We start from the raw sequence: 56,134 nt of genomic DNA, 5'->3' as shown, positions 1-56,134 counted from the left end.
TCTTTTAAGCCTAAATCTATGCCAATATACTTATTAGATTCTTCTAATTGTTTTATGTCAACTTCACAACATATACTAACAAAATATTTACTTGTAGGTGTTTTTGATACAGTAGCATTTAATATTCTACCATTTATATTTTGAGTCACTTTAGCCTTAACCCATTTTAATTTTGGTAGTTTAATTAGGTTATCCTTAATAGTTATATTATTGTTCACCCATTTACTTTCAAAACTTCTTTTATGATTTCTTTTACTTTTGAATTTTGGAAAACCTTGTTTATTTCCTTTTTTAATCTTTCTAAAGAAGTTTTTATATGCACTATCTAAATCATCAATAGTAGCTTGTAAACTGGTTGAATCAATTTCTTTAAGCCATTCATATTCTTTTTTAAGCGATGGAAGTTTTTTAATTAATTCATACTTTGAATATGACTCACCTTTATTTTCATATTTTTCTTTTTGAAGTGCTAACATGTGATTATACACAAACCTCGAACACCCAAAAGATTTTTCTATTATTTCTTTTTGAATTTGATTTGGATATATTCTAAATTTAAAAGCTTTCATCTGTATCATTTCTTCACCTCCTTTAGTTTTTTATATTACAGGCTTTAATCTCCACCCTACTTACGTTGAGGATGGAGTATTTCGCCTATCAGTGATAAAAATCTTCTTTCTTGATTACCTCACTACACTCAAATATTAAGTACCACTTATCATCTAATTTAGAATACGTCTCTTGCTCCTTCATACTTTGATTTATTTTTTTATAAACTTAATTTTACGTATTGAAAAGCTCTTTTGTCATTTTTAGTAGCTTCAAGACAAATCTCTTTTGTTTGTTCTTTTACATACATTAAATACCATCCTTTTTGTCTTACTGCTTCAAGACAAATTTCTTCTGTTTGATTTTTTACATCTCTAATTGCAAATCCATCTTGTCTTACTGCCTCTAAACATATCTCTTCTGTTTGTTTTTCCACATACTTTAAAGCTAATCCACATTCTCTTACTGCTTCAATACATATTTCATTGTTCTGCTCTTTTACAAATTCTAAAGCTTTACCATCTTGTTTTACTGCTATTAAACATATCTCTTCTGTTTGTTTTTCCACATACTTTAAAGCTAATCCATTTTGTCTGACAGCTTCTTTGCATATTTCATTGTTCTGCTCTTTTACAAATTCTAAAGCTTTACTATCTTGTTTTACTGCTATTAAACACATTTCTTCTGTTTGTTTTTCCACATATTTTAAAGCTAATCCATATTCCTTTAAGGCTTCTATACAAATTTTATCGAACTGATTGTTTACATACTTTAAAGCTAATCCATTCCTTTTTACTGCCTCCAGACAGATATTTTCTGTCTGGTTATTTACATACTCCAAAGCCAAACCATTTTGTTTTACTGCTATTAAACACATTTCTTCTGTTTGCTCTTTTATATAGATTAAAGCTAATCCATCATTCTTGACTGCTTCTTTATAGATTTCTTCTGTTTTATTTTCTATAAAAAGCAAAGCTGAAACATCTTGTTTAACAGCTTCTATATAAAGTTTATTCTTTTGTTCATCTGTAATATAAAATGAGTCAAATTTTGCATATTGTAAAGATAACCCCTGCTGTCTTACTGCTATTAAACATAAATTATAATCCTGTTTTTTTATATCTGCTAAAACATATCCATTCTGTTTTACTGCTTCAGTGAGTATATTATAAATCTGTTTATCTGATAAATTTAACTCATTAAAATCTATAACTTTTACAGAAAATGCATTTTGTCTTACTGCTTCTATACATATTTCTTCTATTTCTTTAGCTGATAAATTAAGTTCATTAAACTTTATATACTCCAGTGCATAGCCATGTTTTTTAACTGCCTCTATGCATATCTGCTTAATATCTATATCTGATAAAGCATATTTTTTAAAGTCAATATATTTCAATTCTAAACCATCGTTCTTTACAGCACTTAAATATAAAATAAAGGCTTGCTCTTTAGTTAAATCTAATTTGCCAACATCTACAATTCTTAAACTTTCTTTTTGTTCTGTAATTCTTTCTAAATAGTTTTCAAAATTTTTACTATTCATATAATTCAATCCTCCTAAATATTATTTACCTGATAGTATGTTTAATTTCTTTATTTCTTCTTCTGTAAAGTCAACTTCTTCCCATCTTATACACTCTATAGCATCTTTATCTTGTTCAATAGCTTTTAAGCATACTAAATACGTTTGGTTGTCTGCAAATTGTAAAGCTTTTCCATAAATACTAACAGCGTCTAAACACATTTCTTCTGTTTGATCTCTTGAACTTGCTAATAATCTTATAACCCAAGCATTATTGTTTTTACTCATAGCTTAGCTCTACCTCTCTTCATTTTATTTATATAAAAACTTTTTAAATTTAATTATTATATTCAAAATTCATATTTATTATAATTAGTGAAATTATAAAATAAACAACCTCTTTTTTATATTATCAAAAAAAGAGGTTGTTTACATTTTTATTTTTAAATTCTATTGATACAAAGTTCCACATACTTATAAGTCTTAGGATTATTTTTTAATAATCTTTTGGGATTAAGTAAATACTCCTCAAACACTTGAGCGAAATATTCATGTTGGTTTTTCAAGTAATAGTTTATATCCTTATTTTCATCTAAAACTAAATTGTTTTTTTCTTCTGTGTATATATTAAAGAAATTATCTTCACCAGATATTTTATCTACAAAATGACCAAATTCATGTATTAAAGATTGTTCATCCCAATCTTTAATATTGCTTAGATATATTGTATCCTCAAAGAAAACTCCAGCTAATGGAGAATCACTTAGGAATCTTTCTTGAAGTGATCTGTTCGTTATTTCTATCTTCATATCATTTTCGATAAAGCTTTCTATAAGCTTTTCTGGAATTACATTAAGATATTTATATAACTTAAATTGCCTATCACAGTTTACTCCATCAAATTGTATAAAAGTACTATAATCGAAGGCTTCATTTCTTAAATGGTCAATCTCTAATCCTTTTATCTCATTGTCCCTGTAAGCATCAGACTTAAAAGTGCTACACAAGGACAATAAAACTGTAACAACAATAATCTTAATTGTAAATTTTCTCTTATTTATCATGATAAATTTTCTACTTAATTATATTCAAGTAGATACCTCCTTTTTTATTATTTTTTTATTATATTTTTAAAAGTTTTTTTTATTATATAAACATGTAAAACACATTAAAAATACCTTTAATTTAATTAAAGGTATTTTTAAAATGAAATATTATATTATTTTTTTATCTTCATTATTTATATTTATTTTGTCCCAATTAAAATAGCTGAATATTTCTTTATTTTGCTTAACAGTTTCTAAACATATAGTTCTTTTTTCTTCTACTGTAAAATTAAATTCTTCCCATTTTATACTAAATATAGAAAAACCATTTTGTTTTACTGCCTCTAAACACAATTCATATATCTGAGCTCTTTTTAAATTATTAAAATCTATAACTCCTAAAACTAACCCATTTTGTTTTACTGCTTCTAAATACAGTTCATATCTTTCCTGATCCGAGAAATTAACTTCATTCCATCTTATATCTTTAAGTAACGTCCCATCTTGTCTTACTGCCATTAAACACATTTCAAAAGGTTGCATTTGTGCAAATTTTAAGTAACTACTGAACCTACTTACTTTATCAAAGTCATTCATTTTACTTCTCTCCTTTTTATTAATTATTTATATAAACTTATGTTTTATTTATTATAGATTCCATGTAGATTTTGTATAATTAATAACTTTATTAAATATAAGAAAAAGACTACCTCTAATTAAAAGTAGTCTTTTTCTTATCAAGTTATATTAAAAAATTATTTATTATATATTACCTGACCATGATATTTTATATAAAGAATATTTTTTAAATCTATTCTATCACCTTTATTCGTTCTTAAATATTCTTTTTTATCTTCACTTTCTCTAATATCACTTGTTAATATATAAGGTCTATTATAAGATAAATTATTATCTATTTTTAATTCAATATTTCCTTGCTCACTTCTTACAATTATGTTTAAAGTCTTCATTTGTCTTTCACAAATACATTTTAAAAGATTCTTTTCATCTATATAAAGATTGGCGACTCTTAATCTATTTAGCTCTTTTTGTCTTTCTTTATAAGATAAAAGTTGTTCATAGAAGGATTCAGCATTTTTGTATATAATTTTATTTGCTTCTATCCTTATAACTTTGTCTTTATCTTTAAGATATGCCAAAAGAATGGATATATTATCTTTATACAAGATATCTATTTCTTTTAGATCAATAAATTCATTTTCAAATGGTTCTATATCTTTTATATATAATTCAAAAGCCTTCTCTCTTGCATTTTGTTTTATCATTAAGCTCACATTATCTACTACAGTATTTACAAGTAAATTATCAATAAAATAATTTTCATCTTTATTTATCGTCTTTACAATCTCTTCTTTTATATCATTAATAATTTTTCTATAAACAGTTTCCAACTGTTCTATTTTTACATCTCTAAAATCAATTTCATTTAAATTCTTTTTAACTAAACCTTTAGAAACCTCAAAAAATATATTCTCTTCTGAATCATATACTCCAACAAATTTTTTTTCTTTAAATGGATTAAAATATTTTTCATTCTCTTGTTTAAATAGGTAAAAAATACGATTCTGTTCTGACTGAACTTTTAAAAATACTGAACTTTGGCCTTCCTTACTTGAACTATTTATTCTTAGGTTAATATTATCATTTTCTAAAAAACCTTTCATATCAAACATTTCCTGTCCTCCATTTTTTTATTTTTAAATACTTTTTTATTTATTATATATTTTTCTCATTAAAATATTTTATATAAACAATAAAATTTCTATTTTATAACAATATTCACATATTATAATTTTTCATCAATATTCTTTTTTTATTCTCAACAAAGTCTTTAGAGTATACTTCTAAGAATTTAACATTTTCATCTCTATATAACTTCGAAAATAAACTTAATGCCATTTTTTCTTTTTTTACAATTCTTACTCCTATTGTACTATCATCAAAACAAAAAATTTCCTCGAACAAATCATTATAAAGAGAAGAATTTTTTTTATAATATTCTTTCTTATAATATTCTTGTAAAATCTTACTATTTAAAAATTTATCAATTGTATATATATAACCTTCATATTCAAATTCAATTTGATTTTTATTACAAATTAATATAGATTTATTTATATCTACAGCTTCTTTTATATTATTTATTAACTCCTTTATTATTTTATTTTTTTTATAAAGCTTAAAACTCATCATTTCTTTATATTTAGTTAAGAACATATTAACCCCTTGCCTGTTATATTAAATCATTTTCATTAATTTTTGTCTTTGCTTCATTTAGGCTTTCTTGAACATCTGTCTTTTCTTTACATTTTAAAGGTTCGAAATTTTCCATTTTTTTAATTGTACATAATTGAAGAATATTATCTAAAACATTAGATGAACCTTTATTTGGATCATTTGTTATAATATTTTTAGGAACTATATCAATATTGCCATCTTTTATAGCTTCTGCAAATTTTATAGCAACTTCTTTTTTTATTAGAAGCTCAGCGCTACCATAAGCATTTGCTTTTTCTCTATTGGCAGAAGCTATAGCTTTACCTACTTTTTCTTCTTTTTGTGCTTCTGCTTCTGCTAACGCTTTAATACTTTCTGCTTCTGCCTTTGCTTTTTCTGAAATTCTATATGTCTCGGCTTCTACTTCTTTTTCTTTAATATATAGTTTTGAATCTGCTTCTATTTTATTTTGTGTTGCTTTTATCTCTGCTACTGCTTTTTCTGCTTCTGCATTATTTTTTTCTATACTAATGTGGATTTCTGAACTTGTTAGATTATCTTGTTCATTTATTTTAGATTGTAGTTCTCTATATTCTCTTTCTTTTGCAGATGCTGTTTTTTTAGCCTCATATGTTTCAACTTGCTCTTTTGCTAATTGTCTATCTGCTAACTGTTCTATAAGAGCTAATATCCTTTCATCCCCATTGGCTTTAGGAGTATCTATTAAAACTTCTTCTAATTCTAAATTAAATTTTTGAAATTCTTCTTTCATTATTTTATATGATTCTTGACTTATCTCTGTTTTATTTTGTAGTAATTCTAAAAAAGTTTTTGTCTCTGCAACTTGTTTAAAATAAGCAGATATAATAGGGTCTAAAGTCTGATCAACCAACTTTTGTACTGAACCAAATCTTTGTATTACAAGTGGAGCTTTTTTATAATCTATATGAACTACTACAGAAAGTGGTAATAAAGGTTTAAATCCATCTTTAGTAATGACAGATAATTCTTTTAGATGTCTATCATATTCGTATTGGCCACATTCATCGCCTCTCCACTTTAATGCAAAGTTATCTGTTGGAATCTTTTCAATTGAACCAGAATAAATATTAAAAGCATATTTGCCTGGCATTAAAGGATTTTTAAGTATCCCTCTGCATCCATCTTCTACTAACTCTCCATGAGTGTAAGATTTGCCAGAAACATCTTCTCCTTTTTGTCCAATATAAGAACAAACTACCCCAACTGAACTTATTTCTATTTCTTGCTTGGGTACAATTTCGATTGATGCAAAAAGACGATTTATTACATACACCCCTTCTGTTAATACTTCATATTGTCTACCCTTATATCCTCCAGCTTTTAAAAATGCTTCTATATCTTGAAAAGAATTGTGGTATAAGTCAGGATTATTTTCATCATCTCCAACTATTGGTGCAATTAGATCTCCTTGCTTCAATGCTTTTCCTTCTTTAGTTACTACAATGCCAAGATTATCTTCTTTATCATCAATGACTATTGGATCAAAACCATTTTTCTTAATTAATTCATCTTTCATTTTTTTAATGTCTTCGATTTCTTTTTTATCTCCTATATTTAAAAAATAAGTTTCATTTTTTGTTAAGATTATAAATTCAGCTAAATTAAAAGCATATGTTCCTTCTCTTAAAACAACTCTTTGAGGTCCTTTTTGACCTCCATTTTTCAAGAATGTTTTTGTATCTTGAAAATCATTGCATGACACTGCTCTACCTAATATTTGCCCATTTTTTAAACTTTCACCTGAACGAGCAAAAACATAACCAATCTGTCCTTGTTTTATTGTAACTAATGGCTTTTTATGAACTTTGTAAAAAAGTCTATTCTTAAAATGTAATCCTGTTCTAAGAATATCTGCTTGAAAACCAGCTTCTCCATTTAAGGCTATAAGTTCACCTTCTTTTAAAAAGTTCTTTGAGAATTTTTTTTCAACAATTCCTATTTCTCCACTTCCTATAATCCTTGGTCCAATTAGAATAATCCCTAAAAATATACAAATTACCAATGTAAATACAACAACCATAATATCAATCATTATTTTCTCCTTTTTATTTTTTCTTTTTATTTTTAATATAAATATATACTTTTTGTTGTTTATAGTCAACGTAAATCACGAATTTATTTTTTATAAAAAAACGTATTTCTATTTATTATTAGAAATCCATTCTCCTAAAAAACAACCAAGCTTTATAAAAGAAAAATATATTAATAAAAATATAAGATTTTTATATTCTAAAGAAATAATTAATAGAGATATATAAGCTACAAAAGGGAAAATCAAAAAACTTTCATTTAAATTCTCTTTTTGTACTATGAGGCCTTGTATAAAGAATAAAATAGGGAATATAAGGATGTTTAAAATAATTGATATTTGATTTATGTTATAAGCTGAGGTATTATTAATATTTACCTCTAAAAATACTATAGATAAAACAATTATAATTGATGGTATAAATTTTTTCATTAATGTCTCCTTTCATTGTTTGTTATTGTATCTAATTCATTATATAAAATGTTTACATTAATATAAGAAACAATGTAATAATAGATATGCAAAATATATTTTTATCTTCTAAATTAAAAAAGGTTAACACTATAATTTGGCGAATAGATTTAAATAGTTATTTTTTATAAAGGGTGATTTGATTGGGGATAAAAAACTTTTTTAATAGATTTAAGAAAAAAAGCTCTAAAGAAAAGCACATTAAAACAATTGACAGTTTTGATATTATACAAAGAATAATATATACAAAATTTTCAAATGAATATATTTTTATTAATATTCTTCTAAATTTAGAAGATGAAATAATATTAATTCATAAAACTTGCTATTCCGTATGTCGTACTAACTATAAATTTTTAATTAATAATTCATATATATGCTTTAAATGCAATTCAATTTATTTGACTGATAAATTAAATAAGGAGCTACTACTTTTTTTTGATTATAAATATGAATTATTAGAACCTGTTACAGATTATAATAAGCCTATAATGTTAATGCATAAATCATGTAAGAAAGTCTCTTGTATAAAACCTTCAGATATAACAAAAGATTATTATTGTAAATTTTGTAAACCTATTAATACATCGTCAAGATTTAAAGAGAAGGTATTAGAGCTTACAGGGAATGAGTATGAAGTAACAGGCAGATTTATTTCAGCAAGTGAAAACATTTTAATGAAGCATACAAAATGTAATAAGGAGTTTTTAGTTACTCCTCATGAATTTATTTCTGGTAAAAGATGTCAGCATTGTTTAACAAAAAAGAAAACTGAAAGATTACAAAAAAGGATATTTGAAAATTTTTCAGATGAATATATTCTAACGAGTAATTATAATGGGTTTTATGGAGAAGTTGAGATTTTACATTCTAAATGTGGATTTAAGTTTAAAACAGCACCTTATTTTTTAGAATTTAAAGAGAAATGCAAAGTTTGTTCTCAAGAAGATTATTTAAAACAACTTAATAAAAATAATACTCTATCACAAGAAGATATTTTTAAAAAAGATATTTATGATTTTTCTAATAAGGAATTAATAGTATTAGATATGGAAGAAAATCAATTTAGTGTGTTTGAAAAAAGTTCAAAAGAAGTTTTTATTTTAGAAAAAGAAGCTTTTCTTAATCTTGAAGATAAAAATAACATTAAATATACTTTCATTAACTATTTATTATTAAAAAATAATCTTAACAGATATGTACTTGTCTCTGATTATGTAAACTTATTAACATATACAAAGTTTTTATGTAAAGAATGCGATAACTTATTTTTAGCAAAACCAATAGATATAATAAATAGAAATAAAAAATGCCCAATTTGTAATGAAAAAATACATGTGAACTCTTATTAAGATAAAAATACCTATTAATACTTTTTACAGTAATTAATAGGTATTTTTTTGATGTCATATATTTAGAGGGGTAAAATATACAACATTTGTCCATGAACTCTATATATTACACAATAATTATATTTATAATAAATAAACCTTGTACAATGGTAATATTTTTTAGATATTCAAGTGAATGTTATAAAAGAAGTATCTTTTGTATAGTATGTAATATTAAAAATAAGAAAGGGGCTAAGTTATGCATAAAAAATTAATATCCGCAATTTCGATAGGGCTAATTTTAATTCAAGTTGTCCCAACTACTTCATTTGCGGTAAATAAAGCTAATTATAAAAATAATATAACAAGAAAAGAAAGTACAAATAATAGTTTAATAAGTCCAAATAAAAAAGATATTATACCAGTTGTGTTTAATCCAGATACAATGCAGGACCTTGATAGAATTTTAGAGTCTTTAGATAAATTAAATTTAGATTTTAGTAAGAGTTTATTAATAGATATATTTAATATGTCTGTAAATCTACATACAAATTTAGAAGACTCAGAAATACAAAAACATAAAGACTATGATCAATTTGATTATATTTTCTTTCAACTTATTTATTTAGCTTTTGTTAATACTAATGGGAGCGAAAGAAATGAACTTTTTATAAAATTTATGGATGAGATGTACCTATCTTCTGTAAAAAGATTAAACAGTAATGACAAATATTCTTTTTTCCTTGATAAATATGGGCTATACATAGGATATCAGTTATCAGATTATTTTAAAGATGAGAGAACTAATAAAATATTAAAAGGTGGAGCTTCTATGTTTATTGAACTACAAAATTTTACTCCAACAGAAGAAACAGGTAAAATCCCAGAGGATGAACTACCTTCAAGTATCGAACCTACAAAACCAGATGGAGACGATAATCCTAATAAAGATGAGCCTCCTATTTATATACCAGATAAAATTCCAGATGATGAATTTAATCCTGGTGGTAACAATAATAATGGTACACCTGATAATTATGATCCAAGCTTAGATAATGGTTTAACTCCAGGAAATTCTTCTGATTTAACTTCTGATGAATATGTAAAAGAAAATAATAGTTGCACTAAAATAACTACAATCTATGACTTAAATGGAAATATCGTAAACAAAAAGAAAACTAAAGCTCAAAATGGGTTTTGCAACATATTTAATTCTAACATAGTAACGGGAGAAGTATGGAATAGAAACCATAATGGAGATTTAGCTTTAAATGTTTGGCAAAGCTTAAATGAAAATGAGTTAAATAAAGAAAGTAATCTTACTTTAAAGTTTACATTAAATAAAAATGATAAAAATATCTATTATTATGATTCTGGCATAAATGTAAATTTAAATAAAACTGTAACTTATAATCAAGTTAGAGATGTATTAAATCAAATTGCATTAAAAATAAAAAATGGTTACTTGATTGAAGATAAAAAGAAATTACTATTTATTGCTGAAGGTAAACCTTTGGTTGTAGAAGATAAAAAAAGCTCCTATTCAGAAGCTGAAATAAAAGGATTATTGAATACCTTTAATAATCTTTCTTTAAAAATAGAAGAAAAAGATAAAACCAATGAACCAAAATTTAAAGATGAAAAACAAAATTCTTCCTTAGATAAAATTTTTATAAATAATAAAGAAGTTAAATTAAAACATCCAGCTATGTTAAAAAACGGTATAATACAACTTCCTATTGAAGAAATCGCAAAAGAATTAAAAATTAAACTTAAAATTAATAAAAATTTAGCTATCTTGAGCGATAACAATAGTATAACTGAATACTATATTGGAACTAAAAAAATAAAAATAAATGGTGCTGAAAAATTAACTACAACTTCCTCTAAATTAGAAAACAATATTATTTATGCTGAAATGAATGCTGTACTTAGAGAATTTGGATTTAGTATAAATTTTAATGCATCTACTAATAAAATTTCTATACTTAAGAAATAATAAAATAGATAATTCAATCATTATAAAAAATTTAGTATTTATTCTTCAATAAAAATATCTAATGTAAGTATTAGATATTTTTATTGTATATATTATTTCCATTTTTTACCATTTTAGGTTATTTTTTTTATATTTAATCTATTATTTATAGATTATTAAACTATATAATCTAATAATTGTACACTTATTCTAAATTTTTTTAATAATTCATCATTATTTTTTGTATAAAATAAAAAACAATCATAAACTATGATATAATTATATAAATAAGTATAAAAAGTATGTTTATCAAAAAGTATTGGGGAGAGTGATTTTTAGATGTTAAATTATTCAATAACAGCAGAAATTAGTAATAACAACAGGGTTGTAGTTTTAAAATCTGAAATGTTTCAGCCAGAATTTAATATTTTATTAAATTATATTGATTTCTCTTTTTCCATAGAGAAAGAAGATTGTGTGGAAATCGGTTTCAATTCTTTTAATGCTATTTATAATGATTTTATTAAAAGTGATTATACAGAACACTGTAACTGTGTAAAAAGTGAAGAGGGTATACATAATATTAAAAACTTATTTGATAATATAAAACTAAATATGCTTAAAGAGGACACTATCTATTTTTTATGGGAATAATTAATTAAATATCTTATTTTACATAAAAAAATCTCTTACCATAAATGCTAAGTAAGAGATTTTTTATTAGAGCTATTCAAAACTTCTAAAATTCAAATTATTATTTGCATCCATATACATTTTAGAACAATGGTAATGAATTCTATCAAACATTTTTTTTTGTATTTTTAATCGTTTTAAAAATACTTTAAATAAATTAATCTCTATTTTTAAATCTTCAATTTCTTCTTTTTTTGTAATATGTTCCATTTCTAAAAAAAAATTTTTACTTATTTTTTCTGAATAAATATTATCTGTTAACCCTATAAGATCTCCAAAATAATGGCTCCATAAATTCGAATCAATTATTAAATGGTATAGATTTTCTAAATCATTTTCATTGCAACTAAGATATTCTTCTAATGTTGTTTTATATCCTTCAAAAGATAATGATATATTTCTATCTTTAAATAATTTTCCTACTTTTTTAGAAATTTCTATAAACTCTAATTGTCTTCTTAATATTTTCTTTGACTTTTTCATCATAATCACCCATTAACTAAAATTTGGATTTTGCATCTTTATACAGTTACAAGTATTCTTACAATGGTGGTGACATTTATAAGAAAAGTCTATTTTACTTTCTATTACTTTTAAAAAAGCTTTCAATGAATTTTTATTTTTTCTCGTTTCTACAACTGAAGCTTCTCTATTAGCAAATCTATCTCCTCTATTTACGGATTTCACGTCTGCCATCTCAGATGCAATAGCAAACACCTCTTTCTCTGCAACCTCAGAATCTAAATATAATTTTTCAATTACTGCTTGCATATTTGTAAAATACTCCCCCCACATGTTAAAATCTCTACTTAATTCCCATAGCTTATTATAATCCTTAGAGTCAACTTCTCCATATTCTTTTACTGTGTTTTTATAGCCTTTAAAATTCAATTCTATGTTTAGAGATTGGAGATATGGATTTATTTCCTTAACTAATTTTTGGAAATAATCCTCTTCACCCCTAATAGGAAGTTCTGGTGGTCTTGCCAATTTAACCATCTCCTTTTTAATAAAAAACCTTTTTATATTTTTTTATTATATAATACAATTTATTTTTTAATTCCATTAAATAACAAATTATTTTTTTAAAAAAAATAAAATAACAAAATATAATTTAAAATTATTATAAATACTAAATTATTTTTTATTATTAATAAAAATATTATTTTTTAATGTTAATTTAATATCAAAAATACATAAATTAACATTAAAAAATAATATTTTATATTTTCTCATATTTTTTGTTAATGCATTAGTAAGTATATAAGTTATACTAAATATTTAAAATTTGTATAATATTAACAAATGAAAATATGAAGAAAGGTAGGAATATAATTAAAAAATGAATTTAAATACACTAAAAAACAATAAAGGATTTACTTCTTTAGAGGTAGCCATATTTTCAATTATTTTTCTTATTTGTATTGCTGGAATTATGGATTTTCAAAATATGCAAAAAAAATTTAATTCCATATCTTCAACATCAACTTACATTTCAAGGGTTGTTGGGCATCAAGGAGGTATTAGAACTTCAGTCCCTTCTAATTACTTAGATAGTTATGTTACAAGCCAAAAATTATACCAAGATGTTAAGTATATTCTTGGGAAAGCTGGGATAGCAGAAGAAAAATGGAAAGTTTATATTAATGGGTATGAATTATCCCCAGACTTGTATATGCCTATTATTGGAAGGGGGACAAATATTACCACACAATTAAAATTTTCTTATGATTGGGACTTCCTATCCCAAATAATTCCTATAGAAAAAGAACAAACAAAGATATCCATGAGAAATACTATATCTACATTTAAACTAAGAGAGTCGTCCAACATAGACACAGAAATAAAATAGTGGTATAATTTAAAGTGCATTTAATATTATATAAGAACTCAATTTTAAAAAGTCTTGAGGTCTAAGAAAAAGAAGTTGTTTTTAGCATTAAATTTAAAAACTCTTTCTAAAACTAACTTTAAAAGTTCTGCTAAAAATTAACTAAAACAAAAAGTAGAGTATTAATACTCTACTTTTTGTTTTAGTTAAGACTGTTTTATGTTTTCTATAACTTCTATTACATTTTCATTTTTGGTATTGAATATATAATTATTACTAATAGTATTTATGTTTAGCTGGATGTTATCTATATCTTTATCCTTATTTATGTCTCTAAACATTATAGAAAAAGTCTTAGATTGGCTTACTATTTGTTCTAAACTATTTATTTCTGGTAAACTAACATTAATCTCTACATTATTATCTTTATATTTAATATTAGTTTCCTTAAATTTAGAAAGTTCTCTTGATTTTTCAATCGAAGGAACACCTACAAAAGTCCCTATTTTTATCATGTCTTTCTTTTTATCTATAATTACTTTGTTTGTTAGACCAGTTACAAAAAATTCTTCTTTTAAATTTTTTGTATTTGCATCTTTTGATACAAAAAATACTTTTAATTCATTTTGCTCCCAGTTTTTACTTTTCTTATAAAGTTCATTAGAAAAATCTTTAATATCATTCATTTGCAAGTTTCCTCTTACTATAAATTCTATAGAGTTATTTTTTATTTCTAAATTCTCAATACTATAATTTTGGCTAATTAACCCTTGTAAATTATCTTCTGATATTTCTGATTTTTTACTGACTTCTCCCCCTAAGACAAAACCTATGATTATAACTACTAAAGTAATTATAGCTATGACTTTCTTTTTAAAGAACTTCATTAAATAGCTCCTTTCTCCATTATATATTAAATTTTATTTTTATCATCATTAGTATCAATATTATCATTTTCTATATTTTTATTTTCATTATTATTTTTATCTTCTTGACTATCTTCAGTGTCGATGTTTTCATTATCTGATTCATTATTTAAATTTTCATCTTTATTTGTTGTATCTTTTTCTTCACTTTCTTGAACATTATTGTTGTTTTGGTTTTTAATTTTTTCTTGATATTCTCTTTCTTCCCTCTCTCGTTGTTTTTTAAAATATTCTTCTTCCCTTTTCTCTCTATTTAACTGAGCTTTAATATCATTAAAATTATTATTTAAAAATCTATATTCCTCCATAAGTTCATCATACACAGATTTTCTTTTTACATTCATTACACTATTTTTTACTTTTAAAAGAATTCTATCTAACTCTTTTACTTGTGTTAAATTAATTAGTTTATACTCTCTTAAACTTTCTATCTCATTTTTTGCTTTTATTTCTCTAATAAGTTCTTCATCTTCACTTAGTCCAAATATAACTCTATATTCTAATTCTTTTAATCTATCTTTTTGAGTTTTTGATTCATTATCTTTTCTATCTTTTTCAAGACTTAATCGTTCTTTTTTAATTGCAAATTCTTTAGGTCCTAATGTTTTTAATTTACCATTTTCAATATAAACTTGCTCTGGCTTTTTAAAGTCTACTTCCTTTTTACCTTCATGTAATCCACTCATGAATTTATTCCATATAGATTTAACTAAATTAGACTCTAAAGAAGATTGGTTTGAAGGTGTATCATCTCCGATCCATACAGACATTGTAAAATAAGGAGTATATCCACAAAACCATGCATCCTTATTATTATTTGTTGTTCCTGTTTTGCCTGCTTGGTATTTATAATTATTAAGTTTAGCCTTATGAGAAGTCCCATGTTCTTTTTCAATACTGCCTTTTAAAACATCTGTCATTAGGTAAGAAGCTCCTGAATCATATACTCTCTTTTTGTTTTTATTATTTTTGTAAATAACTTCTCCAGTTGTAATTTTTTTAATTTCTTTTACATTTGTAGGTTCTATAAATTCTCCATTCCTTGCAATTGTGGAATATGCACTTGCCATTTCAGTTGTCGTTGCTCCTCTTGTTAATCCTCCTAAAGCTATAGTAGGCGTTTTATCTGCTGGAGTTAGATATTTAAAATTCATTTTAGCTAAATATTTTAGAGACTTCTCAGCTCCATTTAGTTTGGTTAACCTAAATGGTATAGTATTTGTAGAAATCTCAGTGGCATATCTTAATGTTATATCTCCTTTATATCCTTTATACCAATTAAGTGGACCTTTATTAATTGGCTTATCTGTAAATTGATCATCTGGGGAATATCCTTTTTCAAATGCAGGTAGGTATGAAATTAGTGGTTTCATAGTTGAACCAGGTTGTCTTGCTCCAATAGAGGCTCTATTAAATGAGTTTAATTTACCATCTTGACTTCTACCACCAACCATTGCTATTACCTCTCCTGTATCATTATTAATAACAGTAGACGCAGATTGTTTCATGTACAAGTTATTAGACTTATTTATTTTTTTATACTTACTCATTTCTTTGTCTATAATAGATTGGAGTTTATCCTGCAGATCAGAATTAATACAGGTATTAATTTCATAGCCTCCATTAATTACTTCTTCTCTACATTTTTTATATTCTTTAGAGTATAAATTCAAATATTTTTTTCTTTGTTCTTCATTATCATATATATATCTAAATTGAAAACCATCATCTTTCATAATTTCTTCTACAGATTTTTGAATTGCATACTCAACAGCATAGTCATTAATGTTATTATCATAATATTTTTTTTGGATATTTAACTCAAGTACTTCTTTTTTAGCATTTATCTGTTCTCTCTCTGTTATAAATTTAGAACTATACATTTTATCAATTATGCTATTTCTTCGCTTTATAGAATTTTCTTTATTCGATACAGGGTCATATATAGAAGGGTTATTTGGTATTCCAGCTAATAAAGCTATTTGAGATAATGTTAAATCTTTTGTACTTTTCCCAAAATAATACATCGATGCTGTTTCGGCTGAATAACAACCATGACCAAAATTAATATTATTAACATAAAATTCTAATATATCACTTTTAGAAAATTTTTTCTCTATTTCTTGAGCTATTACAGCTTCTTCAAGTTTCCTCCAGATATTCCTATCCATAGTTAAAAACATATTTTTAGCTAATTGCTGTGTTATTGTGGAGCCTCCTTGCAGTTCTCCTCCTTTTAATATTACTATTCCTGCCCTAATCAAAGCTTTAAAATCAATTCCATTATGTTCGTAAAATCGTTTGTCTTCTACTGCTATAAAAGCTTTAAATAAGTAGGGATTTATATCCTTATATTTTTGATAATCATATTCTCTAACCTTAAATTCTTTTAATAATTTTCCATTATTATCATATATTTTTGTTGTTTTTCTGTTATTAAAAGAATTCCTATTCATATTTTCAGTTTTACTATAAGCTCTTTCTATATAGTTACTAATGTCATTTTTAAAATAAAGATATATAAAAATGGAAGCTATGAGAGATATAATTAAAAAAAGGAAAATAGATATAATAATAATTTTTATTTTTCTATTTTTTTTACCCATTGTTCTCTACTCCTTTTTTAATAATATATTTTATATAAGCAATATATTTTATAATTAATATAACATATTTTAGCAAAAATCTAAATATAAAAAAATATATAAAAAATACCTACAAAAGTAGGTATTCCTTTTTTAAGGATATCGCCTGGTTCCCCAGGCAATACGGGACCCTATATAAACTTAGGGGTTTACATATTTCTTTACTAACTTCAATTTCATAGTTCTTATTGAAAATTCCATTTAGAAATACCTCCAGTTAATATTTTACGCTTAGTAAAGCCCATTATTAAGGCAGAAAATTAAATTTTTTAATTTCTTACAATATATTATGCATGTTTATAAATCTCTATAATTTTATTACTTATATTTTTCAAAAAAAAGATACTGACAATAATTTAATTATTGTCAGTATCTTTTTTAAAATTTAATTAGATTGTTAATTATAGAGTTTACTACTATTTTGTCTATTTTAGCATGGCAAATAGGACATATTTCAACTTCCAACAAAAGTTTTTTATATAGTTCTATTTTATTTATTAGGTATTCCTTTTTCTGGTCAATATTATGTTTAAGTTCTTTTCCTTGATTTAATACTATGTTTAATTCTTCTTTTTGTTTTTCAATTATTTCTATCTTCTCTTTTTGTTCTTTTAAATGAATTAACTTAAGATCAACATCTTCAATACCATTTAATTTATTTTTAATTAAATTAAATTTATCTATTCTATTTTTTATATTTTTTAATTCTTCTTCTAATATATATATATCCTTTAAACTTTGAGATTTTTCTTTTATTGTCTCATTTATTCTATTTAAATCTTTAATTTTATTAATTTGTTTTTCCATATCCAATAAAACATCATATTTATCTTTTAAATATTTATACTTTTTGTATATATTTGTTTTTTCACTTTCAATTTTTTTGTACTCATATAATTTTTTTTCTTCTAATTCTATTTTCTCATAAGAGCCTTTTAGGTTGGTCATTAATGAATGTGCTTTATTAACTTCTTTTAATGCTTCTACTTTCCCTCTTAATTCTGTTCCTAATTTTAACACTTTAGTAAGTTCAGTAGATTTCTCTTCAAGAATTTTTATTTTAAAGAACTTATTAGTTAGCAATTCAAACATATCTGTAATTTTTTCTTTATTTTCAGTTAGCTTTAGCACTTTCTTTTCTAATTCACTTATACTTCTTTCTTTTTCTCTTAACTCCATAGAAAATTTTGATAACTTCTCTATTAACTCTTTTTTTAATTTAATCTCATTTAAAATACTCTCTACCTTATAGATATTTTCTTCTAATTTAAAAACATAATTGTAGCTTTCTTTTCTTTCTTCTAATTCGCTTATTTCTTTTTCAATCACATTTTTTTTCAGATTTATTTTTTTTATATTCGAAGTCATGTCTTTTACTACTACATCTCCATATTGCGTTCCATATAAGCTCCCTACCAATTTCGCTTTATCTGTAGAGGACATATTTTTACCAACAAAAAACCAAGGATCACCCTGATTAATAAAATTTACATCAACACTACTTTTCTCAGATAATTTAACTTTGTTAAATCCTAAAATTTCTTGAACTGTTGTTATTGCTTTTGTATTAAAATATTCTACACAACCTTTGTTTGGATTAAATATTTCATATCCATTTTTCCCTTTTCTTTTATTTCCGTTTTTATCTTCATTGTTTTCTACTATCCTACTAATTACAAATCCATTACTTAAATATAATGTTATTTTAAAAAAGTCTTCTCCACTTAAAATCTGGTTTCTTGGATTTTTAATATAACAATCATATACTTCTCTTATTGCTCTAAGTACAGCAGATTTGCCTTGACCACTTACTCCAGATACAACATTTAACCCTTCCGAAAATTCAAACACTGCATGTTTAAAACAAGCGAAATTAACAATTTCTAATTCAGTTATTGTGTATTTCCCTTTTGAAGAAAAAGGAACTTTCATAAGTTTTATATTTTCCACAATATTATTAACTGCTTGATCTCTTATGTTATCATCTATGTTTTTATTTTTTGCAATGTTTTTTACTATATCTACTATATCTATTCCTTTAGTTAATTCAGCCTTATTCATTAAGCTTTTTACATCTTCTATTTTTTCTAATTTTTTTTCTTTTTTAACTATTTTCTCTCTTGATAAAACTTCACTTCCCTTTTTAGCACATGTTAAAAAAATTGGCTTTGTATTTATTCCATTTTTATCTACTTCTATTAAAATAACTTTTGGCATACGGTTAATTTCTTTAAGTTCTGCTGATAATCGAAATGGAGAACCTGGATTTATAAATTTCCTTCCATTAATAATAATTTCATCATAGCCAATATGGTCATGTCCATTTATGGTCAAATCGGCTTCAGTATAAGCTATTTGAGAAACAACAGTATGTTTAAACTTCTTCCCATAACTTTTAGGCATTAAGTATCCATGTACAAGGTGGATGTGAAAATCAGCCAACTTTTTATTAACAATATAGGCAGATTTATCTTCTCCATCTATGTTATGAGTATAAGGAGCTCCTGTTATTGCTAAAGAAAAACCTTCTTTATCCTTAAAAATGACTGGCTTTTCTTTAGTTGCAATTGTTATAGCTCCACAACTAATTAAAACATTTAAAGACGTCTCTTCTAAAGAAGAAATTTCATTCCCTATTAATTCATGGTTCCCTATTGTTCCAATAACAGGAATAGTATTTTTTAGTTCTTGTTCTATTTCTCTAAAAGTTGTCTCCCCTGTTTTCATTTCTAATACCTTATTATTTAATTGAGAGAACTTAAAATCTTTAGCTAAAGAAGCAAGTTCCGATTCTGATAGTCTATCTGAATTAAGGAAATCTCCCATTTCCAAAAAAGCATCTATTTTATATTTATTTGCTATTTCCATTATTTCTTTCGTCTTTTTCTGTCTTGTCTCTTTAAAATTATCTATTCGGCTCCCTGGAGTTTTACTGGAATAATGCCAATCTCCCAAAACTAAAAATCTTAACATATAAAAATCCCCTCTTTTTTAATTTATTTGTATAATACATTTTTTTATATTTATTATATATATAGTCAATATATTTTATAAATTATTTTATATTGTTTATAAAAAACACGTTTTATTTATTGACTATATTAAACGCAAGTATTATACTTTATTTATAGATAAAACATTTACTTTAATCTAAATAAAAAGTTTTATTATAATTATAAAAAACTTGTATTATATAAATATTTTTAATTTGAAAGGAGAAAATCGCTATATATTTTTAATAGCGACTGTATAGGAATTTGAACCCAAATATAGAATTAATTTTAGAAAAAAATGAAGAGTTTTCTTATTTATCTAAGTTGGCTGATAGTAAATATTTTGAGGTAAAAAAACTTAATGAAAGTATAGATTTAGAGGAATTAAGCTATTTGCCTTATATTGAATTAAAAAAATTATATGATTGCATAAAAAATAGAATTAGTCCTGAAAAACTAAATCAAATTAAAAAAATATTAATTAAAAAAACTAAAGAATTTTATCCAGAATTAAATAAGGTCCACAATTATCCTGAAATTAATAACATTGTTTTTTTAAATGAGGATATTAAAATTAAATTAGATGAGCTTTTAACAAAATATGAAAATGAAATAATTACACCAAACTTTTCTTTTTTAGAATTACAAACCTCCAATGAAACCAATATAAAAATTATAGATTTTTTATATGACTCAGGCATGTTAGAAAAAATATATAATTTAAAATGTATTTGTGAAAAATCTAAACTTAGTATATCCGAAAAGAAATTTAATAAAATGAAAGATGTTTTTTCTTTAGGAGAAGATGACTTCGCCTATGTGGACTGTGATTATTGTAATGGTAGAGATATATTTGATTTAGAAACCTTAAATGAGTCTGTTGAAGTTAAATACAGATTCATAAAAAGATCCCAAAATAATATATTACAGATATAATTAATGTTAAAAATAGTTGTTACAGGAAGACCAATTAGTAAATCAAATTTTAAAATCTCAGGAAAAAACGGACAGCCCATAATGCCAGCTAAAGGGAAGTATTCAAAATATAGAGAATATGAAGAATTAGTTTCTTGGAGTTCGTTAAAAGCAATTTCTGCTTCTAAATACAAAACTACTAAATTTAATGAGAATTTGACGACAGTTATTAAATTATATTTTCCAGACAAGAGAAATAGAGATATACACAACTATCCAAAGAGCATTTGTGATGGTATTGAAAAAAGTGGAATAATAAAAAATGATAAATTATTAAAACCTGTGATTATTATGGATTTTATAGACAAAGAAAACCCACGAGTAGAGATAGAGCTCTATCCTTCATCTGAATATACTTTTAAATATTCATTAGATAAAATTAAAGAATAGATTATTCATTATTTTTGATTATATTTTATTTTATTTTATATATTATATATAAATAATATATTTATATTATTTATACTATTAATTGTTAGAGATTATATTATTTAAATAATATTTTCTTTTTTAGGAGGACTTATGGATATAAAAATCATAAAAAAACATAACCAAGAAATAAGTAAAGATATCGAATTAGCCATTCATCAAAAACTAAATTTTTTAGAAGTATTTTTAAAAGAAAATGACTATATAAAAATTACAGTTGAACAAAATAAATCAAGCTATAAGATAGAATTATTATTAGAATACAACAAAAAAATCATAAAAATGGATGAAGTTTCAGAAGATTTTTTTTCAGCATTAGAAAAAATTACAAATCGATTAAAAAGAAAATTGTATAAAATATACCACATGAATTTAAATATTAATTCTAATAATATTCCTTTTAAAAAAGTTATTAAAACTACTAATAAGCAAAAAAAAGAAGATATAAAAAGAAAACAAATAAAGTTAAAACCAATGTCTGAGGAAGAGGCTTTTCTTCAAATGAAATTACTTGGATATTCTTATTTTTTATTCTATAATCAGAATTTTATAATGTCTTTAATACATTTAAATAAAAATGGTCAGTATGAAATAATTCAAGGATTTTTAAAATAAAACAAATATAAGAGTAGCTTAAGATTGAGCTACTCTTATATTATTAATGATATAATCGGGCAAAGAGCCAAGAATAGTATTTAATAAGCATTTTTGTTTTTCGTTATTTTTATAGAAAATGACATCAAAGAAGTCTTCTCCTCGTATATAATCCTTAATGATAAATTGATTCTCCATTATTTCATTAAGACCAAGTTCTAAATAGTTCATATTTTTTTTAAGACTATTTTTCCCACTCAAATGTACTTCATATTTCAAATGATCAATTGTAAATCTATATTTCTTATTTTGTAAATCTTCACCACTTCTAATTAGATAATTTCTTCTTCCCTCAAGAAAATAAGCAAGATTAATTGATTGTTGTAACTTTATTTTTTTCAATTCGTTTTCATACATAATGTCAGTTGACATTTTTTCCATATCGGGTGAAACAGATCTTTTTACCTTTACAATATCTCTTCCCTTTACGATATCTCCTTCATTACTAATATCTCCTTCATTACGAGAAATTTCAACTGAGCTAAAAAAGTTAAAAGACATTTCTTTAACTTGTCCAAACGCATCTGTAGATTTACTATAGATCGAATAATAAGGAAGTTTTAACAGTCTATTTTTTACATTATCATAATTTGCTTTTGTGCGAGACTTTAACCCTAAGTGTTTTAGTAAATCACTTAGATAAAAAGATGCAGTATCCAAATTAAAAAGTCTTTCAATGTAAATAATAATCTCAAGATCTCTTTTATCAAGGGATAGTTTAGGTAATGCTTTTTCTTCTGTCTCAAGATTATACAGTTCCATTTTAAAACTTTCAATTTGGCTATTTTCCTCATCTATCTTAAATTTGTAGGAAATATTTAATTGAGAACCAGTGTGGTTTTTAGCTCCATAAGTACCAGATTCAAACGAGTTATCATCATTTTTAATTATTTCAATATTTTTATTTCTTTTAGGGCGTAATGTAGGGAGAAAAATTCCTGGAACTACACTAATTGGTGTAGTTAATACTATATTATTTATATTAAATTTATATTGTTCTTTAAGTATCTCAGTTATGCATAAAAGCAAATCGTGCGTAAATGCCGAATTAATCTTAGCATCTGACATTTCAGATAAATATGGAAAGTCTGATATATTATAAGAACTATCTGTAGCCCATTCTTTTAATGTTTCTTTTCGCATCAAAAGTAATTCCTCTGGAGATTCTAAATCCATACTTTTAATTTTACCTTTGTTTTTTAAGAATTCTTCTTTTATTGTTATATATTCTTTTTTTAATAATTTTGCTTCAGCTTTATCGCTCTCCATTGAATCTAATGCCATTTTTACCCAGTTTTGTTTTAATCTCCAAGTCGAGGAAATTTCCCAAGCCCTCAATTTTTTTGCTTTAGCAGGCGTTGTTAGTAAATCTAACTTACCTGAAATTGTTGTAGATAAAAAATCTTCAAAAACTGTAGCAATTTCATCAATTGATTCGTATGATTTAATCATATGCACTTCAAAATATTTTTGAGTTATAAATTTAAATTTTTCTTGCTCATAGATAGCGTGCATTATTAAAATAAAATCTTCTCTTGCATTTTCTTTATTCAAAGTTACCACCTTTTTCTTATATTTGTATCTTATATTTTATATATTAACATAATATATGTAAAAAAATCATAATAATATATTTAGTTATAATTATTAATTGTATATTGTAATTTGTAAATATTCAATCTTTATAATCTACAATAACTTTTGCATACCAAAGTAGATACACCTAAAGACTACTATTTTATTAGTATATAATAAAACTACAATAACATCTGCATACTTTAATGATAGTAATTATGATAATAGTTATATACTTTCACAAGTAATAACTATAGATAATAATAAAAACTACAATAATATCTGCATATTTTTACAATTAATAATTATATGAATGTAAGAAATCGCAATAATATATATAGGTCTTTGTATTAGTATCTGTATTTAGAAATAAAAACTACAATAATATTTGCATACTTTTGTGATAATAACTATGTCTTATTATAAGAGTCATAAGCTAATCCATATGTTTATATATTAGTATATAATAAAACTACAATAGTATCTGCATACTTTTGTAAGAGTAAAAATTATATGATAGTAAAAAACTACAATAATATTTGCATACTTTTATATTAATAACTATTATATGTTTAAAAATACTATGGGTAATTATTTACTATCATAGTAATAATTATACATATCATTAAAACTACAATAATATTTGCATACTTTTATATTAATAATTATCCAATGTTAAAAACTACAATAATTTTTACATACTATCATAGTAATAATTATACATATCATTAAAACTACAATAATACTTGCATACTTTTATACTAATCACTATCCAATGTTAAAAACTACAATAATACTTGCATACTTTTATACTAATAATTATACATATCATTAAAACTACAATAATATCTGCATATTTTTATACTAATAATTATCTATTTTAATTAAAACTACAATATTATCTGCATACTTTTTTAATTTCAATTATGTATTATAATTAAAAATTACAATAATATCTGCATACTTCTATTCTAATAATCATCTATTATATCCAAAACTACAATATTATCTGCATACTTTTATGGTTTTAATTATCTTATTATAATTAAAATCCAATAGAATCTACATATTATCAGATATATAATGGTAAAAAATTACAATAGTGCTTATATATTTTTGTATTAGTATATATATTATACTAAAAAACTACAATAGTATTTGCATACTTTTATGGTGATAATTAGCATCTATTAAAGCTTCTGTTGTATATCAATAATATCTTAAGGTTTGTTCATTTAAAAACTACAATAATATTTGCATACTTTTAAGTACATTATATATTGTAAGTTAATACTCTTTTTATTAAATATTTATATTTAATTACTCAGACATGTCGAAAAACAATAAAAACATTGAGATTTTAAACTGATTTCATTTTATCTTTTATAAAACTACAATAATATTTGCATACTTTAATTTTTAGCTATTTTTCAGATTTCAAAATTACAATAATATCTGCATACTATTGTAGTTTTTTGATTTTTTTGCTTGCAAAAATTGTCGGAAAATTTTTTTTGTTTTATAAAGAAAAAATAAAAAAACTCAAACTGATTGCAAATACTTGTTTTGATGAAAACTACAATAATATTTGCATACTTTCTTTTTTCATTTAAATTTCAATGATATATCAAAAAATACAATAGAATCTGCATACTTTACTTTTGCATGTATCTTTTGTAAAATACGTTTTATAAAATGTAAAAAATATAAGAAAGGAGGTAAAAAAGTGGATAATAAATATATGTTTGATGAATTAAAGGCAAATGCAAGAATATCTAAATCAAAAATAAAAGAGATTATATCAGCTTTTAAAAGGAAAATAGATGTAATTAAAATAAATGATAATGGACTTTCTAAACTTGAAAAAGAATTAGGATTAACAAAGAATAATTATACAAAAATTATTTCTTCAAATAAGTCTTTAATAAAACAATATTTGTTATATCATTTTTTGCCTTTTGCAAATGATTGCTTTGTTAGAAAAAACATTTCTTATAAAGATATTGCTAAATTATGTAATATATCTATAGTTACTGCGAGAAGCAACCAAAAAACACTTTCTTATTTAGGACTTGCTTATTTTACTCCTGCTATTAATTATGGTAGATTTGATATTGTAATTGCAGATGAATATAAAAATCATTACAAAAAAGAAAATGGTGGTAGTGGTTATATAACTTTAACACTTAATCACTTAGTACATTTAATAAATTTAAAAAATGTAAATGAACTAAAAATTGAATTAAAAAAGCTTTTATGGATAGATGCTTGTAAAGCAAAAGGAAAAAAAATTAGATTTAGTAAAGATAAATTAGTAGATGTACTACCTTTATATATAAAAAAATCAGATAAATTTATTTTTGATGTTTTAAGTAGCAAAAATACAAAATTTAAAATGGTTGGAGATAGCTTAGAAACAAAGGATTATGAATCTAAAACTGAATTTAACAAAAAATTTGTATCTAAGGTAAGTGAAAAGATTAAGAATTTATTTGATCAAAACAATTATTCTTATAGTTATAATCACTCTAAACTACTTTTACAAAACAATAATTCTAAAGAAGATTTACGAAATCTGGAAGGAGAAAAAGCTTTAATTATAAATGACTTAGCTTGTTTAAGCTTAGAATTTGGTATTAGAAAAGTTTATTTAGGTTTAGATTATATGTTTAAAAACACTATCTACAATGACGATATAAACATAAATAAGATTAAAAACCCCGCTGGATTTTTAAGAAATTTTATCGAAAAGAAATTAATAACTTTTGGTAGTCTTTATTAATTAAAATAATATCATAAATGTGGATTAGTAAAATATTGCTAATTCTAATTTATGATGCAAATTTTTAAAAAGGCACAGGTTTTTAGAAAAAAATAATTTTTCTATAGCCTGTGTCTTTTTTTTGATAAAATTTTTATCCACTTTTTTAACAAAAAGAAAGTTTTTTTATTAACATAATAATTTTTTTAATTATAAAAAAAATAAAATTTATCTACAAAATATGTAATTATTATTAACATAGTTCAAATCATTTATTTTATATTTTCTTAAACATATTGCAAATGCTATAATAAAGCTATTATTTATAATCACTAATTAATGTTTTAAAATCTGTTTTAATTTATGTGTAATAAATATCTTTTTATATTTTATATATCATCATACTCATACTCATCTTCAATTTCAATATCAATACTTATTGGAATTGGATTTGTATTATCATTTATATTCTCTTCTAATTCAAAAGATTCTTCTTTGTTTTCTATTATATCATCTTTTTTTATAACGTATAGAATATCTTTATTTGGAAAATGATTACAAGCAACACTTTTAGAATATTCTGTTGCATAATCTTTATTTCTTTTAATTTGTTCATCATTGTATTCCTTTACCATTTTTTTTATTTTTTCATGCAAATCATTTGGGATATATTCGATTTGAGCGAGTGCTGGAATTTGGACAGTATTATTTTTAACTAAACAATGTGTAATTTGACCAAATGTTCTATAAATCAAATTGCTTGGAGAAAATCTTGGTTCATATCTTTCATCTACTTTTATTGTCATTTTTTCATCTGAAAATGAAGAAAAATAACGGTCTTTTGAATAAGATCTTCCTATAGTAGTTCTTAATTCTTCTCCAAACTCTTCAGAATAATATTTTGCATCAGTTATACTTATTCCAGGGTAAATAATTTTATTTCTTGCATTTGCAGAAACTAATTTAAGGAAACTATCCCCTTCTCTACCTACACTCATTTGGTCTCTTGCTTGTGTAGCCAAATGAGAAGCTACTCTATAGGAACGTCCTTGTGTCAACATTTCTCCAAAACCTTGATTTGCATAGACTTGGAACTCATCAATATACAACATGTTTTCTTTTCTACTATCTTCATCTCCAGGTCTACGAAAAACACTTGATTGTAATTGTAATATTATAAAATATCCAAGGAACTTTCCTAAATCTCTTAAAGAACCTTGTGTTGTTGTCATAGTTATAACCAATCCCTCTTCAAGAGCTTTATCAAAATCTATGTCTGTACCATGTCCTCTTGGTGGATTTAAAGCTTTTCTAAGGTACTCATTGGATACTAATTTGGATATTTGAGTTCTAACACCTGAGCAATGTTCATAGGTCTTGGTTCCTTTTCTATCACCTGTCATGCCTGAATAATAGTCTGTTAAAAACCAAATAGCTATTTCTTCATTTTCTTTTTGTTGTAAAGGATTGCTTACAGGTAACTTTGAAAATTCGTTTACTATTTTTTTACCTATCCCATTTGAGTTCCAAACAAGGTCATTTAAATCAATTAAAGTTGCATCATCTCCATATAACCTTTTTAATAACTTTACAGACTTTCTAATAAGACCATCTGACATATCTTTAAAAAATTGTGGAGAGTCAGGGTTTAACATGTTAAAAGTTGTAGCCATATTCTCTATAACTTCACTCTCATGACCAAACAAAGGATTAAAATAAGGACAGTCAGCAAGTAAAGGATTAAAATAAATCACTTCTCTATTATGGATTTTTGCCATTTGGTATACTTTTTCTGCAAGGTCGCTTTTTGGTTCAAGTACTGTAACTCCTATTTTTTTATTTTGTAAATCTTGATTTATCATAGGAATTATGGTCTGAGATGTTTTACCACAACCAGTAGGTCCAAGTATTAACATATGCAAGAATCTATCTTTTAATGGTATAAAGACAGGAGTATCAAGTATTTCTCCAGCTTTTCCATTAATAGACTCAATTTTTTTCCCTAAAATAACATCTCCAGGTTTTATTTTCTCTTCTTCTGGTTTAAATAGTTTAGAAGAAAAATTAATGTTATTTATTTGAGATATGGTCTCTCTAAAACTTTCTTGAGATGATAATCCTATAATAATACATAGATAGATAAAATTTAATAAATAGATAAAAACCATGATTAGTTTATGAAATTCAATATTCGTTGAATTTAAAAAAGATATTAAACTATGGTTTATAATTAATAACATCCCTAAAAATATAAAAAAACTAAATACTATGTTTTTTAGTTTAAAGACTTTAACCTCTTTAAAAGTCAGATAATATGCTATACTGGAAAAACTAACAAACAAGCATAGTATAATGCTACTTTTTCTAAAACATAATTGGATTAACAATAAAAAAATCTCAGCAAAAGATAAACCAGCTATAATAACATAAAATTTATCTTTAAGGATTTCTAAAATTTCATCTTTTTTCATTTAATTTAAAATTATGATAAGTCCTTTCGTAATATTAGCAAGCAAAATATTAAAAATACATAAGAAAAAGCTTACTATTATTGTTATAGTAAGCTTTAAAAAAAAGTATAACTTTCCATTATTTAATGTGTATATTATTAATTATTACTTAAAGATATCCAATAATTAATGTCTTTATAAGGCGTCTCATTACATTCATCATTAACTATTTTATAAAATAATGGATTTGCTTCTCCAGAGTCTATTATATAAGCATATAACAGAAAATTTTCAATCTTAAAATTTATTTTATAGACATCTTTAAAATGTTCAATTTTTGTTGAAATCTCAGCATATACACTATCTTTAGTATCTAAGACTTCGGAAGATAAAATTGTAACAGGTCCATCAAAAATAGGAGATAAACTGGTTTTTTCTAAAATAACATCCCTTCTGGATTCTTCTGGAATCATAAGTGTCCCAATTAAAATCATGTTTGGATCTTTTAAGTTTTTGACCATATATCCCTTACCCTGTATAGGTGCTGTAAGAGTAGATAACATAATATTTGCATCACTATAGACATTTCCTATTTTCCAATTATATTCTTCTTTAAACTTATATGTTTCTAATTCTTTGTCAACCTTATCTAAAATTTTATCGTAGTTAGCATTCTGAGCTAATTTTATTAAATTATTATACAATTTATCTGTATCCTCTTTTGGAAATTCGCTATTGTTATCTTCGCCTAATTTAACGCTATTTAATATTTTATTAGCATTTTCTCCATAAGTTTTTAATAGTTTATCCTTATCACTCATTTTACTTTTTTCTTCAGGAGACAACTTACCTAATTCTTTTTGTATATCTTTTTCTATTTTTTCTTGAGTTTCCCCCTTGTTATTATTATGATTGTTGTTTATTTGGTTATAAACAGAAACACTTGATATAAGCCCAAATAAAACAAAGGCAGTACTAAATAATATTACTTTTATTTTATATTTTTTATTTAACATATCTCTAATCCCCTTTTTATTTATATCTTAATAATATCTATACATATTTTCTTATAATTTATAAAACTAAATACTATATTATAGTACTAAAAAAGTGTTTTAATAAAAAAAATGTACAAAAGGATGTGTTTTTTTATGAAAGAAAAAAAATTAAATTATGAGGCAATGGTTAAAGAGCTTCCTATTCTTGAAAAAATAATTAGTGATGGAGGAAAAGCTTTAATCAAATGTGAAGCAGAATTAAATAACTTAAGGAACTCTTATGAAAAATGTAAAAAAGAAATAGAAAATCTTGGGGTTAATCCACAAAAGGTAGAAGAAGAGATATCCACACTAAAATCCTCTTTTAGTGAAAAATATAAAGAATTGGAAGAATTATTGCCAACTGAAATTATTAATGAAATTAACAATGTTAATGATTACAACAAAAGTAATAAAGATTTGATTTTTTAATAAAAAGAGAAAGGAGCTTTTTAAATGTATGAAAATGAAAGTGAATACTTTTTAACTTTTGATTTAGATATTTTATATTGTCCAAATAAAGAATTAAAATTATCCTGTAAAAAGCTTAATCTCCAAAATTTAGTATTTGAAAATTATAGTGGTAACATAGATAGTATAGACAGCAATTATAAACTAAAAGCCAAAGATGTGAACATTATAGTCAATAAGGTAATTAAAAATGAAATAGGTACAGAATTGGCTCATGAAGATATGTCTTGGATTAAAGAGTTTGAAACAAATTTTGTACTTAATAATAAACTTACTGTTTCTGAAGAAAAAATTATTTTTAATTATTTTATTCTAAAATTAATGCTATTAGGTTTTTCTCAAGATATGGCCAAAGAGATTGCAGTTTCATATAAATTATCTATAGAAAAAAATTGTACTTCAATTGATTTTTTGTCTTTTATTAAAGCTTTAGATATGAAATTAAAAAATAAAAAATTCTGGGTTAATTTTAATATGAACCATGAAAAAGATTTAGAATGCGAATTTATTAACATGATGTTTACCTATAAGGAAAAATTAGAAAATAGGTTTGACTTTACTATGTTTAAAGATAATTATTTAAATGTGTGTAAAAAATCTATAGTAAAAAAGATGTATGATTTTAATTCAAAAGGTTCTTATTTAGTTAAAAATCCATTAAGCGTAGAGAAACAAGAAAAATATCTTCTTTATGAATATAAATCAACCATTGCTGGAGTGATTAAGTATTTAATAACTAATGAATATCCAAGATTAGCAGTAGAAAGTAGCTTTTTAGATTATATTATAGAAGAAATGGTTTCTGTAGTAAAGCTATATTTAAAAATTTTAAAAAATGATGAAATTAATAAAAATATTAATAGTTTATAAAATTAAAAAATAATGAGGGATTATAGATATCCCTCATTATTTTTTAATTAGAATTTATAATCAAAATTATTATTTACATAACTTATATTTTCGGATTCTTTATTAAATAAAAAAGATGATATTTTTCTCTTTTTTTCTTTCTCCATTTCACCAAAAGAACTTTGTTTGTGATTATCTTCAGATTTAATTAAAATATCAATTTCTTTATTATTGTGAGATATATCTTCCCCAAAGATTAAGCGAGGGTCTACTGGTGTAGGTTCTCCTTCTAAATAACTAATATCTTTAATCATATTTTTATTTTTATACTCATCTTTAGTATTTTTTATTAACTTATTTCTTAATCTCTTAGATTTTTTTTCAAGATTTTCGATAAACTCATTGTCGAGAAATTTAAATTGCCCAGATCCTACAATTCTAACACCAGTAGATTTTAAAGACTCATAAAGAAAAGAATTTAAATGTTGCTGGTAAAAATCTGATGGATTTTTTTTCTCATAGATTCTTTTCTGATAGTATTGCACATCTTCTACATTTAAAGAATTAAGAAGTATTGTTGTTCTTATATTATTATCCAATAAAGCAGTATAATCTTTATTGTTAAGTAAAAATTGATTTCTTGATTGAAAGAATAAAATTAAGCCTATATTATAATCGTCTGAATAATTTAATAAATACTCAAGTGAGTCTAAATAGTAAAAAGAATCATCTATATATAGAATGTGTGGATTCCTTTGTGTTATATCTGTCTCTTGTATATCTAAAGTTAGTTGTAATAGTAGCATTTTAACAGCATTTATTGCATTATATTTATATTTTGCTACTTCCATGTCAATAATTACAATTTTTTTCTTTTTAATAGCTTCTTTATAATTTATAATATTTTCATTTATATAATCATATTCATATTTATCCATAAATAAAAAATGGTTTAATATTTCTATATTGGTACTTACCTTTAAAAATACTACTTCTCTATCATATTCTTTAGCTAAAGCATTTAAAGTATAAGCCATTTCTTTTTTAGTTACTATCAGAGTCATGCCTATCTTTTTATTTTGTAAATCCTGTGAAGCTAATGTAGGTAAAACTTTAGAGGTCTTCCCTGTCCCCTTTTTACCCAACACAATCATATTTAAATATCTATTTTTTTGTGAAATAAAAATTTCATTATTATTATTAGTGCCAATTATTAAATTTGTGTTTTTATTATCATTTTGCAAATTTTCCATTTAACTCTCCTATTTATCTTATTTGTCATAGCTTATTTTATATAATATACACTTCTATGATTAAATAAAAATATTTTCTATATGATAAAAAATACTACATCCACCTATTAAATAATTATATAAAATAAACAGAAATCTATAATATAGAAATAATTAGAAAGGAGAAAAGATATTGCAGGGCAAAACACATAAAATTGCTGGGATATGTATAGGAATTGTAACTGCTGATTATTTATTAAAACATCAATATAGTCAAAGCATGTTATTTTCTATTGTTACTATAGGAGTTATAACTATTACTTCTCCATATTTAATAAGAAAGATTCCTTTTAATATAAAAAATAAATTAATATTATTTTTTATATTAGGACTATTTTTTTTATTTAAAAAACTAAATTTAGATTATTCTTATATAGAACAATCCTACTTAACTTTTATAATATTATTTGGCTCAATAGCAGGTTCATTGTTGCCAGATATAGATCATCCTAATAGTAGCTTAGGTAGTAAATGTAAACCCCTCTCAAACCTTTTAAATAGTAAATTTGGACATAGAGGATTTATCCATTCTCCTATCCTTTTAATAGGTTCTATGTTGGTATTATTTCTATTAGTAGATATGGTTAATATAAACTATCAAATTTATTATATTTCTTTAATAGTTGGTATTTCTATAGGATGGATTAGCCATCTATTGTTAGATTTTATTACAGTTTCTGGTATACCCATATTTTATCCTATTTCAAATAAGAAATTTAGAATTCTTAAATTAAAAACAAGTAAACATGATTTATTAGTTGCTATTGTATGCTTGGCTATTACGTATTTATATATTTTTTTGTAATAAATTATAAAATATTTTTAAATATAAAAAATAAATATAAATTATTATAAATAATATGAAATATAATAAAAAAATAAAATATATTATATTTTATATAATTATTTAATAAAAATAATAATAAAAAAATAAAATTTAAAATTATTTAACAAGGGATGTGAAAAAAATAAAAAAATTACAAAAAAAAATAATTTTTAAAATAAATAGTTTGATATTCTCACCTATTTTATTATTAAATATTTTTAGAATAGACGCTTTTTCAGTTAATGAAGAAAATATAAAAATAAAAGCTTCAACTGATGCTGGCTTTTTAGAGAGTTTAAAAAAAGTACAGTCAACATATAGTTTTTACTTTAATGTTTTTATTGGAGTTTGTATACTTTTAAGTTTAGCTGTTTTATTAATCCATCTTATTAAATTAGGAATGGTTGGAGGAAATCCTCAAGAGAGAAAAATTGTGTTAAACAACATGTTTATATCTCTTATATGTTTTTCTATGATAAGTGGAGGAGCTGTAATTTATTACTTGTTATTCTTTTTATTTTAAAAAAATAGTAGAACAATATTGTTCTACTATTTTTCGAAGTATTTTAGTTTAATTATTTTGAGTTTCTTGTGCTCTGGCATATATTTTAGAAAACCTGTAGATAAATTATTAAAAATTCTCTCATCAGTTCCAAACCTAACTTTTTCTAAATTAGTTGTATTAAAAACCAATCTTGATGCATCAACAGCTAATTCATCTGTTTCTGTAAAAACAAATAATGTAGGTACTACCTGGCTATCAAGATAATATTTTTTCCAAGAATTTGTACTAAGAAGTCTATCAAGCTTCTCTATTCTTTTAGAAAAAAGAATAGGTATATCAAACTGGCGAGTAACTTCTCCTATGAAATAGTTTTTAACTCCATTGCTTTCAATAGCAAATTCAAAACTTGGAGAAAGATTTATCTTATCTGCTTTTCTAAGTGGATGAGTTTCAAAATAAACTACATTACATACATCTAATAATTTTAAATAAAAATTAGTTATAAAGAGTTCTTTCCCTACATTTTCAGATGAATTTAAATTTATAGATGTTTGCCAATTCACAGTATCTTGTTTTGAATAATTTGTTAATAAAAATTTCCCTCCTAAATCCAAACAATATATATTAAGTGCATCAGCTTGATTCTTTAAATCATCTATCTTTGATAGAATAAATTTATTCAAAATGCCATATTGAACAAGTTTATCAAGCCTGGATTTTATACTAATAAAAGAAGTCTCTTTTTCTTCTTCTCCTTCGTTATATTTCTTTAAAGTGAGGATGTTATTGATTTTTAAAAAATCATATATATTATTAGCAGTGGCAAATTTAAAATTAAATAAAAATTCAGCAATAGCAATATCTCGGTTAGATAATTTTTTATCTGTAACTAAATTTAAGACTTGATGTTTAGAAATATTATTTCTAAATTTATTTTGAAAAATTTGTTTATAACCTTCTGGTATAGACTTATAGATATTAGAGTCTTTTATATACATAAAATTACTATTCCTTTCATTATAATAAAAAAATTATTAATTAAAAGGCAAGTTCAAACCTGCCTTTTAATTAAAGAATTGAAGTTATACTATTATTTAATATCTTCTGTTAGTATTCTTATAATTTTACCCTTTATTCTATAAATAAGTTTTTCAGAATTAGCATCTTGCTTAGTTTCTACTTTTTTTATAAGTAAAGATACTTTATCTCCTTCAACTAATTCGTAATCTGAAAAAGTTGGAATAGGAGATAGGACATCTAAATTAGGAGCTATACATACAAAGCAATCGTCTGTTCTTATTGTTCTAACAGATCCAATAACAACAGAACCAGTCGTAAAAGAATCCATGTCAATTATAGCGTTACTTTTGTATTTTTCTACAGCTTCAACGTATATTCTTTTATTGCTATTAACTTTAAATAATTTAACTTTAATAACATCATCTACTTTATATATATCAGACACATTTGTATAATCATCTGAGAACTCTGTATTTCTTATTGTTACTGTAGTTTCATTAATCTCTAAGTATGCACCAAATTTTTCTAAGTGTACAACCTTAGCTTCAAATTCTTCTCCTTCTTCTAACTTTTTAATTAATTGATCTCTATCTTTTTCTTTTATTTCTTTACGAGAAGCTAACATTTTAACTTCATTTTCTTCGCTCTCAATTATATCAGTTAATATAAATTCTATTTTTTTAAATAAATAAGGTGTAAGTGAACGATTTGTTTGTCTTATATCAATGTCTTCTCTTTTCATTATTACTTCTCCTCCATCTTCTAAAATTATTATTAAGATGTCAGAGTTTAATTCTTCATCGAATTTTACAAGTCTTACTGTTCCACTTAAAACTTTTTTTTCTTCCATGTAATTTTTGTATCTCTCTAAAGATTCTTTATTAATGTTTTTCATATTTTTTTATTTTCCTCTCTTTTTTTAAGATTTTTTTTTAAGATTTTTTAGTAACTCCCTAAAAGTATTTTTCTTTTTTTCTTTTTTCTCACAATTATCTCTTTTTAAAGTGTGTTTTATCTCTATATTTTTTCTCTTATCTTCTTTTGGTGGAGTTATTTCAATACATTTATTTGTATTTTTCCTATTATAGTATTTACATGCATTATTTAATTCCATTTTTTGTGTACTACCCTCAAAATTATTTAAAAAACTTAAATTAATTGAGGATGTATTTGCTTGCTCCTTCTCTTTTTCAACTGGTTGATTTTCTTTATTTGAAATGGATCCTGCTTCCTCAATTAATTTATTTCCATCTGTGTCATATGTTTGCTGAGTTTTCAGCTCATTTACTAAGTCATGAATATTAAATTTAATTGAATCTAATAAATAGTTCTTGGATACTGTTAAATTACTTGTTTCTTTAGTTTCTTTACAAAATGAAGTACTTTTTGGGGGAATATTTTTAGTTTCTTTAGTTTCTTTAGTTTCTTTTCGTTTTAGGTTTGATTTAACAATTAAATCTAATTTATTCCAAAGCTCAATTTCAGCCAAAGGTTTTTTTATATAATAAGAAGTATATTTTAATATTTCATCTCTAATTAACTGGTCTGAGAGGGAGGTAAGTACTATTATATTTATTTCTTTAAAATTTTCACTAATCTCTTTTATTAATCTAATTTCATTTAATGTGTTTATGTCAATAATAACAATTTTTATTTTATTTTTTTCTATTTCTTCTAATTCATTACCAGCTACACACTCTTTATTAATTACACTAAAACTACACTTATTTTTTTGGGGTTTATTGTTAATAGCTGTTTTTATTATATTGCTTATAAAAAAAGTACTATTAATAATAAGAATCTTATATAAGTTATCCACTCTAAGCACCTTCTTAATCATTTTATTTATATATTATATTATTAAAAATAATAAAAATAATGATTATTTGTAGGACAAAAATGATATAATTATATTGAATATAAAAAATAAAAAAGGGGATATTTATGGAATACTATATTAAATTTGTAATTAAAAAAATTAATTATAGAGATAATGAAAAGAGATATTCAATTTGTAAAGCTATATTAAAAAATAAAATAGATAATAATTCCACTCAAGAAATTACTGTTAAGGGGTTTTTCCCTATTCTTTATGAAGGAGATGAATATGAAGGAAAGGTAACAAAAAAGTTTGATGATATTTATGGAGATTTTTTTTATTTAGAGGAAATACCTAAAATTATTATACCTGAAAGTAAGAAGACCTTAGCAGAGTTTATAAATAAGAGAGTTAAGGGGCTTAGTTTAAAAAAATCATTGGAAATAGTTGAGATTTTAGGGATGGGAGTTCTAAAATTAATAAAAAATGATTATAAGATTTTATTGACTGTTCCTAAAATAACAGAGAAAAAAGCAAAGCTTATATATCAACAACTAATTGAATTTGAAAATTTTCAAGAATTAGCTTTCTTTATACAAGGAATGGGAATAGCTACAAGGATAGCAATAAAAGTGTATGAGATCTATGGAGAGCTTAGTTTACCTAAGATACTTAATAATCCCTACTCTATTTGCACTAATGGTAATATAAAATTCATATATGCAGATAAAATAGCTAATAACCTTGGGTTAGGTTCAGATAACCCTAAACGTGTAGTGTGTTCCATTTTGGAATATCTTAATTATAGAACAGACAGTAATGGAGACATGTGTATATATAAAGATATGATTTTTAGCAACTTAAACAGATTTTTAAATAGATTTAGTAGTTATAGCAATAATAATATATCAGAAGATCAAATTAAATTTGCATTAGAGGAGTTAGTGGCATTAAAGTTAGTAATTATAGAAAAAGATGAAAAAGGAAATACTTACATTTATAAGAGTTTTTATAATTATGTAGAGAATAATATTGTTAATAACATAAAAAACTTATTAAATAAACCTAAGTCTGAATTTTTACAAAAAAAAGATATAGATAATTTCATATCTTATTATGAAAGTAATTTTTTTACTTTAGACTTAAAAAGAAAAGAAGCTTTAAATACAGTTTTAAATAGTAAGCTATCTATTATTACAGGTGGTCCAGGTACAGGAAAAACATTTTTAACAAATATTATTGTCAATTGTTTAAAGTATATAAATCCTAAAGTTAGAATAAGATTACTTGCTCCTACAGGAAAAGCTTCTAACCGCATGAAAGAGTTAATAAAAATGGAATCTTCTACTATTCATAGGGGGTTGAAGATAAATCCATATAAAAACACAGAGTTAGAAGAAATAACAGAAGATGTTGTTATCATTGATGAGGCATCAATGATAGATGCTTCTTTATTTGACAAATTAATCTCAAAAATCCATGAAAATACAATGATTATAATAGTAGGAGATGTGGACCAACTTCCTTCTGTTGGAGCAGGACTAATTTTAAAAGATTTAATAGACAGTAATATAATACCTGTTGTTAAGCTTAATAAAATATTTAGACAATCGAAAGATTCAAGTATAATTTTAAATTCTCATAAAGTTAATTCAGGATTGTTAACAACTTCGAAAGATGGGATTGATGTATCAAATAAAGCTGGAAGTGACTTTATTTTTTGGAAAGAGAGCAATATTTTTAAAATAAAGAGTAATATATTAAGAAGCATAAAATGTTTAATAGAAAAACACAATTTTAAATTTGAAGATATTTATATATTAACACCATTAAAATTAAATGAAATTGGAGTTAAAGAAATAAATAGAGTTTTACAACAAGAATTTAATCCTAAATCCTCTAATCCAGAATATTCAATAGATAATTATAATTGTCTTAGAATAGGGGACAGAGTAATGCAGAACTCAAATAATTATAATTTAGGTGTATTTAATGGAGATATTGGAGTTATAAGAAAAATATACACGAAAGTTTCTCAAAAAGGAATTCTTGAATATGAAATAGAAGTAGAATATAAATTGCATGAGAAAAATGTGATTTACACTGAAGACTTAATTGATGAATTAGAATTAAGCTATGCTATGACTATTCATAAAAGCCAAGGAAGCGAGTTCCCAGCTATAATAATGCCAATTCATCACAGTCAAAGAGCATCTTTAAATAGAAACCTAATTTATACAGGCATGACAAGAGCAAAAGAGAAATTAATTATGATAGGAGAAGAAGAAGCCTTAAATTATTCAATAGAACAAACTAATTCATTGAATAGGATATCCAGGCTAAGAGAAAAACTTGAAAGATTGAAACTTGAAAACAAGATAGCAAGTTAAAAAACACTATTATTATAATAGTGTTTTTTCTTTATTAAATAAGTCTAAGAATAATAAAAATTTAATTGAATATTCTTCATCAAATTGTATATTTAGGTTATTAAATATTTCAATTTTTATTTTTTCATAACTAAGTTTATCTTTATAGCTTCTTTTATTGTTCATAGCATCATAAGCGTCAATAATTAAAATTATTTTGAGAATTTCATACAACTTACTATATCTTAAAAAGCAGAGGTTTTTATGATGAAGTCTAATAAGAGTATTAATATCTAAAGACAAAATAGGAGATTTGAACTCAGTATGTCTTTTTATATATAAATATTCATCTTTAGATAATTTATCTTTTTTATACAACAATTTAGGATCTAATGTCAGCTTGCCAATATCATGGAGTAGACAACCTTCAATTAAAGTTATTTTTTTATCTCCACTTAACATTAATACCTGAGAAAAGTAAAAGGCGAGCTCCTGACATCTAAACAAATGGTAAAATGTTTCTCTATGTATAGAGAAGAGTTCTAATTTAGATATTTTATTATAGATATTATAGTTTTTAATGTAATTAATTTCTTTTATCAATAAGATTACTTCATTTATTGTAGAGATTTTTTGATTTTCTGCTATCAAGTATTTGAATCCTTTCTTATAAGAATAACTTTATATTTCTTTCTCAATATATCGCAGGAGTTAGTATTTTTACCAGCTATAAGTAAGATATCATCTCTTATATAACATTTTCCAATAAATTTTATATTTATTTTATAATTATCTAATAGCTCATTCATCTCTTTTAAGGTGTTATTAATGACCCATTTATGCGTATTGAATCTAATAACTTTAACTTTTCTCCTATTAAGTTCTAATAAAGATTTTTTAAAATCAAGCTTAATAAAATCAGCTATTTTATCTTTATCTGAAGATATATCATAGTTTAAATTTTTGAATATATCTAAATCAAGTAAATTCATGCTTAAATGTTTTGTTGGGGCGAAAAAAATAGTTAGAGGGGTAATTCTCTTAGTACTAAGCACAATAATAATTAATATAGGTTGCATAGTTAAATAAGAACCTAAACCTTTAAATATATAAAGTAATATAAATAAAAAGATATTTAATCCCATATATAAATTTAATGGTTTTTTTAATGTATTGTTTGCTATCTTAAGTAAAAATAATCTAATATAAAACATATTTTTCCTTTCTATCTATATTTAATACAATGTTTGTTTCACGAGAAACCAATAAATAAAATAGAAGTAAAATTTTACTTCTATTTTATTTATTATTATTTTTAAAATTCCATCTTCCAACTAAAAAAGCCAGTATCTTTATCTAATCCATAACTTAGATAAGCTGTATATTTTGAGCCTTTTTTACTAACAAGATCTTTAAATTCAACCTTTCCTTCTTTCAGTAATTTTTTTACCATAGTAGGGGTTACTTTTTTACCTAATGTTTTAATATATTTATCATTTTTCCAGATTGCATATTTACATCCTGTTTTCCAGTTGCTACATCCAAAATTTTTATCATTTTCAATAATATCCCCCTGACAAAGTGGGCATTTCCCAATTACAGGTTTAGTGAATTTTTTATTATTTGAAGTAGGAAGAAGTAATGTAGAATTATCATTTTTTATTAAACTTACAGCATTAATAGTAAAATCTTTTATAGTGTTTAAAAAATCTTCTTTTTTACAAAGTCCCTTTTCTATATCCAAAAGGGTTTTCTCAAGTTTACCTGTATATTCTAAGTCAAGTAATTGTCGAACAGGAAAGTTCTCAATTAAGCTAACTCCTAAACTTGTGCAAGAAAGGCTCTTTCCCTTAGTTTCCACATATCCAGTATCTTTTAATTTTTTTATAGTGTCTGCTCTTGTAGCAGATGTCCCTATACTAAATCCACTCAAGACGGATTCCATTATTTCATTTGAATCATCATCATTTTTAAAACTTTTTCCACAAGTTTGCATAATTTTTAGTAGAGTCTTTTCTGTATGTGGTTTAGGTGGTTTTCTTACAACTGTACCTATACTAACATCTTCTATACCTAATATGTCATTTTCATTTACACCAGGTAAAAGAACATCTTTAGCATCTCTTTTTTCTATTTCTTTCCAACCAGTAACTATTTCTATCTTTCCTTTAGATATAAAACATCCTTTTAAATCGTCAACTAAAACTTTTATTATAAGAGTAGTCTCATCATATTCAGCCATGGGCATAAATTGCATAAAGAATCTATTTTTTATTTCTGTATATACTATGCTTTCATCAGGGGTTAGGTCTTTAGGAATTATATAAGTTGGAATAATTGCACTATGACTTTCAACCTTTGAATTATCAAATATCTTTTTGCTATCATTAAATTTAATTTTATCTTCAAAAGGCTCTCCCTTTTTTAGAACATTTAGTACTCTTTCAGCTTTTGATTTTAAACTTTCCTCTAATGCGATACTATCTGTACGTGGGTAAGTTATATATTTATTTTCATATAGAGATTGTGCGACTTTTAAAACTTTGTCTGAGGTCCAATTATTATATTTACTTGTAACATGGCCTTGTAACCCAGATAAATTAAATAGAGAAGGAGCTTTCTCCTTTTTTCTTTCAACTTCTTTATTTAATATCTTACCTTTTTGTCCTTTTATCAAAGCAACCAATTTTTCTGGAGTTTTTTCGTCATCAAACTTTTCATTATTATTTTCGTCATAATATACTCCTTCTAAAAATTCATTTTTATTAGTATTAAATGTTGCCAATAATTTGTAATAAGTGCTTGTAACAAAATTTTCTATTTCTTTATCTCTATCATAGATAATTTTTAAGGTCGGAAGTAGAACTCTTCCTATATTAATTGTTTTAGTATTCCCATTTCGATATTTTAGGGTTGATACTGATGTCAGATTTATACCTATTATCCAATCTGCTAATTGTCTGCTCATACCTGCATCTTGGAGAGGTTTCATATCTATATTATTTTTTAAGTTTTTCATACCTTTGCTAATTTCTTCTGGAGTCCATTCATTTAAAAGGATTCTCTTTATTGGTTTAGTAGCTTTTAAACAAGTCAAAATTTCATGTGAAATTAATTCTCCTTCTCTATCAAAATCGGTTGCAGATATTATCTCATTAACATCTTCACGATTTATCAATTTTTTTATTATATTTACTTGTTTTTTTACATCCTCTTTAGATTTATATTTAAATTTATCTGGGATGAAAGGGAAATTATCCATTTTCCAGATAGACATGGCTTCATTATAATCTTTAGCATCAAACAATTGAAATAAGTGACCATAAGCCCAAGTTATTATATAATCCTCTCCTTCAAAGTAACCATCTTGTCTATTTTTAATATTAAATTTATCAGCAATATTTTTAGCTACTGAAGGTTTTTCTGCTATAAATATTTTTTTCAATATTTTACCTCCTAATTATAAAAAAATTATATATTTTTAAGAATATATAATATACTATAAAAATAATATTTTTTTAATAGAAAAAATTGAATTATGATTAAAAAAATAAAAAATTTTAAATTATATATTATTATAAAAAATAATATATAATTTAAATAAAAAATAATACTATAAAAAAAATAATACTAAATTTAGTATTATTTTTTTATATAAATATTCATAATAGTCCCCTCTTGAGAAGAATAAGAATAGTTTATAAGGATATTTTTAGATATGTAATTATGGAATAGTTTACTGGAGAGAATAAAGTCTCCTGTACTTCCCATCGAATTTAAAACTAAGTTTATTTTTAATATCTCTGATATAGTTTTAAAATAAAATATACAAAAGAAACTAATTATAGTAATTAATACAAGTGGAGCTAATAATATTATGATTGTTTGAATCTTATTATATAAAATAACTTCATTTGATTGGTATATTACTATAGAACCTATGTGTTTATCATATTTAATTTTTATTTTAGCTTTACCATTACTAAAAAAATTAAAAAATAATATATGTATGAGTTCATGTATAATTACTGTACCAATAACAATTGTAATAAAATAAAACAACGACTTTGAATTGATATTATTTATAAGATATTCAAAATCATTAAATAATATATATCCAGTAACAATTAAAATATTGAATATTATCCCTAAAAATATATCTAATTTACCTATATTTTCTTTGCTTATTTTTGATATTTTATTCATTGAAATTACCTTTCTTTTTTTTATAATATGCAAAAGGTAATTTCTTAATAACTATCATTTATTTTTTTTAAATTCAAGGAAATTTTGAAAAAAAGAATCAAAAATAACAACTGTAAGTAAAGCTTCTGTAGAAGAATCACTAATTGCTGAGCTAAGATTTAGTACATTTCCTGAAACATTTATTTTAAATATGGAAGAATCTACTAAAAAGTTATTTAACCTTGAATATATATAAAGGACAAATAAAATAAGATAAAATATGAATCTAATTTTACTAAACTTACTAATTCCAGAATTAGTGTTATATACAAACCAATAAGAAATTAAATACATTAATATTAGAACAACTAAAACAGATAAATAATATAACGATTTCATTAAACTTTCATATTCTAAAGAATCCTCTGGTATAGTATTAAAGTTTGGAGTCAAGAATATAAACAGAAAAACACATGTTAATAATATTAGGAAACAAACTATTAATAAACTAAAGAATATAATGTAAGAGTTTAGTTTCTCATTTGGTTCACATATAAGGTCCTTTTTAAATTCTTTCAAAGAAGAATAGAAAGAAATAAAAAGTAACATTAAGTATAAAAACGTATAATTTACACTTAAATAACCAATAAAGGGATTGTAAATAAATTCTGTCACAATAATAGCGAAAAGAACTAATGGGAAAATCTGTTTTAATATGATTAAATATTTTTTATGTAATGACGATATGTTTCTTGATCTTTGTATATATAACAGATATAAATATACTATCAAAAAAGCTATAAACTGAACTATAAGAAAGCTAAAAACAGATAAGAGTTTTTGTATTGTAAAATTAGGATCATCTTGAATAGTTTTATATAATGAGATTGCTATCCTCTTAAAAAATTTATTTTGTAGTAAAAACTCTATAAAATAATATAAATGTGTAAGTAGTACATAAAGTATTTCTAAAAATGTAATAATTGAACAACCCAAGAAAGCATAACCTAATTTATTTTCAATTAGATTAGTTCTCTTAAATTCACTCAAACATTTTAAAATAAATAATGAAAATAAAATGTTTAACATGTCTAATATGTTCCTTTCTATAAAATAAGATATATTAAAACACTAATTGTTCTTCTAAAATATGGATATTTATAGAACTTATTAACCATTTCAATATAATCTATTTAATTGTACTATATTTATTTTCTTTTGTATGGAATTATTAAAAATAAATTCTATATAATAAATAAAAAATATAAGGAGTTGGTTATATTGCTACATTTAGAATCTAAGGAAAAAACATGTGCTTTTACAGGGCATAGGCCCAATAAGTTATATGGAGATAATTTATTGAATAGAAGATACCAAAGGTTGGCAAAATTATTAAGAATACAAGTAATAAATCTTATAGAATTAAACAATGTAGATACTTTTTTCTCAGGTGGAGCATTGGGGTTTGATACTATTAGTTTTTTTACAATAGAGTCTTTAAAAGATAAATACCCTTATATAAAGAATAATTTAGCTATACCTTTTGAAAAACAATCTTTTAAATGAAATTCTTGTGATAAGGATAGATATGCAAGAATGTTAAATAAAGCAGATGAAGTTATATATGTTGATAGGCTTGATTTATATAATAAAAAAGATACCTATAATTATAAATATCAAAAAAGAAATGAATTTATGGTTGATGTCTCTTCTTTTACAATAGCATGTTTTGATGGTAGTAAGAGTGGGACATTAAACTATTTAAATTACGCAAAAGAAAGAAATAATAAAATTTATTTAATTAATCCTAAAGCTATACAATAAAAATATTTTATATAAACAATAAATATACTATAATAATATTAGAAATATTTATAAAAAATATAAAAAGAAGGTGTTGGCTTATTGTTAGGGGAAAAAATAATAAAAAAATTAAGATTATATCACTAATCTTAATTTTTTTATTTAGTAGCGTTCTTGTGGGATGTGATAAGTATATAAATTTTAAGTTGTTTATTCTTGATAATAAACAAGATGAGGAAAAAAAGGATATGTTTATACAAGGTATTAATATACAAAATAGTAATACAACAGAACAAGACTTAATTAAAATAAGCAATGTTATAAATAATGTTTTTAATAAGTTAGCAGACAAAGATTTTTATTATTCACATTTTTACGATTCATATAAGTATTATGAACCTGTTAATAGCTATTTTGAAGAGAAGTATTTTAATAAAATCATATCTGAAAACAAGAGCCCAATAAAAGAAGTGATTGATGCAATTTATTCTAATGAAAATGAATACTTTAAAGAAGCAAAAATCGTAGCTATAGGAGAGGATGTAAAAAATAAATTTGCTGAAATAGAAATAGTATCTTTAGGAGATTCAGAATTGTTTAATGTAGAAAATATGCGAATTGATTTTAATGATAATTTTCAAATTATAAATTCTAAAAAAATATCTAATAAAAAACAGATACAATATACTACAAAAGCATTAGATAAAGAAAGCTTGTTATCAAATACGAATGATATATTCCTTAAAGAATTTAATAAGTTTATAGAACCATTGAGAAATAGAAAGTTATTTGAAGAATTTAATTTGAAATTAAATTCAGATGTAAATATAAAAGTAGATGCTATGCTAAGTAATCTTCAGTATGAAGATATTGATAAAGATACACTGTTAAATTTTTTTACATTAAGTAGAGGAAGCTTCAATAATTATAAAATAGTAAAATACTATTTTGATGATAAGGAGGCTATGGCTAATTCAAGATATATAATAAAAATAGTTAATAAAAATAAAACAAATTCATTTGAAATTCTTTTCAGTAGGATTTCAAATAAAATAATAAAAATAACAGAGCTTTAAAACTTTATAATGGGCTATACAGATTATAATTATTTTATTAAGGAAAATTTCTATAATATATTAAAATTTATTATAGAAAGGAATTTAATAATGGAAAAAGAAAAAATAGATAAACAAGAAGTAATAAACAAAAAACTAAAAAAAGTTATTGAAGAGATAATTATTCAAGAAGAAGATTACTTTTCAGATAAATTTAATGGAAGGGATTTTAAGGAAATAAGGAAACATAAAAATCAAGTTTCTCAAATTGTTTTGGGAAATGAATTATTAGTAGAATATTTAAAGGCTTTTATTGTAGATGGGATAGATATGTATTACTACTTAAAAAAGAAATAATGTGGTTATAGGAGGAATAGAAAAGAGAATGAATAAAAGAAAAATTTTTAAGATAATAACATCTGCTTGTTTAATAAGTGTTCTTGTTTCTGGGTGTACTAATACAAAAAAGCTTTCAAGTTCCGAAAAAACAAAAGTAATGAATAAGATTTATAATTATTCTTCAACAGAAAAGGAAGGGCTTGAAGGGCTTGATGATTTGATTAAAAACAATATAGATCAATTTAACATAAAAGAAAGAGATGAGATGATTAATATCTATATAAGCAACATGTTTAATTTTATGGATAATTTAAATAATAAATTATATTGTTTAGGGTTTGAATTAGAAGATGTTGTAGAGAAATACAAAATTAATGTAAATGATGAAGCTTCCTTTAATTCCATTCCAAAAGAGTATGCTACAGTTAAAGGATTTTTACAAGAAGTTAAATCTAAAGGTTTCTCCCTTGAGGCTGAAAACGAGAATTCAAACTATACTATTACTGTTAATTTAGAAAAAGTAAATGAGAAATATGGTAAGTACATATCAGAGTCTCTAAAAAGATACTTAGAATTTAATAGTTATGAGATAAACTCTAAGATTCAAGTTATAGATGATAATAAAAAAACAGTTAATATGGATGAAGTTGTAAAAAGAATCAAGAAGATAGAAGCTGGAATGAATATAGATAAGAAACAAAGTTATGAATTTGCAGATAAGTGGACCAGCTCTCTTGAATATTATTACAATATATTATTTGGAGTAAGTCACAACTATTTTATAGAAACAGAGTATGTTAACAGTAATATACTTAAGCAATATAAAGATATAATTGAATCAAATAAAAATACTGATATGTCTAAAAAGCTTAGTAAAGTTGTAAATGTATTAGAGAAGAATAATAGAAAATTTGATAGCAATACAAAAACTCAAATTGAAAATATAATAAATGAAATATATACAAAAGATATAAAAGAAGCTATAGATAAAAAATATCCAGAGCAAATAAATAATAATTAATAAATAGAAAAGATAATATTTTAATATTATCTTTTTTTTATAAGATTTATATAAAAAGTACTAAAAAATATAGAATTTTATATTTTTCATTTAAATACTATTAAATAATATATTATTTAATAGTATTTAAAAATAAAATAATATTTTTAATATTTTTTAGAAATATATTATTAAATAATATTAAAAATTATATAATACAAAAAATATAAGTATTAAATTATTTAAAGTATCAAAAAAGGTGTTTAATTAGAGGAGGTTTTTTTTATGAGTAAAAAAGGAAAATTAGAAATAGAAATGCTTAATTACAATGAATTTGTTGTGGTAGATATAGAAACTACTGCATTTTCTATACAAAAAGGTGGTAGAATCCTTGAAATAGGAGCTGTTAAAATAAAAGATGGGGAAATTGTAGACAACTTTTCTACTTTAGTAAATCCTGAGTTAAAGATACCGAAGAAAATAACAGAACTAACAAAAATAACTAATGAGATGGTTAAGGATGCTCCTTATATTGGGAATGTATTACAGAGATTTAATGAGTTTATTAGTGATAGTGTAATTGTTGCACATAATGCATCTTTTGATTGGGATAGGTTTTTAAAACCTGCTTTAGCGACTATTGGAATTAAGTCAAACCATAAAGTTATGGATACAGTAAGTTTATCTAAGTTTACTTTTCCAGATAAAAAAAAGCATACTTTGATAGATTTATGCTCTTATTTAGAGGTAACATTAGAAAAAAACCATAGAGCTATAGATGATGCTATTGCAACTGCGAAGTGTTTTTTGAAATTAAAAGCTTTAAATGCAGATAAGTTAAATGATAATCTTCAAGTAAAATTTTTTGATGAAATTAATTATGATGAAAGTATAGAAAATTGTAAAAGTATAGTTATTAAAAGAGTTAAGTATTGGGAGAAAAACAAAATGAAACGCTTATATGTTAATTTCTCAAGTGGTGTTAATAGAGGAGAAGCTTATTTTAATATATTAACTAAAACTTGGCATATTAAAAAATTTGATTTACAAATAGATGTTAATCTTATAAATAAAGAAGTATTAAAATTCTTAGATTTAGAAAATATAGATGATTTATGTAAATATCGAAACAACTTAAAATAAAAAGACTGCTTAAAAAGCAGTCTTTTTATTTTAGTATAGGCATAAAAAAGATTTTGTCTGTATTTATTGTAGCTATTAAAGTGTTACTTCTCAATTCAAATATTTTTAATTCCTTTAAATCTTCATTGGAATAAAGATATCCTTTAGCACTAACTGTATTATATGTATTTGGTGTCTTATCTGAGTCTTTATTTGTATCATTTAAAGTTGTTTTAGTTTTAGTGGTTGAGTTACCTACTTTAACGGCATAATGAGATTCTATTAAAGCAGAATCTTTTTCTACTTTATCCATAAAATAAACTTCTAAATCTCCACTATATTGTGTTACTGGTAATACCTTATTGTTATTAAGTTTATAGACACTGTTTATATATAATGTATTTGGATTTACTTCCAATATAATTGATCTATTATTATCATATCCGAAATTGTTAAAAATAGTAAGACCATTTTTAGTAAGGGATATAAATTTAGTCTTCTCTCCAAGGTTTATAGTTTTATTAACTTTATTTGTTTTTAAATTTAAAGAAGTTATTAAATTATCTTTAGAGTATATCAGATTATCTTTAGAAACTAAATAATTATCAAATTCTCTTTCATTAATATAATTTTCTTTATTTTCTTTTAAAGAGATAGTTTTATAAGTCCCATTAGAATTAAAAACTATATAATTATCAGAAAAGTTAAAGTTTAAAATTTCAATATTATTTTTTAGCTTATAAACATTATTTTTAATAATTTTACCTTTTTTCTCTTCAATGCTATAGAAGTTACTGTTGTTATAAACCATTAATTTTTTCAAATTTGTATCTCTTGAATACATTGTATTACCTAAACTGCTTAATTGTAGACTATCAACTACTTTCTGGTTTGAAGTTTTAATCAAATCAATTTTCCCATTACAAGTACCTGTTAGAATATATTCAGCTTTTTTTATCCCCACATCTCCATATTGGACATCTGTCATATTCTCATTAAAATTATTTTTCTTGATAAATAAAAAAACTGTAATACATATTATAAATAAGAATAGGAGACTAATTGCCAATAATATTTTTTGCTTATTTTTTTCAAATAAATATTTGAAATTATCCATTAAACACCTCCAAAAGTTTTAAATAGGAATTATTGCTTAAAGACCTTATATAATTTAATACATTATAGAACTTAGTTCAAAATTATATAATAAAAAAATGAATAAATATCTATATGTTTTAGGAATATATATTTTTTTAGAATCTATAATGAAAAATAATATTAAAAAATGGTTTTTAAAAAAAATATAAGAAAGAGGGTATTAATATGAACGAAAAAAAATATAATTTTAATTTCTATGGATTTGAAAAAGTAGGAGAAGCTTTAGTAGCATACATAGAAGGGTGGACTTGTAAATATAAAGATAAAGAGAACTTTGTAGAATTTCGAAAAGTATCAACAAAGAATGGAGAAAAACTTGTTGCAAATATGGAATTAAGTGCAAAACTACCTCAATCAGTTGCTAAATTTTATTTAGGTGAAGATTTTGATAAAGAACAACACTATATTAAAGTTACAGCTTGGGGTCAAGTTGCAGAAAGATTACAAAAATTTAACATAAATGAAAATATGTTATTAGGAGTTATGGGAAAAGTAAAAGTAGAAGAATATCAGAAAAAGGATGGTACATTATTCAAAAAATTAGTCATCACAATATCAAATTTTAATTGTGTGGCTAAAAATAAAAATACAGAAGGAAATAATGCTTCAGAGAACTTTAATAATATGAAAAATGATGTGATAGAAGCAGATTTCGAAGCAATAGACGATGATGATATACCATTCTAAGATTAGCTAAACAAAAACAAACAATTTAAATTGTTTGTTTTTGTTTTTTATAGTCAATATATATTGCTAAAAAATAAAACAAAATATATACTAAATAGTATAAATGTGTAAAAATATTCGATATAAAAATCTGAAAGGGAAAATAGTTTATGAAAAGGAAAGATTTTATAAAAGAGACTATTGAATTAGTTAGAGAAGTTGTTGGTATAGATGAAATTGAATCAAGAATGGACCTAAAAAATGGAAAAGGTTTATGTCCTTTCCATCATGATAAGAGAATAGGATCTTTTTCTGTTTCTAAAAATAAGAAAATATTTAAATGTTTCAGTTGTGGTGTTGGAGGAGATATTATCAAATTTGTTTCCTTATTTGAAAATATAACTTATGTTGAGAGTGCATTTAAAATAGCACTTGAAAAGAGGTTAATCTCAGAAGAAAAATATAAGCAAATATTATCAAAAAAACTTTCAGAATCAGAGAATTTAAAAATTGAAAAAACTTACATAAAACAAAATCTTATTGAACATCAAAGCAAAAAAGCTGATAATGAAATATTAAATAAAATCTATTCTTTGTTTATAAAAGGTTTTGATTATTTAGGTAAAAATAGATTAAATGAAGAAGATGTAAAACATCTTAAAAATAAAAGAGGGCTGACAGATAAAGAAATCGAAGATACAGGTTATTTTTCTTTCCCGAATAGATATATATTAAAACCTTTCTTAGCTGACTTAGAAAAGAATAACATTAAATTAAGTACATTAAATAATATACCAGGTTTTTTTTATAACGAGAAAAATAATCGATATGACTTTACTACTATAAAAGGAGGAGGTATTGCAATTCCAATTAGGAATGAATTTAAACAAATTGTTGGAATACAGATAAGAAAAAATATGGTAAATAACCATGAGAGTAGATATATTTGGTTTTCCTCTGCTTTTGCTCAAGAGAAAGAAGGATATAAATTTGGAACATCTGCTGGTGTGTCTATAGATGTTATTTATCCAAAAGAATTAAAGGTAAAAACTATTTTTATTACTGAGGGCCATTTTAAGGCTAAGAAAATAGCAAAAGAGTATAATAGTATAGCAATATCAATTCAGGGCGTTTGTGCTTGGGGTAATATTGTAGAAGTAATTAAGAATATTCAAAAAATATATAGTGAGGTAAATTTACCTTATATTTATATCGCTTTTGATGCAGACATGGGATATAATCTTGCTGTTTACAAACAAGCCCTGAAGTTAGGAGAAGCTTTGCGAGAAATAGAAAATAAAAAAATATTTTACGTTCTTTGGGATAGTGATTTTGGCAAAGGAATTGATGATTTAATTGATAATGGAAAAAAAGATATGGTTGATAAAATCTCATTTGGTGAAATGAATACTTATTATAATAAGTATATAGAAATGTTAATATCATTATTTGGATCAGATGAAAAAAAATATCCAAAGGAAACAAAAAAAGAATTGTATGAACAAATAATATTGAGACAACTTAAAAAATATAAAAATATATAAAAAAAATAGGGAGAGAAAATTATAATTTTCTCTCCCTATTTCTATAATATACCATGATTAAAAGGATTTAGATTATTAAAATCTTAAAAAAGGGGTGCTATTTATGGAAAAGGTATCAGTTGTACATAGTTATAAGGATTTAGATTATATAGAGATAGGAGCAAAAATTACATTTAAAAAAGATCCAAAAAATAAAATGGATGAAGATGCAATAATTGCATTTTTTAAAGAAGATAAAATAGGTTTTATATCTGCACAACCAAAAACTATGGGTGAAGGCACTGTTTCAAATCATGATATAGTAAATAAGGTAAAAGACGAATTTTATGGCATAGTAGTTGATCATCAAGAGATAAAAACAAATAAGATAAAAAGAATTTTAATAGTTGAAATACAGTGTGATTCTGAAAAACACAATAAACAAGATGAAATTATAAAAGGGTTAATACTAAAAGTAAAAGGAAGCATAAAAGAATGTAAGAAAAAGATGGAGGTTATTAATCAATTTAGAAGTGGAGAAAAAATATTTTTAAAAGTTGGATTGGAAGATGAAAAGATAATATTACTAAAAAATAATGAAAAAGCTGGTATTGTAGAGGAAAAAAGCTTTCCTAAATGTTCTTCTGTTAATGATATTAAAGCATTAAAAGCTATTTTAGAATCAAATATTGACATAGGATTAGCTGAAATATATAAAACTGAAAAAACAGATTTTTATGTAGCTATTGATTTTAATTTAGAAGAATATAAAAGTATAATTAATAATGCTTTAAAAGAAGAAAATGGGAAGATAAAAGAAAAATTAATTAAAAAAGGATTTAATAAAACTATATTAGATGAGATAGAAGATTATTTATTAAATAATAATTTTAAGACTGATTTAATTCAAAAAATATTTAATACTTACAAAAAATATGGTAAGAATGTTTCTCATAGAATTCCTAAAGAAAATCCAAATTATAAAGACAATTCTAATAATCTAAAAATAGGTTGTTCTGCAATTAGAAACAAGTGTCATATACTCTGTTCTGGAGAAAAAGGTACAGGTAAAAATGTTTTTGTAGAAACTATGGCTTGGATATTCCAAAGACCTTTATACTCTATTTCTACGAGTAAAGAGACCGATAAGTTTGACTTATTAGGGTCAAAGAGCGTAGATACAACAGTAGACGAGAATGGAATCTCAAAGAGCACTATAGTCTTTGAACCTGAAGTACTTCTTGAAGCTATGGAACAAGGTGGAATTATAAATGTAGATGAAATAAATTTTGCTGATCCAGGAGTGACAGCTCTACTACATTCTATTACCGACCATAGACAAGCGATTGAAGTACCAGGCTATAAACAAATTAAAGCTGAAGAAAATTTTATTGTAATAGGCACTATGAATATCGGATATGAAGGGACTTCTGATTTAAATGAAGCCTTATCTGACAGATTTGTAGATATATTATTTGAACCTAATAATAGCATATACTCTATTTTAAAAGATTCTTGTCCTTGTGTTAAAAAATCAGATTTATTAATCGCTGATGAAGTTTACACAAAGTTGACATCTCTGATAAAGGGTACAAATGCTGATTTAGACGAAAGTTGTATGAGTATTAGAGGTTTTATACATGCAGTGAAGATGAGTGAAGATTTAGAAAGCATAAAAGAAGCTTTAATTGTTGGAGTTGCAAACAAAGTAAGAGATACCGAATATAGAGAAAATGTTAAAGAAGTAATAGAACAGATATGTGCTTAAAACAAAAACCACTTAAGTGGTTTTTGTTTTATAAAGATAAAAGGGGAGGAATGTTATATGAATAGTTTAGAGGTAATGGGAAGAAAGGATATTATTAAATTTTGTGATTCATATGGGATTAATAAAAAATTAAAATTTTTAGCTACTTTGATAGATGAAAAAATGGAACAATTTAGTTTGTTTTTAAAATTAGGTGGAAGTACTTATACGGATTTTGAAGATGTTTTTATAGGTATCCCAGAATATATGGAAGGGGAAACAAAGGAAGTTTTGTTTTCTATTTGTAAAGCTTTAATTGGGCATGAAGTTTCCCATAAAAACTATACACCAAAAGAAGAGTATGGAGGTTTTATAGAAGAATTTAGTTTGTATTTTAAAAATAAATATAAACTGAGTAAAAATAAAACTGAAGAAGTTGGAGCATTTATAATAAACTCAATTGAAGATGGAAGAATAGAAAGATTATTATCTTTAAATTACCCAGGCATAATTAAAAATTTAATTTTAATGAGAGGTTTCTGGTGGAGAGAACAACCAATAAAAGATAATAACAATGAATTATTTGACACTTTATTTTGTATTACAACAATTTCAACAATGGGTATTTTACCAGAAGATTATATTAAACATTATACAAATGAAAATATAATAAATAATATAAAGCTCTATTGCCCTAAAGCTGTAAATTGCAATAACTTTAGTGATTGTTTAAAATATGCATGGGAATTAGTCTATTCTATAGAAGATTGGTTGGTATCAGAAATAGAAAAGCTTCCTGAACATGATAATTTAATCAACCTAAATAGTGGTTTTTCAAAAATAGGTAAAAATATAGATGGAAGTATGAAGAAATATGAGGAATGTGAAAAAGAAAGTACAGAGAATAATATACATGGAGCATTTAAATCGGATGATAAAAAACAAGAACTTGGTGAAAGTACTAATAAGTTGGAAAGTAGCACTAATGATGAGAATAGAGCTAATGATTTTGACTTAAAAGAACTTGTAGATAAAATAATATCAGAGTCTAAAGATTTTTTATATAAAGAATCTAATTCAGCAATAATCCAGGCAGAAAAAGAAGATATATTAAAAAAAGAAAAAGATAAAAAGGATGAACTGGATGCAAAAGACTCATTGAGCCAAGAAAAAATGAAAGATATAGAAAAATATTATAATAAGTTATTTAAAGATAATAATTTCCAATTTATGGATAATCTTAATATGATAAATTACAATTATGAGAAAGTAAGTGCTAAAGGAGATATTTTAACTGAGTCAAAGAAATTAAAAAAAGAGTTAAGTAAAATAATTATAGATCAAGTAAAGATAAATCCTAAAAATAAAAAAAGAGGATTATTAGATACTAATGCTATTTGGAAAATGCAAAATAAACAATATGACATATTTAAAAAAAGATATTATGATAATAAAAAAAATCATGTATTTTATGTTTTGGTTGATGGAAGTGGTTCTATGACAGGTGAAAAATTTAAAGAAGCGTATAAAGCTACAGCTATATTGGAAGAAGCTTTAAGTGAGTTAGTAGCACTAAAAATAGCACAATTTAATGTGACTAATAACATAAATCATCATATAATTAAAAATTTTAATGAGAAAAAAGGGAATAAGAGTTTAGCTTTCTTAAAAAATAATAAAGCAGAAGGATGTAATTTGGATGGATATTCAATAAGAGTAGCATTAGAAGAATTAAAAGAACGAAATGAGGACAAAAAGATTTTAATTATTTTATCTGATGGTCTACCATATGTTAATCGCTTATATGGAGGTAAATTAGCCTTAGATGATGTTAAATGTGCTATAAGAGATGGAAGAAGAGATGGTATATTAATTTTTAATATAATGTTTGGTAATAAGAATGAAAGAGAATCTTTAGCTAACAAATTCTTGTATATGTATGAGAAAAGTATAGTTTCATGTGAACCTTATCAGATTCCAACTGAACTATTACGAATAGCTAAAAGAGAATTATTAAAATAATATTAATTAATAAAAAATTATTAGAGCTAATCTAATAATTTTTTTTATGGATTTTATAAAAAAGTACTATAATATAAAAATTTAAAAAGTATATTAATAGATAATTTTTTTATAAAAAAATTATTAAATAAATTTAAAAAGGGAGGAACTTTTATGTATGTTAGTCTTAGCAAAAAACAATGTGA

General features: G+C 23.8%; 49 protein-coding genes (1 of these 49 only partly in view). 24 read left to right on the top strand and 25 right to left on the bottom strand.

The window, feature by feature from the left end:
* From IC218_RS17080 to IC218_RS17045, 8 genes are all read right to left on the bottom strand, one after another.
* A partial coding sequence (locus tag IC218_RS17080) for a transposase (protein ID WP_227825040.1) occupies nucleotides 1–578 on the bottom strand: 578 nt, incomplete at its 3' end.
* 191 nt (nucleotides 579–769) lie between these two features.
* Nucleotides 770–2,095 carry a DUF4116 domain-containing protein gene (locus IC218_RS17075; protein WP_227825039.1) on the bottom strand — a complete coding sequence of 442 codons (1,326 nt, stop codon included), beginning with the start codon at nucleotides 2,093–2,095 and terminating at the stop codon, nucleotides 770–772.
* A 21-nt stretch (nucleotides 2,096–2,116) separates the two neighbouring features.
* Nucleotides 2,117–2,362: a hypothetical protein gene (locus IC218_RS17070; RefSeq protein WP_227825038.1), complete on the bottom strand. Its 246-nt coding sequence runs from the start codon at nucleotides 2,360–2,362 to the stop codon at nucleotides 2,117–2,119.
* 155 nt (nucleotides 2,363–2,517) lie between these two features.
* Entirely contained in the window at nucleotides 2,518–3,138 is a 621-nt protein-coding gene (locus tag IC218_RS17065) for an anthrax toxin lethal factor-related metalloendopeptidase (protein ID WP_227825037.1), read from the bottom strand.
* A gap of 150 nt (nucleotides 3,139–3,288) precedes the next feature.
* Nucleotides 3,289–3,717: a hypothetical protein gene (locus IC218_RS17060; RefSeq protein ID WP_227825036.1), complete on the bottom strand. Its 429-nt coding sequence runs from the start codon at nucleotides 3,715–3,717 to the stop codon at nucleotides 3,289–3,291.
* Nucleotides 3,718–3,875: 158 nt separating this feature from the next.
* Nucleotides 3,876–4,814 (bottom strand): hypothetical protein, encoded by a 939-nt coding sequence (locus IC218_RS17055; protein WP_227825035.1) that lies wholly within the window; start codon nucleotides 4,812–4,814, stop codon nucleotides 3,876–3,878.
* Nucleotides 4,815–4,920: 106 nt separating this feature from the next.
* Complete coding sequence (locus tag IC218_RS17050; RefSeq protein WP_227825034.1) at nucleotides 4,921–5,358, bottom strand: hypothetical protein; 438 nt, start codon at nucleotides 5,356–5,358, stop codon at nucleotides 4,921–4,923.
* A gap of 16 nt (nucleotides 5,359–5,374) precedes the next feature.
* On the bottom strand, nucleotides 5,375–7,432 hold the full coding sequence (locus IC218_RS17045; RefSeq protein WP_227825033.1) for an SPFH domain-containing protein: 2,058 nt from the start codon (nucleotides 7,430–7,432) through the stop codon (nucleotides 5,375–5,377).
* 611 nt (nucleotides 7,433–8,043) lie between these two features.
* Here IC218_RS17045 and IC218_RS17040 point away from each other — a divergent pair.
* From IC218_RS17040 to IC218_RS17030, 3 genes are all read left to right on the top strand, one after another.
* The gene (locus IC218_RS17040; protein WP_227825032.1) at nucleotides 8,044–9,252 is read left to right on the top strand and encodes a hypothetical protein; all 1,209 of its coding nucleotides are present in this window, start codon (nucleotides 8,044–8,046) and stop codon (nucleotides 9,250–9,252) included.
* A 238-nt stretch (nucleotides 9,253–9,490) separates the two neighbouring features.
* Complete coding sequence (locus IC218_RS17035) at nucleotides 9,491–11,230, top strand: stalk domain-containing protein (RefSeq protein ID WP_227825031.1); 1,740 nt, start codon at nucleotides 9,491–9,493, stop codon at nucleotides 11,228–11,230.
* A 318-nt stretch (nucleotides 11,231–11,548) separates the two neighbouring features.
* Nucleotides 11,549–11,863, top strand: a complete 315-nt coding sequence (locus tag IC218_RS17030) for a hypothetical protein (protein ID WP_227825030.1) — start codon at nucleotides 11,549–11,551, stop codon at nucleotides 11,861–11,863.
* A gap of 72 nt (nucleotides 11,864–11,935) precedes the next feature.
* Here IC218_RS17030 and IC218_RS17025 read toward each other — a convergent pair whose 3' ends face one another.
* Nucleotides 11,936–12,385 carry a hypothetical protein gene (locus IC218_RS17025; RefSeq protein ID WP_227825029.1) on the bottom strand — a complete coding sequence of 150 codons (450 nt, stop codon included), beginning with the start codon at nucleotides 12,383–12,385 and terminating at the stop codon, nucleotides 11,936–11,938.
* Nucleotides 12,386–12,397: 12 nt separating this feature from the next.
* Nucleotides 12,398–12,901, bottom strand: coding sequence for a hypothetical protein (locus IC218_RS17020; RefSeq protein WP_227825028.1), 504 nt, complete (start codon nucleotides 12,899–12,901; stop codon nucleotides 12,398–12,400).
* 343 nt (nucleotides 12,902–13,244) lie between these two features.
* Here IC218_RS17020 and IC218_RS17015 point away from each other — a divergent pair, with 343 nt between their 5' ends.
* Complete coding sequence (locus IC218_RS17015; protein ID WP_227825027.1) at nucleotides 13,245–13,754, top strand: hypothetical protein; 510 nt, start codon at nucleotides 13,245–13,247, stop codon at nucleotides 13,752–13,754.
* A gap of 185 nt (nucleotides 13,755–13,939) precedes the next feature.
* Here IC218_RS17015 and IC218_RS17010 read toward each other — a convergent pair whose 3' ends face one another.
* From IC218_RS17010 to IC218_RS17000, 3 genes are all read right to left on the bottom strand, one after another.
* Complete coding sequence (locus IC218_RS17010; protein ID WP_227825026.1) at nucleotides 13,940–14,620, bottom strand: hypothetical protein; 681 nt, start codon at nucleotides 14,618–14,620, stop codon at nucleotides 13,940–13,942.
* 26 nt (nucleotides 14,621–14,646) lie between these two features.
* Entirely contained in the window at nucleotides 14,647–17,265 is a 2,619-nt protein-coding gene (locus IC218_RS17005; RefSeq protein ID WP_227825025.1) for a transglycosylase domain-containing protein, read from the bottom strand.
* A 417-nt stretch (nucleotides 17,266–17,682) separates the two neighbouring features.
* Nucleotides 17,683–20,277 carry an AAA family ATPase gene (locus IC218_RS17000; protein ID WP_227825024.1) on the bottom strand — a complete coding sequence of 865 codons (2,595 nt, stop codon included), beginning with the start codon at nucleotides 20,275–20,277 and terminating at the stop codon, nucleotides 17,683–17,685.
* A 284-nt stretch (nucleotides 20,278–20,561) separates the two neighbouring features.
* Here IC218_RS17000 and IC218_RS16995 point away from each other — a divergent pair, with 284 nt between their 5' ends.
* From IC218_RS16995 to IC218_RS16985, 3 genes are all read left to right on the top strand, one after another.
* On the top strand, nucleotides 20,562–21,233 hold the full coding sequence (locus IC218_RS16995) for a hypothetical protein (protein WP_227825023.1): 672 nt from the start codon (nucleotides 20,562–20,564) through the stop codon (nucleotides 21,231–21,233).
* A 3-nt stretch (nucleotides 21,234–21,236) separates the two neighbouring features.
* Nucleotides 21,237–21,662 (top strand): RusA family crossover junction endodeoxyribonuclease, encoded by a 426-nt coding sequence (locus IC218_RS16990; RefSeq protein ID WP_227825022.1) that lies wholly within the window; start codon nucleotides 21,237–21,239, stop codon nucleotides 21,660–21,662.
* Between the two features lie 132 nt (nucleotides 21,663–21,794).
* Nucleotides 21,795–22,316, top strand: coding sequence for an HPF/RaiA family ribosome-associated protein (locus IC218_RS16985; RefSeq protein ID WP_227825021.1), 522 nt, complete (start codon nucleotides 21,795–21,797; stop codon nucleotides 22,314–22,316).
* A gap of 18 nt (nucleotides 22,317–22,334) precedes the next feature.
* Here the strand turns inward: IC218_RS16985 and IC218_RS16980 are convergent, their stop codons facing one another.
* A complete protein-coding gene (locus IC218_RS16980) occupies nucleotides 22,335–23,918 on the bottom strand; it encodes a hypothetical protein (protein ID WP_227825020.1) in 1,584 nt (527 codons plus the stop codon).
* A gap of 1,738 nt (nucleotides 23,919–25,656) precedes the next feature.
* Between IC218_RS16980 and IC218_RS16975 the strand changes: the two genes are divergently transcribed.
* Entirely contained in the window at nucleotides 25,657–26,712 is a 1,056-nt protein-coding gene (locus tag IC218_RS16975; protein WP_227825019.1) for a hypothetical protein, read from the top strand.
* A 368-nt stretch (nucleotides 26,713–27,080) separates the two neighbouring features.
* Here the strand turns inward: IC218_RS16975 and IC218_RS16970 are convergent, their stop codons facing one another.
* Together IC218_RS16970 and IC218_RS16965 are read right to left on the bottom strand one after the other, a co-directional pair.
* Entirely contained in the window at nucleotides 27,081–28,931 is a 1,851-nt protein-coding gene (locus IC218_RS16970) for a type IV secretory system conjugative DNA transfer family protein (protein WP_227825018.1), read from the bottom strand.
* Nucleotides 28,932–29,299: 368 nt separating this feature from the next.
* Nucleotides 29,300–30,157, bottom strand: coding sequence for a hypothetical protein (locus IC218_RS16965; RefSeq protein WP_227825017.1), 858 nt, complete (start codon nucleotides 30,155–30,157; stop codon nucleotides 29,300–29,302).
* Between the two features lie 135 nt (nucleotides 30,158–30,292).
* On the opposite strand from IC218_RS16965, the gene IC218_RS16960 reads away from it, so the two are divergent.
* Both IC218_RS16960 and IC218_RS16955 read left to right on the top strand, forming a co-directional pair.
* On the top strand, nucleotides 30,293–30,610 hold the full coding sequence (locus IC218_RS16960) for a hypothetical protein (protein WP_227825016.1): 318 nt from the start codon (nucleotides 30,293–30,295) through the stop codon (nucleotides 30,608–30,610).
* A gap of 24 nt (nucleotides 30,611–30,634) precedes the next feature.
* Nucleotides 30,635–31,519, top strand: a complete 885-nt coding sequence (locus IC218_RS16955) for a hypothetical protein (RefSeq protein ID WP_227825015.1) — start codon at nucleotides 30,635–30,637, stop codon at nucleotides 31,517–31,519.
* 47 nt (nucleotides 31,520–31,566) lie between these two features.
* Here the strand turns inward: IC218_RS16955 and IC218_RS16950 are convergent, their stop codons facing one another.
* A complete protein-coding gene (locus IC218_RS16950; RefSeq protein ID WP_227825014.1) occupies nucleotides 31,567–32,751 on the bottom strand; it encodes a conjugal transfer protein TraG in 1,185 nt (394 codons plus the stop codon).
* Nucleotides 32,752–32,923: 172 nt separating this feature from the next.
* Here IC218_RS16950 and IC218_RS16945 point away from each other — a divergent pair, with 172 nt between their 5' ends.
* Entirely contained in the window at nucleotides 32,924–33,595 is a 672-nt protein-coding gene (locus IC218_RS16945; RefSeq protein ID WP_227825013.1) for a metal-dependent hydrolase, read from the top strand.
* Between the two features lie 154 nt (nucleotides 33,596–33,749).
* The gene (locus IC218_RS16940) at nucleotides 33,750–34,139 is read left to right on the top strand and encodes a hypothetical protein (protein WP_227825012.1); all 390 of its coding nucleotides are present in this window, start codon (nucleotides 33,750–33,752) and stop codon (nucleotides 34,137–34,139) included.
* Nucleotides 34,140–34,165: 26 nt separating this feature from the next.
* Here IC218_RS16940 and IC218_RS16935 read toward each other — a convergent pair whose 3' ends face one another.
* From IC218_RS16935 to IC218_RS16925, 3 genes are all read right to left on the bottom strand, one after another.
* On the bottom strand, nucleotides 34,166–35,119 hold the full coding sequence (locus IC218_RS16935) for a hypothetical protein (RefSeq protein WP_227825011.1): 954 nt from the start codon (nucleotides 35,117–35,119) through the stop codon (nucleotides 34,166–34,168).
* Between the two features lie 92 nt (nucleotides 35,120–35,211).
* A complete protein-coding gene (locus IC218_RS16930; protein ID WP_227825010.1) occupies nucleotides 35,212–36,036 on the bottom strand; it encodes a S1 RNA-binding domain-containing protein in 825 nt (274 codons plus the stop codon).
* 24 nt (nucleotides 36,037–36,060) lie between these two features.
* Nucleotides 36,061–36,960: a response regulator transcription factor gene (locus IC218_RS16925; protein WP_227825009.1), complete on the bottom strand. Its 900-nt coding sequence runs from the start codon at nucleotides 36,958–36,960 to the stop codon at nucleotides 36,061–36,063.
* A gap of 125 nt (nucleotides 36,961–37,085) precedes the next feature.
* On the opposite strand from IC218_RS16925, the gene IC218_RS16920 reads away from it, so the two are divergent.
* Complete coding sequence (locus tag IC218_RS16920) at nucleotides 37,086–39,350, top strand: AAA family ATPase (RefSeq protein WP_227825008.1); 2,265 nt, start codon at nucleotides 37,086–37,088, stop codon at nucleotides 39,348–39,350.
* A 12-nt stretch (nucleotides 39,351–39,362) separates the two neighbouring features.
* Here IC218_RS16920 and IC218_RS16915 read toward each other — a convergent pair whose 3' ends face one another.
* The 4 genes from IC218_RS16915 to IC218_RS16900 all read right to left on the bottom strand — a co-directional run bounded on the left by IC218_RS16915 (nucleotide 39,363) and on the right by IC218_RS16900 (nucleotide 43,535).
* A complete protein-coding gene (locus IC218_RS16915; protein WP_227825007.1) occupies nucleotides 39,363–39,932 on the bottom strand; it encodes an HD domain-containing protein in 570 nt (189 codons plus the stop codon).
* A gap of 44 nt (nucleotides 39,933–39,976) precedes the next feature.
* Nucleotides 39,977–40,543 (bottom strand): hypothetical protein, encoded by a 567-nt coding sequence (locus tag IC218_RS16910; protein WP_227825006.1) that lies wholly within the window; start codon nucleotides 40,541–40,543, stop codon nucleotides 39,977–39,979.
* A gap of 101 nt (nucleotides 40,544–40,644) precedes the next feature.
* The gene (locus IC218_RS16905; RefSeq protein WP_227825005.1) at nucleotides 40,645–42,774 is read right to left on the bottom strand and encodes a type IA DNA topoisomerase; all 2,130 of its coding nucleotides are present in this window, start codon (nucleotides 42,772–42,774) and stop codon (nucleotides 40,645–40,647) included.
* A gap of 197 nt (nucleotides 42,775–42,971) precedes the next feature.
* The gene (locus tag IC218_RS16900) at nucleotides 42,972–43,535 is read right to left on the bottom strand and encodes a DUF3267 domain-containing protein (protein ID WP_227825004.1); all 564 of its coding nucleotides are present in this window, start codon (nucleotides 43,533–43,535) and stop codon (nucleotides 42,972–42,974) included.
* A gap of 1,260 nt (nucleotides 43,536–44,795) precedes the next feature.
* Between IC218_RS16900 and IC218_RS16895 the strand changes: the two genes are divergently transcribed.
* The 6 genes from IC218_RS16895 to IC218_RS16870 all read left to right on the top strand — a co-directional run bounded on the left by IC218_RS16895 (nucleotide 44,796) and on the right by IC218_RS16870 (nucleotide 48,854).
* Complete coding sequence (locus tag IC218_RS16895; protein WP_227825003.1) at nucleotides 44,796–45,080, top strand: SLOG family protein; 285 nt, start codon at nucleotides 44,796–44,798, stop codon at nucleotides 45,078–45,080.
* A 30-nt stretch (nucleotides 45,081–45,110) separates the two neighbouring features.
* The gene (locus IC218_RS16890) at nucleotides 45,111–45,338 is read left to right on the top strand and encodes a hypothetical protein (protein WP_227825002.1); all 228 of its coding nucleotides are present in this window, start codon (nucleotides 45,111–45,113) and stop codon (nucleotides 45,336–45,338) included.
* A 155-nt stretch (nucleotides 45,339–45,493) separates the two neighbouring features.
* On the top strand, nucleotides 45,494–46,393 hold the full coding sequence (locus IC218_RS16885; RefSeq protein WP_227825001.1) for a hypothetical protein: 900 nt from the start codon (nucleotides 45,494–45,496) through the stop codon (nucleotides 46,391–46,393).
* 90 nt (nucleotides 46,394–46,483) lie between these two features.
* On the top strand, nucleotides 46,484–46,729 hold the full coding sequence (locus IC218_RS16880) for a hypothetical protein (protein ID WP_227825000.1): 246 nt from the start codon (nucleotides 46,484–46,486) through the stop codon (nucleotides 46,727–46,729).
* A gap of 28 nt (nucleotides 46,730–46,757) precedes the next feature.
* A complete protein-coding gene (locus tag IC218_RS16875; RefSeq protein ID WP_227824999.1) occupies nucleotides 46,758–47,732 on the top strand; it encodes a hypothetical protein in 975 nt (324 codons plus the stop codon).
* 264 nt (nucleotides 47,733–47,996) lie between these two features.
* Nucleotides 47,997–48,854, top strand: coding sequence for a PolC-type DNA polymerase III (locus IC218_RS16870; protein ID WP_227824998.1), 858 nt, complete (start codon nucleotides 47,997–47,999; stop codon nucleotides 48,852–48,854).
* 25 nt (nucleotides 48,855–48,879) lie between these two features.
* Here the strand turns inward: IC218_RS16870 and IC218_RS16865 are convergent, their stop codons facing one another.
* Entirely contained in the window at nucleotides 48,880–49,950 is a 1,071-nt protein-coding gene (locus IC218_RS16865) for a hypothetical protein (protein ID WP_227824997.1), read from the bottom strand.
* A 206-nt stretch (nucleotides 49,951–50,156) separates the two neighbouring features.
* Here IC218_RS16865 and IC218_RS16860 point away from each other — a divergent pair, with 206 nt between their 5' ends.
* The 5 genes from IC218_RS16860 to dnaE all read left to right on the top strand — a co-directional run.
* Nucleotides 50,157–50,678 (top strand): single-stranded DNA-binding protein, encoded by a 522-nt coding sequence (locus IC218_RS16860; RefSeq protein WP_227824996.1) that lies wholly within the window; start codon nucleotides 50,157–50,159, stop codon nucleotides 50,676–50,678.
* A gap of 149 nt (nucleotides 50,679–50,827) precedes the next feature.
* Nucleotides 50,828–52,201 carry a CHC2 zinc finger domain-containing protein gene (locus IC218_RS16855; RefSeq protein ID WP_227824995.1) on the top strand — a complete coding sequence of 458 codons (1,374 nt, stop codon included), beginning with the start codon at nucleotides 50,828–50,830 and terminating at the stop codon, nucleotides 52,199–52,201.
* Nucleotides 52,202–52,304: 103 nt separating this feature from the next.
* Nucleotides 52,305–53,948, top strand: a complete 1,644-nt coding sequence (locus IC218_RS16850) for an AAA family ATPase (RefSeq protein ID WP_227824994.1) — start codon at nucleotides 52,305–52,307, stop codon at nucleotides 53,946–53,948.
* Nucleotides 53,949–54,005: 57 nt separating this feature from the next.
* Nucleotides 54,006–55,949, top strand: a complete 1,944-nt coding sequence (locus IC218_RS16845; protein ID WP_227824993.1) for a VWA domain-containing protein — start codon at nucleotides 54,006–54,008, stop codon at nucleotides 55,947–55,949.
* A 153-nt stretch (nucleotides 55,950–56,102) separates the two neighbouring features.
* Nucleotides 56,103–56,134, top strand: the 5' end (the start) of a protein-coding gene (gene dnaE, locus IC218_RS16840; protein WP_227824992.1) for a DNA polymerase III subunit alpha. 2,227 nt of this gene lie beyond the right edge of the window; 32 of the gene's 2,259 nt are visible here — the first part of the coding sequence; it begins with the start codon at nucleotides 56,103–56,105; its stop codon lies beyond the right edge, outside the window.

It is taken from the genome of Clostridioides sp. ES-S-0005-03 (assembly GCF_020658455.1).
Taxonomy (GTDB): Bacteria; Bacillota; Clostridia; order Peptostreptococcales; family Peptostreptococcaceae; genus Clostridioides.
This window is presented reverse-complemented; position numbering and strand designations above follow the sequence as displayed.

What these genes read in the sequence shown, in the direction of transcription:
- IC218_RS16930 (WP_227825010.1), bottom strand. Translation starts at nt 36,036, where the DNA reads ATGAAAAACATTAATAAAGAATCTTTAGAGAGATACAAAAATTACATG.
- IC218_RS16850 (WP_227824994.1), top strand. Translation starts at nt 52,305, where the DNA reads ATGGAAAAGGTATCAGTTGTACATAGTTATAAGGATTTAGATTATATA.
- IC218_RS16865 (WP_227824997.1), bottom strand. Translation starts at nt 49,950, where the DNA reads ATGGATAATTTCAAATATTTATTTGAAAAAAATAAGCAAAAAATATTA.
- IC218_RS17060 (WP_227825036.1), bottom strand. Translation starts at nt 3,717, where the DNA reads ATGAATGACTTTGATAAAGTAAGTAGGTTCAGTAGTTACTTAAAATTT.
- IC218_RS16950 (WP_227825014.1), bottom strand. Translation starts at nt 32,751, where the DNA reads ATGGAAAATTTGCAAAATGATAATAAAAACACAAATTTAATAATTGGC.
- IC218_RS17010 (WP_227825026.1), bottom strand. Translation starts at nt 14,620, where the DNA reads ATGAAGTTCTTTAAAAAGAAAGTCATAGCTATAATTACTTTAGTAGTT.
- IC218_RS16855 (WP_227824995.1), top strand. Translation starts at nt 50,828, where the DNA reads ATGAAAAGGAAAGATTTTATAAAAGAGACTATTGAATTAGTTAGAGAA.
- IC218_RS17030 (WP_227825030.1), top strand. Translation starts at nt 11,549, where the DNA reads ATGTTAAATTATTCAATAACAGCAGAAATTAGTAATAACAACAGGGTT.
- IC218_RS16960 (WP_227825016.1), top strand. Translation starts at nt 30,293, where the DNA reads ATGAAAGAAAAAAAATTAAATTATGAGGCAATGGTTAAAGAGCTTCCT.
- IC218_RS17015 (WP_227825027.1), top strand. Translation starts at nt 13,245, where the DNA reads ATGAATTTAAATACACTAAAAAACAATAAAGGATTTACTTCTTTAGAG.
- IC218_RS16935 (WP_227825011.1), bottom strand. Translation starts at nt 35,119, where the DNA reads ATGTATATAAAAGACTCTAATATCTATAAGTCTATACCAGAAGGTTAT.
- IC218_RS16880 (WP_227825000.1), top strand. Translation starts at nt 46,484, where the DNA reads ATGGAAAAAGAAAAAATAGATAAACAAGAAGTAATAAACAAAAAACTA.
- IC218_RS17050 (WP_227825034.1), bottom strand. Translation starts at nt 5,358, where the DNA reads ATGTTCTTAACTAAATATAAAGAAATGATGAGTTTTAAGCTTTATAAA.
- IC218_RS16870 (WP_227824998.1), top strand. Translation starts at nt 47,997, where the DNA reads ATGAGTAAAAAAGGAAAATTAGAAATAGAAATGCTTAATTACAATGAA.
- IC218_RS17075 (WP_227825039.1), bottom strand. Translation starts at nt 2,095, where the DNA reads ATGAATAGTAAAAATTTTGAAAACTATTTAGAAAGAATTACAGAACAA.
- IC218_RS17065 (WP_227825037.1), bottom strand. Translation starts at nt 3,138, where the DNA reads ATGATAAATAAGAGAAAATTTACAATTAAGATTATTGTTGTTACAGTT.
- IC218_RS17025 (WP_227825029.1), bottom strand. Translation starts at nt 12,385, where the DNA reads ATGAAAAAGTCAAAGAAAATATTAAGAAGACAATTAGAGTTTATAGAA.
- IC218_RS16845 (WP_227824993.1), top strand. Translation starts at nt 54,006, where the DNA reads ATGAATAGTTTAGAGGTAATGGGAAGAAAGGATATTATTAAATTTTGT.
- IC218_RS17020 (WP_227825028.1), bottom strand. Translation starts at nt 12,901, where the DNA reads ATGGTTAAATTGGCAAGACCACCAGAACTTCCTATTAGGGGTGAAGAG.
- IC218_RS16990 (WP_227825022.1), top strand. Translation starts at nt 21,237, where the DNA reads ATGTTAAAAATAGTTGTTACAGGAAGACCAATTAGTAAATCAAATTTT.
- IC218_RS17045 (WP_227825033.1), bottom strand. Translation starts at nt 7,432, where the DNA reads ATGATTGATATTATGGTTGTTGTATTTACATTGGTAATTTGTATATTT.
- IC218_RS16955 (WP_227825015.1), top strand. Translation starts at nt 30,635, where the DNA reads ATGTATGAAAATGAAAGTGAATACTTTTTAACTTTTGATTTAGATATT.
- IC218_RS17055 (WP_227825035.1), bottom strand. Translation starts at nt 4,814, where the DNA reads ATGTTTGATATGAAAGGTTTTTTAGAAAATGATAATATTAACCTAAGA.
- IC218_RS16910 (WP_227825006.1), bottom strand. Translation starts at nt 40,543, where the DNA reads ATGTTTTATATTAGATTATTTTTACTTAAGATAGCAAACAATACATTA.
- IC218_RS16875 (WP_227824999.1), top strand. Translation starts at nt 46,758, where the DNA reads ATGAATAAAAGAAAAATTTTTAAGATAATAACATCTGCTTGTTTAATA.
- IC218_RS16900 (WP_227825004.1), bottom strand. Translation starts at nt 43,535, where the DNA reads ATGAATAAAATATCAAAAATAAGCAAAGAAAATATAGGTAAATTAGAT.
- IC218_RS17005 (WP_227825025.1), bottom strand. Translation starts at nt 17,265, where the DNA reads ATGGGTAAAAAAAATAGAAAAATAAAAATTATTATTATATCTATTTTC.
- IC218_RS16985 (WP_227825021.1), top strand. Translation starts at nt 21,795, where the DNA reads ATGGATATAAAAATCATAAAAAAACATAACCAAGAAATAAGTAAAGAT.
- IC218_RS17035 (WP_227825031.1), top strand. Translation starts at nt 9,491, where the DNA reads ATGCATAAAAAATTAATATCCGCAATTTCGATAGGGCTAATTTTAATT.
- IC218_RS16860 (WP_227824996.1), top strand. Translation starts at nt 50,157, where the DNA reads ATGAACGAAAAAAAATATAATTTTAATTTCTATGGATTTGAAAAAGTA.
- IC218_RS17070 (WP_227825038.1), bottom strand. Translation starts at nt 2,362, where the DNA reads ATGAGTAAAAACAATAATGCTTGGGTTATAAGATTATTAGCAAGTTCA.
- IC218_RS16920 (WP_227825008.1), top strand. Translation starts at nt 37,086, where the DNA reads ATGGAATACTATATTAAATTTGTAATTAAAAAAATTAATTATAGAGAT.
- IC218_RS16970 (WP_227825018.1), bottom strand. Translation starts at nt 28,931, where the DNA reads ATGTTATTAATTATAAACCATAGTTTAATATCTTTTTTAAATTCAACG.
- IC218_RS16965 (WP_227825017.1), bottom strand. Translation starts at nt 30,157, where the DNA reads ATGTTAAATAAAAAATATAAAATAAAAGTAATATTATTTAGTACTGCC.
- IC218_RS17000 (WP_227825024.1), bottom strand. Translation starts at nt 20,277, where the DNA reads ATGTTAAGATTTTTAGTTTTGGGAGATTGGCATTATTCCAGTAAAACT.
- IC218_RS16890 (WP_227825002.1), top strand. Translation starts at nt 45,111, where the DNA reads ATGTTAAATAAAGCAGATGAAGTTATATATGTTGATAGGCTTGATTTA.